The organism is Streptomyces triculaminicus (assembly GCF_017349075.1).
Lineage (GTDB): Bacteria > Actinomycetota > Actinomycetes > Streptomycetales > Streptomycetaceae > Streptomyces > Streptomyces triculaminicus.
On record NZ_JAFMOF010000004.1, the window covers coordinates 1,088,753 to 1,146,423 of the forward strand.

Annotated in this window: 42 protein-coding genes and 4 pseudogenes (2 of these 46 running past the window's edge); 23 read left to right on the forward strand and 23 right to left on the reverse strand. The window is 74.8% G+C overall.

From position 1 onward, the window contains the following. Positions 1 to 378, forward strand: partial view of a formate dehydrogenase accessory sulfurtransferase FdhD gene (gene fdhD, locus J1792_RS27880; protein WP_207248490.1) — the end only. Its footprint begins 456 nt before the window's first position; 378 of the gene's 834 nt are visible here — the last part of the coding sequence; the start codon falls outside the window, past its left edge; its stop codon occupies positions 376 to 378. A 605-nt stretch (positions 379 to 983) separates the two neighbouring features. Here fdhD and J1792_RS27885 read toward each other — a convergent pair. Next, a complete protein-coding gene (locus tag J1792_RS27885; RefSeq protein WP_207248425.1) occupies positions 984 to 2,765 on the reverse strand; it encodes a GTPase-associated protein 1-related protein in 1,782 nt (593 codons plus the stop codon). Positions 2,766 to 3,053: 288 nt separating this feature from the next. Here J1792_RS27885 and J1792_RS27890 point away from each other — a divergent pair. The 3 genes and pseudogenes from J1792_RS27890 (at position 3,054) to J1792_RS27900 (ending at position 7,863) form a co-directional block, all read left to right on the forward strand. Then, positions 3,054 to 4,986, forward strand: a pseudogene (locus J1792_RS27890) (exo-alpha-sialidase). A 123-nt stretch (positions 4,987 to 5,109) separates the two neighbouring features. Beyond that, positions 5,110 to 6,936 carry an AMP-dependent synthetase/ligase gene (locus J1792_RS27895; protein WP_086568098.1) on the forward strand — a complete coding sequence of 609 codons (1,827 nt, stop codon included), beginning with the start codon at positions 5,110 to 5,112 and terminating at the stop codon, positions 6,934 to 6,936. Between the two features lie 84 nt (positions 6,937 to 7,020). Continuing rightward, positions 7,021 to 7,863, forward strand: coding sequence for an aldo/keto reductase (locus J1792_RS27900; RefSeq protein WP_307843111.1), 843 nt, complete (start codon positions 7,021 to 7,023; stop codon positions 7,861 to 7,863). A 73-nt stretch (positions 7,864 to 7,936) separates the two neighbouring features. Here J1792_RS27900 and J1792_RS27905 read toward each other — a convergent pair whose 3' ends face one another. Continuing rightward, positions 7,937 to 8,242, reverse strand: coding sequence for a 4a-hydroxytetrahydrobiopterin dehydratase (locus J1792_RS27905; protein ID WP_086568101.1), 306 nt, complete (start codon positions 8,240 to 8,242; stop codon positions 7,937 to 7,939). 194 nt (positions 8,243 to 8,436) lie between these two features. Here J1792_RS27905 and J1792_RS27910 point away from each other — a divergent pair, with 194 nt between their 5' ends. The 3 genes from J1792_RS27910 (at position 8,437) to J1792_RS27920 (ending at position 11,754) form a co-directional block, all read left to right on the forward strand. Then, on the forward strand, positions 8,437 to 10,233 hold the full coding sequence (locus J1792_RS27910; RefSeq protein ID WP_086568115.1) for a hydroxysqualene dehydroxylase: 1,797 nt from the start codon (positions 8,437 to 8,439) through the stop codon (positions 10,231 to 10,233). A 63-nt stretch (positions 10,234 to 10,296) separates the two neighbouring features. Continuing rightward, complete coding sequence (locus J1792_RS27915; RefSeq protein WP_086568103.1) at positions 10,297 to 10,878, forward strand: TetR/AcrR family transcriptional regulator; 582 nt, start codon at positions 10,297 to 10,299, stop codon at positions 10,876 to 10,878. A gap of 114 nt (positions 10,879 to 10,992) precedes the next feature. Continuing rightward, entirely contained in the window at positions 10,993 to 11,754 is a 762-nt protein-coding gene (locus J1792_RS27920; RefSeq protein WP_207248426.1) for an SDR family NAD(P)-dependent oxidoreductase, read from the forward strand. A 3-nt stretch (positions 11,755 to 11,757) separates the two neighbouring features. Here J1792_RS27920 and J1792_RS27925 read toward each other — a convergent pair whose 3' ends face one another. Further along, positions 11,758 to 13,149: an amino acid permease gene (locus tag J1792_RS27925; protein ID WP_207248427.1), complete on the reverse strand. Its 1,392-nt coding sequence runs from the start codon at positions 13,147 to 13,149 to the stop codon at positions 11,758 to 11,760. A gap of 303 nt (positions 13,150 to 13,452) precedes the next feature. After that, positions 13,453 to 13,662 carry a hypothetical protein gene (locus J1792_RS27930; protein ID WP_086568117.1) on the reverse strand — a complete coding sequence of 70 codons (210 nt, stop codon included), beginning with the start codon at positions 13,660 to 13,662 and terminating at the stop codon, positions 13,453 to 13,455. Positions 13,663 to 13,920: 258 nt separating this feature from the next. On the opposite strand from J1792_RS27930, the gene J1792_RS27935 reads away from it, so the two are divergent. The 3 genes from J1792_RS27935 (at position 13,921) to J1792_RS27945 (ending at position 18,870) form a co-directional block, all read left to right on the forward strand. Next, positions 13,921 to 15,312 (forward strand): alanine dehydrogenase, encoded by a 1,392-nt coding sequence (locus J1792_RS27935; protein WP_179198828.1) that lies wholly within the window; start codon positions 13,921 to 13,923, stop codon positions 15,310 to 15,312. Positions 15,313 to 15,314: 2 nt separating this feature from the next. Then, complete coding sequence (locus J1792_RS27940) at positions 15,315 to 16,736, forward strand: CoA transferase (RefSeq protein ID WP_086568109.1); 1,422 nt, start codon at positions 15,315 to 15,317, stop codon at positions 16,734 to 16,736. A gap of 133 nt (positions 16,737 to 16,869) precedes the next feature. Further along, complete coding sequence (locus J1792_RS27945) at positions 16,870 to 18,870, forward strand: DUF5107 domain-containing protein (RefSeq protein WP_207248428.1); 2,001 nt, start codon at positions 16,870 to 16,872, stop codon at positions 18,868 to 18,870. A gap of 46 nt (positions 18,871 to 18,916) precedes the next feature. Here J1792_RS27945 and J1792_RS27950 read toward each other — a convergent pair whose 3' ends face one another. Both J1792_RS27950 and J1792_RS27955 read right to left on the reverse strand, forming a co-directional pair. Next, a complete protein-coding gene (locus tag J1792_RS27950) occupies positions 18,917 to 19,267 on the reverse strand; it encodes a VOC family protein (RefSeq protein ID WP_207248429.1) in 351 nt (116 codons plus the stop codon). 10 nt (positions 19,268 to 19,277) lie between these two features. Further along, complete coding sequence (locus J1792_RS27955; RefSeq protein WP_207248430.1) at positions 19,278 to 20,105, reverse strand: class I SAM-dependent methyltransferase; 828 nt, start codon at positions 20,103 to 20,105, stop codon at positions 19,278 to 19,280. 186 nt (positions 20,106 to 20,291) lie between these two features. On the opposite strand from J1792_RS27955, the pseudogene J1792_RS27960 reads away from it, so the two are divergent. Both J1792_RS27960 and J1792_RS27965 read left to right on the forward strand, forming a co-directional pair. Beyond that, positions 20,292 to 21,501: pseudogene (locus tag J1792_RS27960) on the forward strand (aminotransferase class I/II-fold pyridoxal phosphate-dependent enzyme). A 79-nt stretch (positions 21,502 to 21,580) separates the two neighbouring features. Beyond that, positions 21,581 to 22,591, forward strand: coding sequence for an MBL fold metallo-hydrolase (locus J1792_RS27965; RefSeq protein ID WP_179199094.1), 1,011 nt, complete (start codon positions 21,581 to 21,583; stop codon positions 22,589 to 22,591). Here J1792_RS27965 and J1792_RS27970 read toward each other — a convergent pair. Both J1792_RS27970 and J1792_RS27975 read right to left on the reverse strand, forming a co-directional pair. Then, positions 22,575 to 23,882: an RCC1 domain-containing protein gene (locus J1792_RS27970; RefSeq protein WP_086574294.1), complete on the reverse strand. Its 1,308-nt coding sequence runs from the start codon at positions 23,880 to 23,882 to the stop codon at positions 22,575 to 22,577. The genes J1792_RS27965 and J1792_RS27970 overlap by 17 nt on opposite strands. A gap of 140 nt (positions 23,883 to 24,022) precedes the next feature. Then, on the reverse strand, positions 24,023 to 24,550 hold the full coding sequence (locus J1792_RS27975) for a GNAT family N-acetyltransferase (RefSeq protein WP_086574297.1): 528 nt from the start codon (positions 24,548 to 24,550) through the stop codon (positions 24,023 to 24,025). 136 nt (positions 24,551 to 24,686) lie between these two features. Between J1792_RS27975 and J1792_RS27980 the strand changes: the two genes are divergently transcribed. From J1792_RS27980 to J1792_RS27990, 3 genes are read left to right on the forward strand one after another with little or no spacing between them, the layout of a single operon-like run. Continuing rightward, complete coding sequence (locus tag J1792_RS27980; protein ID WP_207248431.1) at positions 24,687 to 25,850, forward strand: acyltransferase family protein; 1,164 nt, start codon at positions 24,687 to 24,689, stop codon at positions 25,848 to 25,850. Between the two features lie 10 nt (positions 25,851 to 25,860). After that, a complete protein-coding gene (locus J1792_RS27985) occupies positions 25,861 to 27,165 on the forward strand; it encodes a sensor histidine kinase (protein ID WP_242646632.1) in 1,305 nt (434 codons plus the stop codon). Beyond that, a complete protein-coding gene (locus J1792_RS27990; RefSeq protein ID WP_086574291.1) occupies positions 27,162 to 27,830 on the forward strand; it encodes a response regulator in 669 nt (222 codons plus the stop codon). Before J1792_RS27985 ends, J1792_RS27990 begins: the two co-directional genes overlap by 4 nt. 19 nt (positions 27,831 to 27,849) lie before the next feature. Here the strand turns inward: J1792_RS27990 and J1792_RS27995 are convergent, their stop codons facing one another. After that, the gene (locus tag J1792_RS27995) at positions 27,850 to 28,770 is read right to left on the reverse strand and encodes a helix-turn-helix domain-containing protein (RefSeq protein ID WP_372446188.1); all 921 of its coding nucleotides are present in this window, start codon (positions 28,768 to 28,770) and stop codon (positions 27,850 to 27,852) included. A 96-nt stretch (positions 28,771 to 28,866) separates the two neighbouring features. Between J1792_RS27995 and J1792_RS28000 the strand changes: the two genes are divergently transcribed. After that, complete coding sequence (locus tag J1792_RS28000; protein ID WP_207248432.1) at positions 28,867 to 30,375, forward strand: alpha/beta hydrolase; 1,509 nt, start codon at positions 28,867 to 28,869, stop codon at positions 30,373 to 30,375. On the opposite strand, the gene J1792_RS28005 is transcribed toward J1792_RS28000, so the two are convergent. From J1792_RS28005 to J1792_RS28040, 7 genes and pseudogenes are all read right to left on the reverse strand, one after another. Then, on the reverse strand, positions 30,372 to 31,067 hold the full coding sequence (locus tag J1792_RS28005; RefSeq protein WP_086574287.1) for a 4'-phosphopantetheinyl transferase family protein: 696 nt from the start codon (positions 31,065 to 31,067) through the stop codon (positions 30,372 to 30,374). The two genes, J1792_RS28000 and J1792_RS28005, sit on opposite strands and share 4 nt — an antisense overlap. Next, the gene (locus J1792_RS28010) at positions 31,061 to 35,062 is read right to left on the reverse strand and encodes a non-ribosomal peptide synthetase (protein ID WP_207248433.1); all 4,002 of its coding nucleotides are present in this window, start codon (positions 35,060 to 35,062) and stop codon (positions 31,061 to 31,063) included. The genes J1792_RS28005 and J1792_RS28010 overlap by 7 nt, the downstream gene beginning before the upstream one ends. Further along, complete coding sequence (locus J1792_RS28015; RefSeq protein WP_086575018.1) at positions 35,059 to 35,289, reverse strand: phosphopantetheine-binding protein; 231 nt, start codon at positions 35,287 to 35,289, stop codon at positions 35,059 to 35,061. Before J1792_RS28015 ends, J1792_RS28010 begins: the two co-directional genes overlap by 4 nt. Positions 35,290 to 35,294: 5 nt before the next feature. After that, positions 35,295 to 35,927: an isochorismatase family protein gene (locus J1792_RS28020; RefSeq protein WP_086575019.1), complete on the reverse strand. Its 633-nt coding sequence runs from the start codon at positions 35,925 to 35,927 to the stop codon at positions 35,295 to 35,297. Positions 35,928 to 35,947: 20 nt separating this feature from the next. Then, a pseudogene (locus J1792_RS28025) lies at positions 35,948 to 37,596 on the reverse strand ((2,3-dihydroxybenzoyl)adenylate synthase). Beyond that, positions 37,593 to 38,721 (reverse strand): annotated as a pseudogene (dhbC, locus tag J1792_RS34645) (isochorismate synthase DhbC). Before dhbC ends, J1792_RS28025 begins: the two co-directional pseudogenes overlap by 4 nt. Positions 38,722 to 39,089: 368 nt before the next feature. Then, positions 39,090 to 39,881 (reverse strand): 2,3-dihydro-2,3-dihydroxybenzoate dehydrogenase, encoded by a 792-nt coding sequence (locus J1792_RS28040; RefSeq protein ID WP_086570304.1) that lies wholly within the window; start codon positions 39,879 to 39,881, stop codon positions 39,090 to 39,092. Positions 39,882 to 40,036: 155 nt separating this feature from the next. Between J1792_RS28040 and J1792_RS28045 the strand changes: the two genes are divergently transcribed. After that, the gene (locus tag J1792_RS28045) at positions 40,037 to 40,855 is read left to right on the forward strand and encodes an ABC transporter ATP-binding protein (protein WP_207248436.1); all 819 of its coding nucleotides are present in this window, start codon (positions 40,037 to 40,039) and stop codon (positions 40,853 to 40,855) included. A gap of 30 nt (positions 40,856 to 40,885) precedes the next feature. Here the strand turns inward: J1792_RS28045 and J1792_RS28050 are convergent, their stop codons facing one another. From J1792_RS28050 to J1792_RS28060, 3 genes are read right to left on the reverse strand one after another with little or no spacing between them, the layout of a single operon-like run. After that, entirely contained in the window at positions 40,886 to 42,874 is a 1,989-nt protein-coding gene (locus J1792_RS28050; protein WP_207248493.1) for a S9 family peptidase, read from the reverse strand. A 5-nt stretch (positions 42,875 to 42,879) separates the two neighbouring features. Next, positions 42,880 to 44,235 (reverse strand): M20/M25/M40 family metallo-hydrolase, encoded by a 1,356-nt coding sequence (locus J1792_RS28055; RefSeq protein ID WP_086570300.1) that lies wholly within the window; start codon positions 44,233 to 44,235, stop codon positions 42,880 to 42,882. Further along, positions 44,228 to 45,061: a M55 family metallopeptidase gene (locus J1792_RS28060; protein WP_086570306.1), complete on the reverse strand. Its 834-nt coding sequence runs from the start codon at positions 45,059 to 45,061 to the stop codon at positions 44,228 to 44,230. Before J1792_RS28060 ends, J1792_RS28055 begins: the two co-directional genes overlap by 8 nt. A 222-nt stretch (positions 45,062 to 45,283) precedes the next feature. Between J1792_RS28060 and J1792_RS28065 the strand changes: the two genes are divergently transcribed. Next, positions 45,284 to 47,680 (forward strand): SpoIIE family protein phosphatase, encoded by a 2,397-nt coding sequence (locus J1792_RS28065; protein WP_307843112.1) that lies wholly within the window; start codon positions 45,284 to 45,286, stop codon positions 47,678 to 47,680. Between the two features lie 15 nt (positions 47,681 to 47,695). Here J1792_RS28065 and J1792_RS28070 read toward each other — a convergent pair whose 3' ends face one another. From J1792_RS28070 to J1792_RS28080, 3 genes are all read right to left on the reverse strand, one after another. Continuing rightward, a complete protein-coding gene (locus tag J1792_RS28070; RefSeq protein ID WP_207248438.1) occupies positions 47,696 to 48,265 on the reverse strand; it encodes a hypothetical protein in 570 nt (189 codons plus the stop codon). Between the two features lie 114 nt (positions 48,266 to 48,379). Next, entirely contained in the window at positions 48,380 to 50,767 is a 2,388-nt protein-coding gene (locus J1792_RS28075; RefSeq protein ID WP_086574313.1) for an MFS transporter, read from the reverse strand. 225 nt (positions 50,768 to 50,992) lie between these two features. Next, positions 50,993 to 51,451: an SRPBCC family protein gene (locus tag J1792_RS28080; protein ID WP_086574301.1), complete on the reverse strand. Its 459-nt coding sequence runs from the start codon at positions 51,449 to 51,451 to the stop codon at positions 50,993 to 50,995. A 163-nt stretch (positions 51,452 to 51,614) separates the two neighbouring features. Here J1792_RS28080 and J1792_RS28085 point away from each other — a divergent pair, with 163 nt between their 5' ends. Continuing rightward, on the forward strand, positions 51,615 to 52,139 hold the full coding sequence (locus J1792_RS28085; protein WP_207248439.1) for a GNAT family N-acetyltransferase: 525 nt from the start codon (positions 51,615 to 51,617) through the stop codon (positions 52,137 to 52,139). Here J1792_RS28085 and J1792_RS28090 read toward each other — a convergent pair. Next, the gene (locus tag J1792_RS28090; RefSeq protein WP_086574305.1) at positions 52,109 to 52,747 is read right to left on the reverse strand and encodes a HEAT repeat domain-containing protein; all 639 of its coding nucleotides are present in this window, start codon (positions 52,745 to 52,747) and stop codon (positions 52,109 to 52,111) included. The two genes, J1792_RS28085 and J1792_RS28090, sit on opposite strands and share 31 nt — an antisense overlap. 342 nt (positions 52,748 to 53,089) lie before the next feature. On the opposite strand from J1792_RS28090, the gene J1792_RS28095 reads away from it, so the two are divergent. The 4 genes from J1792_RS28095 to J1792_RS28110 form a co-directional block, all read left to right on the forward strand. Next, positions 53,090 to 54,910, forward strand: coding sequence for a 3-hydroxyacyl-CoA dehydrogenase family protein (locus J1792_RS28095; protein WP_086574307.1), 1,821 nt, complete (start codon positions 53,090 to 53,092; stop codon positions 54,908 to 54,910). Positions 54,911 to 55,010: 100 nt separating this feature from the next. Continuing rightward, positions 55,011 to 55,874: a TetR family transcriptional regulator gene (locus tag J1792_RS28100; RefSeq protein WP_086574308.1), complete on the forward strand. Its 864-nt coding sequence runs from the start codon at positions 55,011 to 55,013 to the stop codon at positions 55,872 to 55,874. Positions 55,875 to 56,264: 390 nt separating this feature from the next. Beyond that, complete coding sequence (gene ccrA, locus J1792_RS28105) at positions 56,265 to 57,602, forward strand: crotonyl-CoA carboxylase/reductase (protein WP_086574310.1); 1,338 nt, start codon at positions 56,265 to 56,267, stop codon at positions 57,600 to 57,602. A gap of 22 nt (positions 57,603 to 57,624) precedes the next feature. Beyond that, positions 57,625 to 57,671, forward strand: the start of a protein-coding gene (locus tag J1792_RS28110) for an ethylmalonyl-CoA mutase (protein WP_086574312.1). It continues 1,966 nt past the right edge of the window; 47 of the gene's 2,013 nt are visible here — the first part of the coding sequence; it begins with the start codon at positions 57,625 to 57,627; the stop codon falls past the right edge of the window.

Genomic DNA, 57,671 nt, shown 5'->3' on the forward strand with positions numbered 1-57,671 from the left:
GGCCGGCTGCGCGAGGCGCAGCGCGTCTTCGACCGCACCGGCGGCCTGCACGGCGCCGCGCTCTTCACCGCCGACGGCGAACTCCTCGACGTCATGGAGGACGTGGGCCGGCACAACGCGGTCGACAAGCTCGTCGGACGGGCGCTGCGGGAGGGGCTGCTGCCGCTGTCCGGCACGATCCTGCTGGTGTCGGGGCGCGCCTCCTTCGAACTCGCCCAGAAGGCGGCCATGGCCGGGATTCCCGTGCTCGCGGCGGTGTCGGCGCCCTCGTCGCTGGCCGTCGACCTGGCCGTCGAGACGGGGATGACGCTGATCGGATTCCTGCGGGGCGCGTCGATGAACGTCTACGCGGGCGAGGAGCGCGTCGTCCTGGACTGAGGGCTGCCGTGAGCCCCCTGACCCACGCGCTCAGCCCGGGCGGCCGAAGCCCCGCCAGCGGCCGCTGAGCCGGCCGAGGACCCCGAACCGGTCCCACTCGTGGAACATCTCCGCCCACTGCCCGCCGATCTGACGGAGGCAGTGCCGGATCTCCTCGAGGTCCTCGGCGGACATCCGGCGCACCTCGGGGCGCAGGACCGTGGACAGCAGGTCGGCGCGGATGCCGTCCCACAGCTCGCTCTCGCCGGCCGCGGTGTGCCAGGCGACGAAGCACACGGCGGCGTACGTGGGCGTGCGGAGCAGCTCGGCCACGGCCTCGCCGTGGGCCTCCTCGGCGTAGGCGCGCAGGAGGTGCTCGTCCCCGGTGTGGACGAGGTCGGGCAGCTCGCCGGGGTCGGGCGGCGGGTCCATGGACAGCAGGTGGCGGGCGACGGCGTCGGTCAGCCGCTCGTCGACGCCGGCCTCGAGCGCGGCGGCCTGCCGGCGCAGGGCGACGACCCGCGCGATACAGCCGGGCCGGGCCTCGCCCGTCGCGAGGTCGCCGGCCTGCTCCAGGAGCGTCAGCGCGGCCCGCTGTCTGGGGGGCGGCTCCAGCCCTCCGGCGATCAGGCACGTGAGCAGGTTCTTCGCCAGCCGGGGCGCCACCGGGTCCTCGCGGGCGCTGTCGAGGGCGGCGCGTACGAACGCCTCGGGGAGGCCGTCCGCGTGGTACCAGCCGTCGGGGAGCGCGTCGAGCAGCGCGTCGGCCTCGGCGGCGGTGAGCGGTGCGTCGCCCCAGATGAGCCGGAAGGCCGTGCGCAGCACGGACGGCGTCTCCTGCTGGTCGGGGCCGGCGGTCTTGACGAGGGTGTGCAGCAGGGGCGGGCGGTCGTAGCCGTCGGGGCGGGGCGGCCGTCCATGGCGGCGGCCATCCGCAGGTGGGGGCGGCCGGTGAGGTCGGCGCCGGGGAGTTCGGCGGCCAGCAGGCGGGTGATGGGCCGGGGGTCGCCGGTGGCGGCGGTGTGGTCGAGCCCGTCGAGGACGGCGGTGCGCAGCTCGTGGTGGGCGTCGATGGCCGCCCGTACGACCTTGCGGTCCGGCGCCGTGTCGTCCAGGAGGACGGCCGTCAGGCGCGCGGTCAGCACGGGCAGGACGGGGGTGTGGTCGACGCGGAGCGCCTTGGCGAGGCGGAGGAGGGTGAGGAAGCGCACGAGGGGTGTGTCGGGCGCCTCGGCCGCGCGGGCGAGCTCGGCGCGCAGGTCGCGCCGGAGGGGGGCGGCGGCCGTCCGGGAGGCCAGGCGGGAGAACTCCTCGGCGAGCGAGGCGAGCACCGTCCACTCCTCGGGCGTACGGTCCGTGCCGCCCGCGGCGAGGGTGGTCAGCAGCCGGGACCGCAGCTCCGGGCCGAGGTCGCCGCGCTGGGCCTGGTCGCGGGTCCACCGGGCGGCGGCCGTGCGGCCGTTCGAGTCGAGGGCGATGCCCTCGCGGGCGGCCAGCGCCGCGAGGCGGTCGGCCTCGTCGGCGGTCTCCGGGCCCACTCCGGTGCGCCGCGCGGCCTCGGCGAACAGCGCGGGGTGGCCGGCCAGCCAGACGCGGGCGGCCACGGCGGCCCACAGGTCGCGCTCGGCGCGGGCGGGGCTGCAGGGGCCGCCGGTGCAGTCGTGGACGCGGTAGCGGTGCTGGGCGGCGGCGGAGACGTAGTCGAAGTCGGCGTCGGGGAAGGCGCCGACGATCTGGTGCCGGGCGAGCATGGGGCGGCGGGTGTAGGTGGTGAAGGTGAGCCGGTCGGCGAGGTCGCGGGGAAGGACGGCGCTGGCGATGGCGACCCAGTGGGCGATGTGGGCGCTGTCGCGCTCGATCACGAGGATCTGCTGGGCGTCGGGGGTGCGGAAGAGGGTCCGTACGTCCGTGAGGAACGACTCGAGGCGTTCCGCGCGGGCGTGGACGAACGCGAACAGCCCCGCCTTGTCGATCCGCCGGGCGGGCACGAGCCCGTCCAGGGGCTGCGGGATACCGCCGTTCGGGGTGCGGTCCGCCCAGGAGGGGGACTCCCAGGCCTCGATGGGCAGCAGGCCGCCGGGCAGCCCGCCGCCCTCGGGCAGCCGCACGGCGTGGGCGTGGAAGTTGCCGTGCCGGCCGACGCGGCCGGGGCCGGTGCGCACGGTGCGGCACAGGAGCCGGCTGCCGTCGGAGAGCCGGTTGTGACTGAACGCCACGGGGAAGACGGCGAGTTCCTCGGCGGAGGGGCAGCCGGGGGCGTCGCTCGGCGGCTCGTAGGCGATCAGCTGCTCGGCTTCCCCCAGCAGGGTGATGGGCAGTTCGGGGCTGGCCGCGGTGAAACGGAATCCCGAGCCGTTGGGGCCCGGGGCGACGGCGGTGGAGGTGTAGTGCAGCTGCTGCAGGATCACCCGGGCACTCCTCTCGCCTCTCGCCGTCTTCCTTACATCGAGTGACATCCCACCAGATCCGATGGGCCGCTGCCGGGGATTTGGCGGGAAGTTCAGTCGTCGCGCCTCGGCGACGGACGCGTCGCGCGGGCCGCCGACGTTGGGATTCCCAGTAAACCGGCGGCCCGGTGGTCGTGCGACCCGTGTGGGCCATCGGGCGCACGGTCCTTGTGGGAGAAGGGCCCTCCCCGTACTTTGACCCACCGGACACGTGGGGCCCAGGCGGCCTTGACGCGAAAGGGGCGGGCCATGACGGCGCATCCTGCTGACGGTGACCGACGCCCCGCACCCGCCGCGCCGCCCGGCCGGCGCAGGCGCCGGGCCGGACGTGTCGTCGGACTGGCCGGCGCCCTGCTCGCCCTTCTCGCCGTCCCGGTGCGAGCCGGAGCGGTCACCGGGCCGGACGGGGGATTCGAGGAGCGCGTCCTGTTCCGGGCCGACGAGGACCCGGACATCGGCTACGCCTGCTACCGCATCCCGGCCCTCGTCACCACCACCCGCGGCACCCTCCTCGCCTTCGCCGAAGGCAGGCGGGACAACTGCGGGGACGCCACCGACATCGACCTCGTCGTCAGGCGCTCCACCGACGGCGGCCGCACCTGGTCCCGGCCGCGCGTCACCGACCCCGGCGACGGCGACACCCACGGCAACCCCGCCCCCGTCGTGGACCGCCGCACGGGCCGGATCGTGCTCCTCACCACCTACAACGACGGCCGCGGCGACGACGGCAACTGCGACGTGCCCTGCGACCGCACCCCGCACACGCAGTACAGCGACGACGACGGCGTCAGCTGGTCGCGCCCGCGCGATGTGACGGCGGCGATCCGGCCGCCCGGCTGGAACTCCTGGTACGCCACCGGCCCCGGCCACGGCATCCAGCTCGCCCACGGACCGCACCGGGGCCGCCTGGTCGTGGGCCTCAACGCCGAGAGCCACGACGGCGGCCGTATGACCGCCAATCACGCCGCGCTGGCCCTCAGCGACGACGGCGGCGCCCACTGGCGGCTCGGCGCGGTGGACACCCACCCCTACCTGCCCGACGGCACCTACCGCCAGAAGCCCTCGGAGCTGACGCTCGCCGAGCGCGACGACGGGTCGGTGTACGTCAACGGGCGCGAGCAGGACGGCACGGACCTCGGCCACCGCGACGAGGCCCTCGCCCTCGACGGCGGGGCGCGCTTCGCCGCGCCGTTCCGGGCCCTGCCCGGCCTGTACGCCCCCATGGTGCAGGCGGCCGTGGCCGCGCCGCGGCCGGGGCGCTGGCTGTTCTCGGCGCCCGCCGACCCCGACCGCCGCCGGACCATGACCATCCGGTCCTCCTACGACCAGGGGCGCACCTGGGAGAGCGCCGAGCGGGGCCGCCGGGTGACCTCGGACTGGTCCGGCTACTCCGACATGGCGGTCGTCTCACCGGGCACCACCGGGCTGCTCTACGAGGCGGGGAAGAGCGACGCCCGCCAGGAGATCCGGTTCGCGCGGTTCACCGAGGACTGGCTGGGGCCGCGCCGCGGGCCGGACCCCACGACGCCCGACCTGGCGCCCGGCGGCCGGGGGGCCGTGCTCGGCGGGGCGCCCCGGTGCGGGGGCGGTTCGGCCCGGGGCTGGGCTTCGACGGCGTGGACGACGCGGTGCGCCTGCCCTACCGGGGCTCGCTGCCGCTGGGGGCGCGGGACCTCACGGCGGTGCTGTGGTTCCGCTGCCGGCCCGCGGCCGGCCGGGTGAGCAGCCGCTGCTGTGGATGGGCGGGGTGGGCGGCGCCCCTCAGGTGGCGCTGGTCGGGGAGCCGGGGGCGGGGCGGGTGACCGGCCGGCTGACCGCGCGGCCAGGGGGCCCGGAGCCGTCCCGGACGGCGACGGTCCGGTCGGTGGGCGCGTACGACGACGGCCGGTGGCATCAGCTGGCGTTGCGTCGTACGGGCGGGCTGCTGACGCTGACCGTCGACGGCGTCTCCACGAGCGTGCCCGACGTGCCGGGCACGGTGAGCCGGAATTCGACGTTCGGGGTGCATCTGGGGCAGAAGCCGGACGGCAGGGCGTTCCTGACGGGCGATCTGGACGAGGTGCGGGTGTACGCGAGGGCGCTGACGGACCGCGAGCTGACCGCGCTGCGGGAGTCGAACGCGCCGCCGTCGGGGCGCGGGGCGGTGCTGCTGCTGCCGCTGGACCGGCTGTCCGCCGGGTGAGGGACCGGGCGGATCCGGCCCGGCCCGGCGCGGCCGCCGGACGAGCGCGGCGGAAGCAGGTTCGGTGCGGGACGGGATCGGGTACGGTCACGGCGCTGTGCGGAGCGTCGCGAGGAGCGAGAGTTGCGCGAGTTCACCGTCCCTTCCCTGGTGCCGACGCCCCCCGTCGGAGGACTGGCGGACGTCGTGTTCGACCATGCGGAAGAGGACCCCGACAGAGTGGCGCTCGGCCGCAGGACCGGCGGCGGGCAGTGGCAGGACGTGACCGCGGCGGCCTTCCGGGACGAGGTGCTGGCCCTGGCGAAGGGGCTGCTCGCGGAGGGCGTACGGTTCGGCGACCGGGTCGCCATCATGTCCCGTACGCGCTACGAGTGGACCCTTTTCGACTTCGCCCTGTGGTGCGTCGGCGCCCAGCCCGTGCCGCTGCACCCGGCCTCCTCCCCCGAGCAGGTCTTCCTGATGCTGCACGAGGCGGACGTCACCGCCTGCGTCGTCGAGCACGAGGACCACGCGATGACCATCGGCTCGGTCATCGACCGGCTGCCCCGCCTGGCCCGCCTGTGGCAGCTGGACGCCGGCGCGCTCGCCGACCTGATGGCGGCCGGGACGCCCGTGGACGACGACATCGTGCACCGCCATCGCCTCGCCCTCACCCCCGAGTCGCCGGCGACCGTCATCTACACCTCGGGCACCACGGGCCGCCCCCGGGGCTGCGTCCTCACCCACGCCAACTTCATGGCCGAGGCCGACAACGTCGTCCGCCGCTACGAGCAGGTCTTCCGCTCCCGCCCCGGCGAGCAGGCGGCCACGCTCCTCTTCCTCCCCCTCGCCCATGTCTTCGGCCGCATGGTGCAGGTCGCCGCGGTGCGCGGCCGGGTCAAGCTGGGCCATCAGTCCCAGCCGTCCGCACCGGCCCTGCGGGCCGACCTCGGCGCCTTCCGGCCGACGTTCGTGCTCGCCGTCCCCCGCGTCTTCGAGGCCGTCTTCGAGGCGGCCCGGCGCGCGGCGGAGCTGGAGGGCAAGGGGAAGCCGTTCGAGAAGGCGGTGGACGTGGCGGTGCGCTACGCCGGGGCGATGGAGGAGCGGGCCTTCGGCACGGGCGCGGGCCCCGGCACCGCCCTGCGGGTCCAGCACCAGGTCTTCGACCGGCTCGTCTACGCCAGGCTCCGGGAGATGCTCGGCGGGCGGGTGCGGTACGCGATGTCGGGCGGCTCGGCGATGGAGCGCCGGCTGGGGCTGTTCTTCGCGGGCGCGGGCGTCACCGTCTTCGAGGGCTACGGGCTGACGGAGACCAGCGGCGCCGCCGTCGCCAACCCTCCCGAGCGCACCCGCTTCGGCACGGTGGGCCTGCCCGTGCCGGGCACGACCGTGCGGGTCGCCGACGACGGCGAGGTCTGGCTGCGCGGCGGCCAGGTCTTCGCCGGCTATCTGGGCGACCGGCGGGGCACCGACGCCGTGCTGCGGGACGGCTGGCTGGCCACCGGCGACCTGGGGCGGCTGGACGAGGACGGCTATCTGACGATCACCGGCCGGAAGGGGGAGACGCTGGTGACCTCGGGCGGCGCGAGCGTCTCGCCGGCGGTCCTGGAGGAGCGGGTTCGGGCGCATCCCCTGGTCGAGAGGTGTCTGGTCGTCGGGGACGCCCGCCCGTACGTGGCCGCGCTCGTCACCCTCGACCCCGGGGCGCTGGCGCACTGGCTGGCGATGCGCGGCAGGCCTCGGACGGCCGCACCCGAACTGGTGAACGATCCGGACTTGGAGGCCGAGATCGGGCGGGCCGTGCTGGAGGCGAACGCCCTCGTGCCGCAGGACGGCTCGATACGCGCCTTCCGCATCCTGGCCGGGCACTTCACCGAGGAGCTGGGACTGCTGACGGCCACCCACAAGCTCCGGCGGAAGGCCATCGAGAAGGCCTACGCACGGGAGGTCGAGGCGCTCTACGGCAAGTAGATGGATGTACTGGGAATGCACAGTGGGGGATCCGGGTTGTTCCCGGGAGCAAGGTCACCTCGAGGAAGTAAGGATCGATCACTCGTGAGCAACCTCCCGTCCATCACGCTCAACAACGGCGTCGTGATGCCGCAGCTCGGTTTCGGCGTGTGGCAGGTACCCGACGACGAGGCGACGGCCACGGTCGCGACCGCTCTCGAAGCGGGCTACCGCAGCATCGACACGGCCGCCATCTACGAGAACGAGGTGGGTACGGGCAAGGCGCTGGCCTCCTCGGGCATCGCGCGGGAAGAGCTGTTCGTCACCACGAAGATGTGGAACAGCGCCACCGAGACCTGGACCCGCGAGGGCGTCCTGCGCGAGTTCGACGCCTCGCTGGACCGTCTGGGCCTGGACTACGTGGACCTCTACCTCATCCACTGGCCCCGGGCCATGCGCGATGACTACGTCACCGTCTACCGCACCCTCGTCGAGATCGCGGCCGAGGGCCGCGCCAAGGCCATCGGCGTCTCCAACTTCAAGCGCCCGCAGCTCGAGCGCGTGATCGCCGACACCTCCGTCGTCCCGGCGGTCAACCAGATCGAGCTCCACCCGAACTTCCCGCAGGCCGAGCTGCGTGCCTTCCACGCCGAGCAGGGCATCGCCACCGAGGCGTGGTCCCCGCTCGGCCAGGGCCGCGGCCTGCTCGAGGACGCCACGCTCGCCCGCGTCGCGGCCAAGCACGGCAAGTCCCCCGCCCAGGTCGTGCTGCGCTGGCACCTGCAGCTGGGCAACGTGGCCATCCCCAAGTCGGCGACCCCCTCCCGCATCCGGGAGAACATCGACCTGGCCGGCTTCGAGCTGGACGCCGACGACCTCACGGCGATCGCGGGCCTGGACACCGGCACCCGCGTGGGCCCGGACCCGGACGACTTCGACTGGAACTGACCCGCCCCGCCGGCGGCCACGCCGGCCCGGTGGTGACGAAGGCCCCGGGGCAGCCGCCCCGGGGCCTTCGCCCTCAGTGCGCGCCGTGCCCGGAGGCGACCGCCTCGACGCGGCGGGCCAGTTCCACGTCCAGGCCGGTGATCTTTCCGCCCACGCTGTGGGTGTTCACGGCGAGGCTGACGGTGTTGTAGCCGAGGGTCAGGTCGGAGTGGTGGTTCAACTCCTCCTGGATCTGCGCGACATGGATCACCATGGCCGCCGCCTGGAAGTGCCCGTCGAAGGAGTAGCGGCGGGTGATCCGCTCGCCGTCGGTGCTCCAGCCGGGCAGTTCCCTCAGGCGGTCCTCCACGTCCTGCTGCGAGAGCGGTTCGACTGCCATCACGCACCCCTTCCTCTTGTCACGGCCGGCCGATGACGCCTGTGCACGCAAGCGTCCCATGGGGCGGGGGCGCTTTCGCGCCATTGTGCGGCCGGTGGCGCGGGCGAGTCCACGGCGGCCTTCCGGGGTACGGGGGACGCTCTTATGCTCCTGCGCCGAACATGACATGTTACCGGCGGTAGGGGGCTGTGGTCATGGCGCACGGCACGGGCAGCAGCACACGCAGAGGGTTCATCGGCGGCGCCACGGCCGTCGCGGCGACGGCCGCGCTCGGCACCACGCCGGCCCAGGCGGCACCCCGGCCCGCCCGGCGCCCGGGCGCCCGCTCCGGCGGGCGCGAGGTCGCCGTCCTCGGCGGCGGCGTCGCCGGACTGACCGCCGCGCACGAACTCGCCGAGCGCGGCTTCAAGGTGACGGTGTACGAGCGCAAGTCCGCCCTCGGCGGCAAGGCGCGCAGCATGGACGTACCGGGCAGCGCCAGGGGCGGCCGCAAGCCGCTGCCCGGCGAGCACGGCTTCCGCTTCATCCCCGGCTTCTACCGGAACCTGCCGGACACGCTCCGCCGCATCCCCTTCCCCGGCAACGCCAACGGCTGCCACGACAACCTCGTGCCGTCCACCGAGGTGATGCTGGCCCGCACGGGCGGCCTCGAGGACATCCGCATCCCGTTCGCCGGCATCGGCAAGCCGCCGCCCGTCCTGACCCCGGACGTCTTCCTGCGCATGCTCACGGCCTTCTTCGAGACCTTCGCGAAGCTGCCCGCCCATGAGATCGCCTACTTCGCCGGCAGGCTGCTGGTCTGGTTCACCAGCGGCGAGCGGCGCCGCACGCGGGAGTGGGAACGCGTGCCGTGGTTCGAGTTCACCAAGGCCGCGCGGATGTCGGCGAACTACCGGCAGCTGCTGGCCGTCGGCATCACCCGCAACATCGTCGCCACCAAGGCCGAGGTGGCCAGTACCAAGACCGTCGCCACCTGCATCGAGGCGTTCCTCTTCAACGCGCTGGGCCGGGGCGCCGACGGCGAGCCCGACCGCGTGCTCAACGCCCCCACCAACGAGGCGTGGATCGATCCGTGGGTGACCCATCTGCGTTCCCTGGGCGTGGAGTTCCATCTCGGCCGGTGCGTACGGGATCTGCGGCTCGAGGGCGGCCGGATCACCGGGGCCGTGCTCGAGGACGCCGGCGGCGCCCGGCGGACGGCCGCCGCCGACCACTTCGTCTCGGCCATGCCGGTCGAGCACGCCCGGACGACCTGGAACGCCGGCGTCCGGGCGGCGGACCCCGGCCTCGCGCGCTGCGACCGGCTGGAGACCGACTGGATGACGGGCATCCAGTTCTATCTCACCGAGCCGACGCCCATCCTCCACGGCCACGTCAACCACATCGACTCCCCCTGGTCGATCACCTCCGTGAGCCAGGCGCAGTACTGGTCCGGCCGCGACTTCCGGCGCGACTACGGCGACGGCACGGTCGCGGACTGCCTGTCGGTGGACGTCTCCGAATGGGACCGGCCCGGCATCCTCTACGGCAGGACGGCCAAGCGGTGCACCCGCGAGGAGGTCGCCCGCGAGGTGTGGGCGCAGATGAAGGCGGGCCTCAACGACACCGGCCGTACGGTCCTGAGGGACGCGGTGCTGCACTCGTGGTTCCTGGACCCGGCGGTGGAACTCGGCGGCTCCCACGCCACCAACGACGAGCAGCTCCTCATCCACCCCACCGGCACCTGGTTCAACCGCCCCCAGGCGCGCACCGCCATCCCCAACCTCTTCCTCGCCGGGGACTACGTGGCCGTGGACATCGACCTGGCCACCATGGAGGGCGCCAACGCCTCCGCCCGCGCGGCGGTCAACGCGCTGCTGGACGCCACCGGCTCCTCGGCCGGGCGCTGCGCGATCACTCCCCTCTACCGCGCCCCGGAGTTCGAACCGCTGCGGCGCCAGGACGACCTCCGCCACCGCCTGGGCCTGCGCAACGCCTTCGACCTGGGATAGCCCGCCCGAGCGCGAGAAGGCCTTTCTTGACCGATCGTTCCAGATAGGACTAGGGTCCTGTTCGTGGCCAGGACCAAGGAATTCGACCCGGACGCCGCGCTGCAGGCAGCCCTCGAGCTGTTCTGGCGGCGCGGCTACGAGGCGACGTCGATGGCGGATCTCGTGGCGCACCTCGGGATCGCGCGGGCGAGCCTGTACGCCACGTTCGGCAGCAAGCACGAGCTCTACCTCAAGGCGCTGGAGCGCTACGGCGAGCAGCAGGGGCCGGTCGTCACCGAGGAGCTCTCGGCGCCGGGGCCGGCGCTGCCCGCCGTGCGGGCGCTGGTGCGGCGCTTCACGGACGAGGCGTCCCGCGACGCGCTGCGGCGCGGGTGCTTCGTCACCAACACGGCCGTGGAGCTCGCCGCGCACGACGCGGACTCCGCACGCCGGGTCGAGGCGGCCTGGGGCACCCTGGAGGGCGCGCTGACCTCGGCGCTGACCAGGGCCAGGGCCCAGGGTGAGCTCGCCGCCGACCGCGACGTGGTCGCACTCGCCCGCATGCTGCTGGTCTTCCTGCAGGGCCTACGGGTGATCGGCAAGACCGGCCCGGACGCGGACCTGATGCGGGACGCGGCCGAGCAGGCACTGACCCTGCTGGACTGACCGTCCGGCGGCCCGGCGGCCCGGGCTTCGTCGTACCCGAATTCAAGACCGATCGTTCTCTTACTCTCCCCGCTCCCCGCTCGCGCGGTGCGGCACACCCGAGGAGTCATCGACATGAGCGCACGTTTCACCGGCAGGACCGTCCTCGTCACCGGCGGCGGCACCGGCATCGGGCAGGCCATCGCCCTCGCCTTCGCCCGTGAAGGCGCCGCCGTGGTGGTCGCCGGCCGCCGGGAGGCGCCGCTGAAGGAGACCGTGGGCCTCATCGAGGCCGAGGGCGGCCGGGCGGCCGCGGTCACCGCCGACGTGACGCGGGCCGGGGAGGTGGCGGCCATGGTCGAGGCGACCGTGGCCCGCTTCGGCGGACTGGACGTGGCCGTCAACAACGTCGGCATGCTCGCCCGGCCGGCGAAGGTCGCCGACATCCCCGAGGAGGACTGGCACGCCACCCTGGCCACCAACCTCACGGGCGTCTGGCTGTCGATGAAGCACGAGATCGCCCACATGCGGGAGAACGGCGGCGGGGCCATCGTGAACATCTCGTCCAACCTCGGCTCGCACAAGCGCCTGGCGAACCTGGGCGCGTACGCGACCAGCAAGGCCGCCGTCTCCGTGCTCACCCGCAGCGCCGCCCTGGACCACATCGGCGAGGGGGTGCGGATCAACGCCGTCAGCCCCGGCCCCGTGGAGACCCCGATGTCCAGCCGCCCCGGGGAGTCGGCGACGGAGAAGTCCGAGCGGATGACCCGCGACGTCCCGCTGGGCCGCGCGGGCACTCCCGCCGAGATCGCCGCAGCCGTCCTCCACCTCGCCTCGGACGAGGCGGGCTACGCCGTCGGCACCGAGCTGGTGCTCGACGGCGGTGTCACGGCCTGACGGTCAGCCCACGAGCTCCGGCTCGTCCGCGCTCTCGCGCCCGGTCGCCTGCCGCTCCTGCTCCTGCTGCTCCTGCTGCTTCGCGGGGCGGCGGGCCACCATCCACACGTAGACGATGATCCCTGCGAAGAGGAAGAGCACGCCCTGGTAGACCGCCGCGTAACCGGCGCCCGCCACCAGCCAGAAGGAGAAGGCGAACCCGCCGAGGGCGAGCACCAGGTCACGGGTCATCCGGCCCGCGTGGATCTTCTCGCGTTGCCCGCTCAGCAGGAAGTACACCTGCGCGGCGGTGGCCAGCAGGTAGGGCACGGTGGCGGAGAAGGTGGTGATCAGGACGAGGATCTCGAAGACCCCGCCGACACCCGCCGTGTAGTTGATGATCGTCAGCGCCGAGGCCAGCACCGCGGCGGCGATGACGCCGGCCGTCGGCACGCCGCGCCGCTTCTTGCCGAAGACGGCGGGGAACAGCCCGTCCTGGGCCGCCGCGTAGGGCATCTGCGCGCTCATCAGGGTCCAGCCGTTGAGCGCTCCGGTAATGGAGATCACGGCGGCAAGGGCGATCAGGGTGCCGCCCCAGTGACCGCCGAACATCGCGTCGACGGCGTCGGAGAACGGCGCGGTGGAGTCCACCAGCTTGTCGTGCGCGACGGTGCCGAAGACGGCGAGCGTGCCCAGCAGGTAGACCACGGCCGCGCCGATCGTGCCGACGACGCTGGCGATCCCGACGTTGCGCTCGGGGTCGCGGACCTCGCCCGCGCTGATCGCGGCCGACTCCACGCCGACGTAGCTGTAGAGCAGGATCGCGGCGGAGGCGGTCAGGCCGCCCGTCCAGTCGCCGCCGCCGACGGTGAAGGGGCCGAGGTTGGCCGGGTCGAAGAAGAAGAGGCCGACGACCGCCACGAACAGCATCGGCAGGAACTTCAGCACCGTGGAGACCAGCTGCACGACGCCCACCCAGCGGGTGCCGGCGAGGTTCGCCAGCGCGGGCAGCCACAGCAGGGCCAGGGCCAGGACCAGGTCCAGCTCCTTGGACCCGGAGCCGGTCAGCACATGGAGGTAGCCGACGCCGGCGACCGCGAGGGCGGCGTTGCTCACCCAGGTCATCGTCCAGTACGACCATGCCGACAGGAACCCGGCGAAGTCACCGAAGGCCTCCCGTGCATAGACATACGGACCACCGGTGCGCGGGAAGCGCCCGGCGAGCCGGCCGAAGACGAGAGCGAGGGCGATCGCGCCGACCGTCAGCACGACGAAGGCGAGCAGGCTCACCGTGCCGTACGGGGCGACCGAGGCGGGCAGCATGAAGATGCCGCCGCCGATGATGTTCCCCATGACCAGGGTGATGGCGGTGGGGAGGCCGAAACGGCGTGAGGGTGTGCCGTCGGTGTCGTGCATGGGGTGGTTGCACCTCTCGTGCTGGGCAGGTCGCCGATTCTCGGGCGACGGCGCACACCTCTGCAAGAGCACAGGTATGTGCGACAGCACATATTGACCGGCGCCCTCCGCGCCGCCAAATTAGATTTTTTTGTCCCGCGCAGCCCGCCCACCGACCGCAAAAGGTTGCGCGATCACGGCTCGGGGCCGCGATTCGTCCACTGGGCCCTCATCAAGCGGAATCAGGGGGACCGGAGGCTGCGCGGCCGGATTTGCGGACGCCGACACGCGGCGGACGGCCGGGGGGACGGCGCGCGGGCGCTGTCAGAGGGTGGGGTCGAGGTCGGAGTCATAGGTGCCCGAGCCCCGGCAGTGGTTGCACTGCGCGGCTCGGTGGACGGTCTCCGCCGGGCCCGTGAAGGGGTCCGTGCCGGGGCTGTAGGCCAGCGCCCGCGTCACATATCCGGCGCCGTGGCACCACTGGCAGGTCCTGCCGTGCGGTTCCGGCTCGGGCGGGTACTTGTCATCACTCACCGGGTCGCTCACCGGCTCCCAGCGTAGACCTCGGCGACGCCCGCGCGGCCTCCACGGCCGATGTCACCCGATCGGGGGATGACGAGCCTGCGCCCGGCCCCTTCCACGGGTTCGGAGCGCTCGGCGGAGAACTCGATCCCCGGGAATTCCCCGTGCGTTCCGCCCGCCGGCCGCGGCGGGCGGGGAGTTTATCGCGACGGGCGGCGCCGCGCACACTCTGCCATCATGAGAGAAGGCCCGCACGAAAGGGGCCCGAATATGACGGCAGCCCTCGGCCCGGCCATGAGGAGCCGGCCCTTTCATCGCATAGGTCTCGCCGCCGAGCACCTTTCCCCGGAGAATCCCGACGGCTCGGAGGTCAGGGTCGCGCTGGCCCCCGCCGCCGTGTCGGCGCTGGTCCGGCACGGGTGCGCGGTCGCCGTCGAGCGGGGCGCGGGGGAGGCGATGGGGCTGTCCGACGCCCTGTACACGGCGGCCGGCGCCACCGTCGAAACGCGCGACGCCCTTTATCGCGACAAGGACCTGGTCATCAAGCTCAAAGGCCCGGCCCATCACGACCTCGCCCGTATGGACCCGGGTTCCACTCTGTTCTGCATGGCGCATCCGCTGTCCATACCGGAAAGGGTGGAGGTGGCGAACGCGTGCGGGGTGAATATCGTCGCGATGGAGCTGATCCGGGAATGCCCGGAGGTTCTCACGGATTCCTATGTCCGCAGCCGCCTGGCCATGCGCGACCTCCTCGCGGCCGTGCGCGGGCACGCCGCCGGGGACCTCTCCGTCGCCCTGATCGGGTTCTCCGACGACGCCTTCGGAGGCCTCCAGTACGCCGCGCGCCGCCGGCCCCGGTCCCTGCGCGTGCTGCGGTCCCGGCCCGCCGCGCCCGCCACGGTCACGGTGGGCTTCGGCGAGCTGGAGGAGGCCGCCGCCCGGATCGCCGCCGCGCGCGTGGCCGCGTACCGCGACCGGCGGCCGCCGCGCCCCTACGGCCGGCGGCGCATCCACTGCCTGCACGAGACCGGCCGCGCCGGCGCCCGCTTCGGGATCGACCTGGCGCTCCGGAACGGGCACGGGCCACAGGCGCCCGACGACCTCAGGGTCTGCCTCCTCGGCTACGGCAACGTCGCCTTCGGCGCCCTCGACGAGTGCGTCCGGCACGGCGTGCGGGAGATCGACGTCCTCACCAAGCGGGCCACGCGCCGCCCCCACCTGCTCCGGTACCTGCGCTCCAGCGACCTCGTGATCAACGGTGCCGAGCAGCCGCCCGCCGTCCGCGGCACCCGCTATCTCGTCACCGACGACGACCTGCGGTCCGTCCTGCGGCCCGGCACGGTCGTCGTCGACCTCGTCGGGGGCTGCGCCACCAACCGGACGGCTGTCGAGCCCATCGTCGAGTCCACCCATCCCTCCCGGCCCTGCGTCGTCCGGCACGGCGTGTACCTGGCCTCCGTCTGGGGCTGGCCGCTGCTGGGGTTCGCCAGGGAGTCGGCGGAGCGCTACAGCCGCCAGATCACCGACGTACTGCTGGCCGACGAGCGGCTGATCGACGGCCTGGCGGGCGCCACCGCGGGCATCCTGCGGGCGCTGGTGGCGGGGCCGGCGCTGGGCCTGCGGCCCTCTTCCCAGCCCATGGCACTCAGTGCCACACTCTGAGGATGATCAAGCGATCGACCAGTGCCACGGAGCACGCCTGGGCGGCGCTCGGTGGAGATCCGGCCCTCGCGGCCGCCGTCGGCCACCACGGCCCTCCGGCCGTCCTCGCGGCCCGGCTCCCGGTGCGGGAGGCGGCCCGGTCGGCCGTGGCCGTCGCCTCGCTCGCCGCGGCCGAGCTGGTCGCCGCGCGCCGTGGCGGCGGCCCGGTCCCGGCCGTACGCGTCGACGACGGCGCCGTGGCGACGGCGTTCGTCAGCGAGCGCCACCTGCGGGTCGAGGGCCGGGCGGCCACCGCCTTCGCGCCGCTGTCCCGCTTCTGGCACACCGCGACCGGCCCGCTGCGCACCCACGCCAACTACCCCCACCACCGCGCCCGTCTGCTCGCCGCGCTCGGCGTGCCGGACGACGGCGACGAGGCCGCCCTCACCTCCCGGGTGGCCGCCGCGCTCGCCGCCCGCGACGCCCTCGGGGCCGAGGAGGACATCTGCGCGGCGGGCGGCATCGCCGCCGCCGTGCGCACCCCCGCCGAGTGGGCCGCCCATCCCCAGGGCGCCGCCGTCGCCCGGCACCCGCTGCTGACGCTGGAGCGCCTGGCGGACGGGCCCCCGCGCAGGCCGGCCGAGGCGCCCGCCGGGCGGCCCGCCGAGGGACTGCGCGTCCTGGACCTCACCCGCGTCACCGCCGGGCCCGTCGCCACCCGCACCCTCGCCCTGCTCGGCGCGGACGTGCTGCGGATCGACTCCCCCACCCTGCCCGAGCTCCCCGAGGCCCATGACGACACGGGCTTCGGCAAGCGGTCGGCCACCCTCGACCTGGCCCGCGCGGCCGACCGGGCCGTCTTCGAGGAGTTGCTGGCGGCCGCCGACGTCGTGGTGACCGGCTACCGCCCCGGCGCCCTCGACCGTCACGGGCTGTCCCCGCACGCCCTGGCCGAGCGCCGGCCGGGCCTGGTCGTCGGGCAGTTGAGCGCCTGGGGCGCGTACGGCCCGTGGGGCGGTCGGCGCGGGTTCGACAGCGTCGTGCAGGCCGCCTGCGGCATCGCCGTCACCGAGGCCGGGCCGGACGGCCTGCCCGGCGCCCTGCCCGCGCAGGCCCTGGACCACTGCACCGGCTATCTGCTCGCGGCGGCCGTGCTGCGCGCCGTGACCGCTTCGCACACGATGGGCGGCGCCCGCCTGGCGCGGCTCGCCCTCGCGCAGACCGCGGCATGGCTGACCCGGGACGTCGTCCCCGACGAGGACGGCGGGGGCGGCGAGGACGGCGGGGTGGACGCGTACGAGCCGGCCGCGTGGCTGGCCGAGCGGGACGGGCCGCGCGGCCGGGTGCGGTACGCGCTGCCGCCTGTGGCCTTCGACGGCGGGCCGCGCGACTGGGACCGGCCGCCGAAGCCGCTGGGCGCGGACGCCCCGGCATGGAAGCGGTAAGGGTCATTCCCCGTCTCCCGCGCGACCGTTCACGGGGCGACCGCGCGGGGAAGCATTCGTCGACCGCGCGGACGCGCCGGTCATCGAGGGGGGCGCCGGGCGTACGGCGGCCCGTACGAGGAGCTGAGTCGCCATGGCCACCACCATCCGCCGCACCGTCCTGACCCTGCCCGCCGCTCCCCTGGGGCCCGAGAACCCGCTGCCGCCGCTGGCCGTGTTCCCCGACGTCCACCGCCCGGGCTCGGGCGGGCTCGAGGACTTCCCCGCCGAGATGGCCCGGCAGATGCGCTACGCGCCGCTGCGCTCCCTGCTGCCCGTGCGCCGCCGCGACGACTACTCCCGCGAGCGCGTCCCCACGGACCTCGACGCGATCGTCATCGAGAACGACCTCCTGCGCGCCACCGTCCTGCCCTCGCTCGGCGGCCGCGTGCACTCCCTCGAGGACAAGGCGTCCGGCCGCTCCCTCCTCTACAGCAACCCCGTTCTCCAGCCCGCCGGTTTCGCGCTCAACGGCGCCTGGTTCTCCGGCGGCATCGAGTGGAACATTGGTGCCACCGGCCACGGCCCGCTGTCCGTCGCCCCGCTGCACGCCGCCCGCGTGCCGGCGCCCGACGGCGGCGAGATGCTGCGGCTGTGGGAGTGGGAGCGGCTGCGCGACCTGCCCTTCCAGGTCGACCTGTGGCTGCCCGACGGCTCCGCCTTCCTCTACGCGGGCGTGCGCGTGCGCAACCCGCACGACCGTCCCGCCCCGGTGTACTGGTGGTCCAACACCGCCGTCCGCGAGGAGCCGGGCCTGCGCGTCCTGGTGCCGGCGGAGTCCGCCTGGCACTTCGGCTACGAGCGCTCCCTGCGCCGGGTCCCCGTGCCCTCGGCGGACGGCGCCGACAGCTCCTACCCGCTCGCCGGCGACCGGCACGCCGACCACTTCTACGACCTCCCCGACGGCGAGCGCCGCTGGATCGCCGCGCTCGGCGAGGACGGCCGCGGGCTCGTCCAGACCTCCACCGACCTCCTGCGCGGACGCAAGCTGTTCGTGTGGGGCACGAGCCCGGCCGGCCGCCGGCAGCAGGAGTGGCTCACCGAGCCGGGCACCGGCGGCTATGCCGAGATCCAGGCGGGGCTGGCGCGCACCCAGCTGGAGCACGTCCCGCTGGAGGCCGGCGGGGAGTTCGCCTGGCTGGAGGCGTACGGGCCGCTGGCCGCCGACCCGGCCCGGACGCACGGCGCCGACTGGCGGGCGGCGCGCGCCGAGGTCGCGGACCGGCTGGGGGCGGCGCTGCCGCGGGCCGAGGTGGACGCGGCGTTCGCCGCCTGGCGGCCGTACGCCGACCACGAGCCCAAGGAGCTGCTGGCCGCCGGGTCGGGCTGGGGCGCGCTCGAGGCGGAGCGCGGCGGCCTCGAGCTGCCGGGGACGCCGTTCCCGGCGGCGACGCTGGGCGAGGAACAGCGGCCGTGGCAGGAGCTGTTGCGCACCGGCGCGCTCACCGAGCGCGGCCCGGTGCCGGGCCCCTCGCTCGTCTCGCCGCGTTGGCGCGAGCTGCTCGAGGCGGCCGAGCCCGGCCCGTACACCGCCTACCACCTGGGCGTCGCCCAGTGGCACGCCGGGGACCGCTCGCAGGCCGCGCGCAGCTGGGAGCGGGCCCTGCGGGAGGGCCTGACGTGGCCCGCGCTGCGCTGCCTGGCCGCGGCGGACCGCGCGGGCGGCCATCCCGAGCGCGCGGCCGACCGCTACGCGGCCGCGGTGGAGGCGGCGCGCGCGGCGCGGGCGTCCCGCGCGGCGCTGGCCGCGCTGGCGCACGAGGCGGTCACGGCGCTGCTGGCCGCCGGGCGGCCGGACGCGGCGGCCGGCGTGCTGGCGGGAGTGGGTGCGGCCGACCGTGCGCGCGGCCGCTTCCGGCTGCTGGGCGCGCGGGTTCTGCTGGCCCGGGGGGACGCGTCGGCCGCGCGGGCGGTGTTCGACGAGGGGTTCGAGGTCGACGACCTGCGGGAGGGCGAGGCGTCGCTCGCCGAGGTGTGGTGGGCGATCGCCGAGCGGCTCGTGGCCGGGGACGGCCCCGTGACCGAGGCGGTACGGGCGCGGGCCCGCCGGCTGCATCCGCTGCCGGAGCGCTACCACTTCGGGGCCCGGTCCTGATCCGGCGCCGTACGGACCGCACGCGCGGCCCGTACGGCGCGTCGGCTCACGCCGCCTTGCGGTCCACGTACTCGAACACCGATCCGTCCGGGTGCCGGGCCACCAGATTCCGGCCGATGGGCGTCGGCACGGGCCCGGCGATGATGTCGGCCCCCACCGCCTGGAGATCGACGAGCGCCTCGTCGACGTCCGTGACCGCGATCGTCGCCGCGATCTTCCGCAGTACCGACACCTCCGATTCCGGTCCGCTCATGAGGAAGAAGCAGCCGACCGCCGCGACGGAGACCCCGCCCCGCCGGAAGCGCAGCGCCTCGGCCCCCGTCAGTCGTTCGTACACCGCGATGGACGCTTCCAGATCACTGACGCACACCCGTAGCGAAGTCCCCAGAATGTTCATGAAAACCAGGCTAGTTGACCCTGCAGAGCAGTTCGCCGTTCAGCACCGAGAACCACGCGTCCTCGTGACGGCCCCACTCCCGCCAGGCCCGCGCGATCGCTTCCAGGCCCGCCCGGTCCGTGTGTCCTCCCGCGACCGCGAGGCCGGCGAAGGGCGAGGAGAGCGTGCGGTCCGCCCACAGGCCGCTCCACCAGGTGCGTTGCTCCTGCCCCGCGTAGCACCAGGCGCCCGCCGTGGCGGTGACGTCGGTCAGGCCCGCCCGCCGGGCCCAGCCCAGCAGCCGGCTCCCGGCGTCCGGCTCGCCGCCGCCGGCCCGGGCGACGCCCACGTACAGGCGCTGCCAGTCCTCCAGGCCCGGGACGCGCGGGTACCAGGTCATGGCCGTGTAGACCACGTCGCGTACGGCCACGACGCCGCCCGGGCGGCACACGCGGCGCATCTCGCGCAGGGCGGCGACCGGGTCGGCGAGGTACTGGAGCACCTGGTGGGCGTGGACGACGTCGAACGAGCCGTCGGGGAAGTCGAGGGCGCCCGCGTCGCCGACGGCGAAGTCGACGTTGTCGACGCCGCGTTCACGGGCGGCGTCGCGGGCCCGGGCGAGGATGCCGCCGGCCGCGTCGAGGCCGGTCACATGCCCCTGGGGCACCAGGGCCGCCAGGTCGGCGGTGATGCTGCCCGGGCCGCAGCCGATGTCCAGGACGCGGTGGTGGGGCCTGAGCTCGGGCAGCAGGTAGGCGGCCGAGTCGGCGGCCCGGCGCCGGCCGTGGGACCGCACCACGGACTCGTGGTGGCCGTGGATGTACACCTGCTCTTTCCGGTCGTTCCGCGCTTCGGGCATGGTGGTCCCTTCGCTCCGTCATGACGTGGCGCTCCTCACCGTACGCGCGCCGTCTCGTATCGCGAGAGTCCCTTCTCGCCATCCGGGACGCCTCCTCACCCGGCCGCCCGTGTCGGCCCGGCCGCGCGGGCCGTGATCTGCCAAGGTGGACGCAAGACCCCGGGTGAGGTACGGAGGGACGTGCGGATGCAGTGGAATCCCGCGGCGCTCTCCGCTCCCCCGGCCGCCGAGCGCGGACTGCCCGTCCTGCCGGAACTCGCCGGGCGGCTGGCGGAGGCGGCCGCGGACTTCGTCCCCGAGCCGGTCGGCGGCGGGCGGCCCCTGCGCGAGGCCGCGTGCGGCTACTGGTCCCGGCGCGGCCTGCCGTGCGAGCCCGAGCTGGTCGTCGCCGCCCCCGGCGCCCAGCCCCTGCTGCTGGCCCTGTTCGCCTCGGCGGGCGGCGAGGTGCTGCTCACCCGCCCCTGCGCCGCCTCCTACAGCCCGCTCGCCCGCCTGGCCGGGCGGCTGGCCTACCACGTGGGCGTGCCGGCCGAGTGCGGCGGCGTGCCCGACCCGTTCGCGCTGCTGGAGACCGTGCGGCGGATCCGCGCGGAGGGCGGGCGGCCGCGCTTCCTGGTGCTGTCCGTCGCCGACGACACCACCGGCACCGTCGCGCCGCCCGAGATCCTGCACGAGGTCTGCGAGGCGGCGGCCGCCGAGGAACTGACGGTCGTCAGCGACGAGACCTGGCGCGACACCCTCCACGACCCGCACGAGACGGTCTTCGTCAGCCCCGCCGAGATGTACCCCGACCAGGTCGTCGTCCTCACCGACCTCGCCGGCCCCCTCACCCCCGCCGCCTGGCCGGCCGCCGTCGCCCGCTTCCCCGCCGGCGGCGCCGGCCCGGCCCTGCTGGCCCGTGCCACCTCGCTCCTGACGGCCGTACGGGCGGAACTGACCCCGCCCGTCGCCGCCGCCGTGCGCTACGCGCTGGCCGAGCCCGGCCCCGTCCGCGCCCGCACCCGCCGCCACCGCCCGGCTCTACGGACTCCTGGGCACCGCCGTCCGCGAACGGCTGGACGCGGCCGGGGTGCTGTGCCGGCCGCCGCGCACCGGCCCCCACCTCTACGCCGACCTCGGCGAGCAGCGCGACGCCCTGGCCGCCCGCGGCATCACCGACTCCGTCGAGCTGGAGGCCCACCTGAGCGCGGCGCTCGGCCATCCCGTCCCCGGCGGCCACCGCTTCGGCGACGCCCCCGACTCGCTGCGGGTGCGGCTGTCCACGCCGCCGCTGCTCGGCGCCGCCGAGGAGGGGCGGAGGCGCGCCCTCGACGCGCCCGACCCCCTCGCGGATCCGGACGTCGCGCAGGCGTTGTCCACTTTTGGATCGGCGTTCAGTGAACTGGCCGCTTCCTGATCTACCGTCGGTCGGGGAGCGCGCGGCCTCGCCCGCGCCGCCCCCTGAAGGTTCCGGTTCCCCACGAATGGAGCCCCAGATGACCGAACAGACCGAGCGCCCCCTCGCGGAACCGCGTCCCCTCGGCGAGGTCCGCACCTGGCCCCGGTCGTTCACCGACCGCCTCACCGCGCCGCTGCCGGGCGTCAGAGCCGTGGCCCGGCTCGCCCGCGAGGGGCGGCTGCGGCCCGGCGCCGAGTCGCTGCGGGAGCTGGCCGGCCTGCCGGTCGAGCCGGGCCCGCTGCCCGTGGTCGACGCCGCCACCACGGCCCTGACGTGGGCGGGCCATGCGAGCTGGGTCGTCGCCACGGGCGGCCTCACGGTCCTGACCGACCCCGTCTGGTCGCGCCGGATCCTGGGCACCCCGCCCCGGGTGACCCCGGTCGGCGTGCCATGGGAGAACCTGCCCCGCGTCGACGCGGTCGTCATCAGCCACAACCACTACGACCACCTCGACGCCCCCACCCTCAAGCGGCTGCCCCGCGACACCCATCTCCTGCTCCCGGCGGGCCTGGCCGCCTGGGCCCGCCGCCGGGGCTTCACCCGTGTCACCGAGCTGGACTGGTGGGAGGCCGTGGAGCTGCCGGGCCCGGCCGGGCCGGTCCGCTTCGACTTCGTGCCGGCCCACCACTGGAGCAAACGCACCCTGACCGATACCTGCCGCTCGCTGTGGGGCGGCTGGGTGATCACCGCGCCGGGCGGAGGCGGGCGGGTGTACTTCGCGGGCGACTCCGGCTACGGCCACTGGTTCGAGCGCATCGGCGAGCGCTACGCCGGCATCGACCTCGCCCTGCTGCCCATCGGCGCGTACGACCCGCGCTGGATGCTGGGCCCGGTGCACACGGACCCGGAGGAGGCCGTACGGGCGTGCGCCGACCTCGGCGCCCGGGCCATGGCCCCCATGCACTGGTCGACGTTCCTGCTGTCCGCCGAGCCGCCGCTGGAGCCGCTGCGCCGGGTGCGGGCGGCCTGGGAGGCGAGCGGGCGGCCCCGGGGGGACCTGTGGGACCTGCCGGTGGGGGCGTCGCGCGTGCTCACTTGTGCCACGTGAACGTGAAGCGGTTCGCCCCGTGCGAGGTGCACGTCAGATGCGAGGGGAAGCGGCTGGCCCGGGTGTCGACGCCGACCACGCCGGTCGCCTCTTCGTAGGTGAAGTACAGCACCCCCTCCCCCACCACGTGCTCCCCTTCCCGGACCACCAGCCGCACCGCGGCCCCCTCCCTGACCCGGAACACGCGGGCCGCCCCGCCGCCTTCGAGCGCCACGTCGGCGAGGCCGTCGATGCCCTCGTGCCCGGGCAGCAGGCGCAGCGAGCACCCTTCCTCCGGGCCTGCCTCGCGGCGGAGGTCGGCGCCGACCGTGCGCCCCCTGGGCCCGTCCGGGGCGATCACGGCCAGGCTGTGGAAGCCGCCCGCTGCGACCAGTGCGAGGGGCCGGCCCGCCACCGCCGCGAGGATTCCCGACACCTGGGCGTCCCCGTCCTTCCCGGCGGCCAGCAGCTCCCCGTCCAGGGTCACGGCCAGGCTGTGCAGGCTGCCGGCCGCCACGGCGCCGATCCGGCGGCCCTGAGCCTCCCTCACCAGTCCCGAGACCTGGTGGTTGCCGTCCCGGCCCGCCGCCAGCAGCTGCCCGTCGTCGGTCACCGCCAGGCTCTGCAGGGCGGCGGCCGAGACGGCGACGACCTTCTTGTCGCGGGCGGCGGCCAGGATCCCCGACACCTGCCCGTCCTCGTCCCGTCCCGCCGCGATCAGCCGACCGTCCTGGGTCACGGCGAGCGTGTGGAAGTCCCCGGCGGCGACGGCGGCGACCCGCCGCCCCCGGGCGGCCGCCAGGATGCCCGACACCTGGCCGTCCCCGTCGTGCCCCGCCGCGAGGAGCTCGCCCTCGGCGGTCGCCGCCACCGAGTGGACCGTGCCGCCGTCGGCCGCCGTGACCCGCCGGTCCCGGGCCGCCGCGAGGATCCCGGAGACCTGGTCGTTGTGGTCCTTGCCGGCGGCGAGGAGCCGGCCGTCGCGGGTGAGGGCCAGGCTGTGGAAGCTGCCGGCGGCGACCAGGGCGACGGGTTTGCCGCTCGCGGCCGCCACGATGCCCGTCACCTGCCCGTCCTCGTCCATCCCGGCGGCCAGCAGCCGTCCGCCGTCGGTCACCGCGAGGCTGTGGTAGTGGCCGGCGGCGATCGCCCGGACGTACTCGTCCCCGGCCGCCTCGAGGATCCCGGAGACCTGCCCGTGCGCGCCGAGCCCGGCGGCGGCGAGCGGCCCGGCGGTGCGGGGCGACGCCGGATCACCGGGCCGGTCGTCCGCCGGGTCGTCCGACTCCCGCTCGGCAAAGTGCACGGACATGGGCCCTCCTGAATCGCGGCGCGCTGCCCTCCACGCTGGTCGCCGCACCGGGCCCCGGCACGTGCGCTGCGGCCGAACGGGTGACGCCCCCGCCCGGGAGCGCCCCGCGGCGCGCTCCGGTCACGCCCGACGCGTCCCGGTCATGCGCATCGCGTCTCGATCACGTGTACGCACAGGGGCAGCCCGTACGCCGGGTGCGTCGTCTCGCGTTCCGGCCGCATGCCCAGGGTGCGCAGGACCGCCTCGGAGGCGGCGTCGCCCACCGCGTGCACGCCGACCACCCGGGCCAGGCCGCGGTCGCGCAGCGCGAAGTCCAGCACGACGCGCGCCGCCTCGGTGGCCAGCCCCCGCCCCCAGTACGGCCGCCCGAGCCGCCAGCCGATCTCCACGGCGGGCAGGATCTCCGGCAGGAAGTCGGGCACGGTCAGGCCCGCCATGCCGGCCAGCCGGCCGGTTTCCCGGACCTCGACGGCGAACGGCCCCAGGCCGCGTTGCTCCCACTCCCGCTCCCACGCGGCGATGCCGTCCTCGGTCGCGGCCCGGTCGCGCGCGGACCCGTCGCCGACCCAGCGCATCACCTCGGGATCGGCGTTGATGGCCGCCATGGGGGCGACGTCGTCCTCGCGCCAACGGCGCAGCGTCAGTCGGGGCGTTCGCAGGGTGGTCACCATGCCCGCATCCTGCCCCCTTCCCCCGGCCGCATCCCCTGCCGCTCGTACCCCTACCGGTCATACCCCGGTATCACGCGCGAGTGAGCTCTGCGGTGCGACGCGGTCCGGGGTGTGCGCGGAGCACGATCCGCCCATGCATGAACTCATCCGGCGGATCGACTCCGCGACGCCGCCCGGCCGCGACCGGGCCGTGGACGCCCTGCGCGCGTTCGCCATCCTGGGCGTGGTGCTCGGCCACTGGCTGGTGACGGCCCTGGTCGCCGACAGCGGCACGCTGCACGGCGACAGCCCGCTCCGGCACCTGCCCGAACTCACCCCCGCCTCCTGGCTCTTCCAGACCCTGGCCGTCTTCTTCCTGGTCGGCGGGCAGGTGGGCGCGGCCGGTTACCGCTCGGCCCGCGCGCGGGGCACGACGTACGGGCGGTGGCTCGGCGGCCGGCTGACGCGGCTGTTCCGGCCGGTGGCCGCGGTGCTGGCGGTGTGGGCCGTGGTGACGGGCGCGCTGGTGGCGGCGGGCGCCACCGCGGGGACCGTGCACACGCTGGTCAAGCTGGTGCTCTCGCCGCTGTGGTTCCTGCTGGTGTTCTCCGCGCTGACGGCGGCGACGCCCCTGGTCGCCCGGCTGCACCCGCTGTGGCCCCTGGCCGTCGTGCTGTCCGTCGACCTCGCGCGGTTCGCGCTGGGCGGGCCCGGGTGGCTGGGGTGGATCAACGTGGCCGCCGGCTGGCTGGTGCCGTACTGCCTGGGCGCGGCCTGGTCGCGCGGTCGCCTGTCGGGCCGCAGGACGGGCTGGGTGCTGCTGGCCGGCGGGGCCTTCGCCACCGCCGGGCTCGTCCTGTGGGCCGGTTACCCGGCGTCCATGGTCGGGGTGCCCGGCGCCCGGATCTCCAACCTCAACCCTCCCACCCTCGCGGCCGTCGCCTTCGGCCTCGCCCAGTGCGGGGCGGCCCTGCTGCTGCTCGGCCCGCTGCGGCGGGTGCTGCGGCGCCCGGCGGTCTGGGCGGCGGTGGCCCTGGTGAACCTGTCGGCCATGACGATCTTCCTCTGGCACCAGACGGCCATGATGGCCGTCACCGGGCTCACTCTGGCGGCGGGCGCGGACCTGCCCGGGCTGCACACGGTTCCGGACGGTTTCGGCTGGGCGCTCGCGCGGCTGGCCTGGCTGCCGGTGTTCGCGGTGACGCTGCTGGGGTGCTGGGCGGTGTTCCGCCGGTTCGAGCAGGGGCGGTCGCGGGGCGGCAGCACGGTGGTGCGCGAGGGGCGCCCCGCCCCGGTGCCGGTGGCACGGCGTGCCTAGGATGGGCCGGATGAGCATGGGGGGCGCGAAGGCGGGCGCGGAAAAGGTGAGTCGACGGCTGTCGAGGGCCCTGGCGGCGGTGCCGCGCGCCCTGCGCGAGGACCTGTTCACGCTGGCCCGCGACCCGCTGCCGCGCCAGGCGTGGCTGGGCCGGCTGCCGCACGCCCACGTGGTGCTGTTCGCGGTGGCCGTGGGCGTCGCCAATCTCAGCGAGTACGAGCGGGCGATCCAGTGGGCCCCGCTGTTCGTGGAACTGCTCATCGCCGTCCAGGCGTCGGCGGTCGTCCTCGTCATGTCCCGCCCCGTGGCCGCCTGGTGGCTGTCGACCGGCGCGCTCTTCCTGATCGCGTACGCCGGGGACAACCGCGTCGGCCACGACATGCTGTGGCCCTGGAGCATCTCGGGCGTCGCCCTGCAGACCATGCTCCTGTTCCTGCTCGCGCTGCGGGTGCGTCCCCGGGTCGCCGCCGAGGCGCTGGCGATCACCGTGCTGGCCGGCGTGGCCAACATGGAACTCGCGGACCACGACCACAACCAGGTCCTGACCCGGGCCGTCGGCTATCTGGTGGGAGCGGTGGTGGTCGGCGCGTCGCTGCGCACCGGCCGGGTGGCCCGGACGCGGCTGGTCGAGCAGGAGGTGCTCACCACGGAGGAACGCGCCCGGCGCACCCTGCTGGAGGAGCGCAACCGCATCGCCCGCGAGCTGCACGACGTGGTCGCCCACCACATGTCGGTGATCTCCATCCAGGCCCAGGTCGCGCCCCACCTGGTGCGGGACCCCTCCGACGAGCTGAGGGAGAACCTCGCCGGCATCCGGCAGAACGCCCTCGAGGCGCTGACGGAGCTGCGCCAGGTGCTGGGCGTGCTGCGCTCCGAGGACGCCACGGCGGACGGGGCGCGGCACGCGCCGCAGCCCGGCCTGGACCGGCTGGACGAGCTGGTGGACAACGTGCGGGGCGCCGGGGTGACGGTGGAGGTCCGGCGGTCGGGAGAGGTGCGTCCGCTCTCCCCCGGCGTGGAGCTGTCCGCGTTCCGCATCGCGCAGGAGGCCCTCAGCAACGCGATGCGGCACGCGCCCGGCGCGAGCGTGCGGGTGGACGTCGGGTACGGCCCGGCGGCGCTCACGCTCCGCGTCGCCAACACCGCCCCCGCCCGCCCGGCCCGGCCCTCGCCGGGCGCGGGCCACGGCCTGCTGGGGATGCGGGAGCGGGCCGCGATGCTGGGCGGCGACCTGGTCACCGGCCCGGCTCCGGGCGGTGGCTACGAGGTGATGGCCGAACTCCCCACTCCTACGGCAGAGGACGCGCACGCATGACCATCCGGGTGATGATCGCCGACGACCAGATGCTGGTCCGCCAGGGCTTCACGGTCCTGCTGAACGCGGAACCGGACATCGAGGTGGTGGGCCAGGCGGTCAACGGCCTGGAGGCCGTCGACCGGGCCGCCGAACTGGCCCCGGACGTCGTGCTGATGGACATCCGCATGCCCGAGCTGGGCGGCATCGAGGCGACGCGCCGCCTGACGCGGGCGGCCGACGGCGCGGTGAAGGTGCTCGTCCTGACCACCTTCGACCTGGACGAGTACGTCTACGAGGCGCTGCGCGCGGGCGCGTCGGGCTTCCTGCTGAAGGACGCCTCGGCGGAGGAACTCGCCCAGGCGGTCAGGGTGGTGGCGGCCGGTGACGCCCTGCTGGCCCCGAACATCACCAAGCGGCTGATCGCCGAGTTCTCCCGCATGACGGGCACCCCGCGCGCCCCGCTCAAGGACCGCGTGGGCGCCCTGACGGAACGCGAGACCGAGGTGCTGTCCCTGATCGCCCAGGGCCTGTCGAACGGCGAGATAGCCGAGGGGCTGGTGCTGGCCGAGCAGACGGTGAAGACCCATGTGGGGCGGATCCTCATGAAGCTGGGGCTGCGCGACCGCACGCAGGCGGCGGTCTTCGCGTACGAGACGGGCCTGGTCAGGCCCGCGGGCTACTGAAGCCCCCGGGCGCCGAGGCTCAGGCGGCCGACCGGGCGCTCCGGTCGTCCAGGGCGGTGTGGAGCCAGTCGTGGCAGGCCCCGGCGGTCGGCCGTGACGGGCCGGTCAGCTCGGCGGTGAGCTGCCAGTACCGGTCGATGCGGGGCTCGGTGGCGAGCATCCGGCCGAGCCCGCGGCGGAAGGCGGGGGTGTCCTTGGCGCCGCTGGCACGGGCGTGGGCGTCGACGAAGCAGTCGAGGGCCTCGCCCTCGTGGGGCGGCCGGTGCGCCGTCAGGTGCGGCGCGGCCAGGGCGAACGCCTCGACGAGACCGTCGTAGAGCACGGCGGGACGGTAGCCGGTGTCTGGCCGGTGGACGACGGGCTGGCAGCCGGTGGTACCGCCGAGGCAGTCGCCGGTGACGAAGGCGTGCAGGCGGGCGAAGGCCAGCACCTGGGCCGGGCTCGGATCGTCGGGAGGCTGCGGAACGGACCGTTCCAGGACGGCGGAGAGCACCCGGGCCGGGAGCCTCGGGGGCAGCCAGCACCGCCAGAAACGCGCCAGCGCGGCCGTGCTGGGCGGGCTGCTCACGGCGCCGACCAGGCGCAGCCGTTCGGCGCGTTCGTGCGGGGCGCAGTCCTGGATCAGCCGGAGGGCGGCCTCCCGCCAGCGCAGGGCGGCCAGGTGCGAGCCGACCTCGCGCAGCCGGTCCGCGACGACGTCCTCCAGCGCGTCCTCCCGGTCCAGGATCCGGTTCACGTCCGTCACCGGCACGTCCAGGGCGCGCAGGGAGCGGATCAGGCGCAGCCGGTCGAGGGCCTCGGGGCCGTAGCGGCGGTGGCCGCCGGCGCTGCGGCGGCCCTCGGGCAGCAGGCCGCCGTCGGAGTAGAAGCGGACGGTCTTGACCGTGACGCCCGCGCGCTCGGCGAGCTCCCCGATGCTCCACATGCCGTCAGGTGACACGACTTGAACCTCCCCCAGCAGGAGTTCCTACCGTACCCACGAGCGCGGACGGCCGGTCGGGCCGCCCCCGCGGACTTGGCGAGCGAGGAGACGTTGATGACGGCATTCATCCTGGTGGCGGGCCTCCACACGGGCGGCTGGGTGTGGCAGGACGTGGCCGGCCGGCTGCGGGAGTCGGGGGCCGAGGCCCATCCGGTGACGCTCACGGGCATGGGTGACGCCCACCGCCCGGCCGGGCCGGGCACGGACCTGGAGACGCACATCGAGGACGTGGTGCGGGTGATCGACGAGGTGGACGCGGACGAGGTGGTGATGGTCGGTCACTGCTACGGCGTCCACCCCGCGCTCGGCGCCGCCGGCCGGCGCCCGGAGCGGATCTCACGGGTCGTCTACGTGGACACGCTCATGCCCCGGGGCGGCGACCCGGCCGTCACGTCGATCCCCGGCCCGACGCCGGCCGGCCGGCTGCTGGGCCGGGACGGCCAGGCCGGGGACGACCGGCCGGTCCCGCCGCCCGCGGTGGAGGAGTGGGAGCGCTGGGGCAGTACCGCCGGCGTCCCCGCCGAGGCGCTCGCGCGGCTGACCGAGCGGGCCGCGCCGCAGCCGGCCGGCACGCTCACCCAGCCGCTCCGGCTGCCGGAGGCGGCCTTCGGGCTGCCGACGACCGGCGTCCTGTGCACGGGCAACGGCTCGAGCATCGAGACGGTCGAGTCCCTGGTGCGGCTCGGCGATCCCCGTCTGCAGGCGCTCGCCCACCCCAGGGTGGGCTTCTTCGAACTCCACACCGGGCACTGGCCGATGCTCTCCGTCCCCGACGAGCTGGCCGGCGTGCTGCTCCGGGCCGCGGCGGGAGAGGGGCACCGGCTGGCGGCGACGGCGTGCGAGCCGCCCGCCCACCAGCGGCCCTTCCTCATCGACGTGCCCGAGCGGCCGCGTGAGCGGACGGGACACGTCGATCTGTACCTGCCCGACGCCGACGGCCCCAGCCCGGCGGTGGTGTTCGTCCATGGCGGCCCGCTCCCGGCCGGCGTGGAGCCGACACCGCGCGACTGGCCGTCCTTCGTCGGCTACGGCCGGTACACGGCGAGCCTGGGAGCGGTCGGTGTGACCCTGGACCACCGGCTGCACGACATCACCGACTACGAGCGCGCCGCCGAGGACGTCGCCGCGGCGGTCGAGCTCGTCCGGGCCGATCCGCGCGTCGACGCGGACCGCGTCGCGCTGTGGTTCTTCTCCGGCGGCGGGCCGCTGTCGGCGGACTGGCTCTCCGCGCCCCCGCCGTGGCTGCGCTGCGTGGCGGCGACGTACCCCATCCTCGCGCCGCTGCCGAACTGGGGCATGGGCGACTCCCGCTTCCGTCCGGCGGCGGCCCTGCCCGCCGCGGGCCGCCTGCCGGTCGTACTGACCCGGGTGGAGCTGGAGCGCCCGGAGATCGCGGCGACGGTCGAGGAGTTCCTGGCCGCCGCCACGGCCTGCGCCGCCGACGTCGAGGTGATCGACGTGCCGCTCGGCCACCACGGCTTCGAGACGCTCGACCACACCGACGCGGCACGCCACGCCCTGGACCATGCGGTGCGCTCCGTGCTGGCGCACCTGGAGGGCTAGCGCGCGGCGGCCACCGCTATGGCGGCCGCGTAGCCCGGGCCCGCGTCGACGTCGGTCAGGGTCCAGCCGGGCGGCGCGGCCGGGGCCGGGCCGGCGCCGACGTAGGTGGCCGAGGGGCTTTCGGCGAGGCCCGTGCCCGTGCCCTTGAGGTAGGCCTCCTTGCGGGTCCAGCACCGGGCGAAGGCGGCCGGTCGGGCGTGTTCGGGCAGGACGTCCAGTTCGGCGGTCTCCGTCGGGTGCAGCATCCGCGACACCTCGGCGACGACGGACGGCGGCTGGACCTGCTCCACGTCCGCGCCCACGGGGGTGTCCGAGAAGGCGAAGAGGGCCAGTTCGCCGGCGTGCGAGAGGTTGAAGTGCATCGGGGAGCCGGCGACCGCCGGGCGGCCGTGGGGCTCGCCGCAGCCCGGGCAGGGCTCGCGGGTCAGCTCCACGGCGCCCGGCGGCTGGGCCAGGTAGGCGCCGAGCAGCCGGCGCAGGCCGGCGTGGGAGGCGACGTAGCGGTCGCGGTGCAGGGGGCGTACGAAGCCGGCCGCCCGGGCCCGTTCCGTCGCGTCCAGATCGTCCTGGGGCCAGGGCGCGCCGCCGTCGGGTATGCGCAGCAGCCAGACGTGCGGGGCGCCGCCGCCCGGGCGCCACGGCCCGGGGGGCGTGTCGCGGCCCAGCAGCCGTACGTCCGCGTGGGTCAGCATCTCTCCCCCAGGTACCGGGCCAGGGTCTCGGCGATCGCGTCGACGGGGCCGGGCCGGGTCATCGCGGCGTGCGGGCAGTCCAGGTCACGGTTGATCACATCGCCGCCGACGTACGGGCGCCACGTGTGCCGCGACGGCCGGTCCGCGCCGCCGGGCGCGGCGGCCGTGAAGAAGAGGACGTCGCCGTCGAAGACGCCCGGCCGGTGCCGCCGGGTCAGCCCCGCGTGGTGGACGGCGATACGGGCCATCGCGGCGACCGTCTCCTCCCGCAGCACGGCGGCCGGCATGCCGCTCTCCTCGCGCAGGGCCTCGACGACCTGCCGCCGGGTCACCGGGGCGGCCCCGGCGGGCTCCTCGCCCGCCATCCGCAGCAGGTCCGCGAACGCGTCGGCCTCGGCCGGTACGGGTCCGCCGCGCAGGGCGTCGCCGGGGTAGGAGTCCAGCAGCGCGAGCAGCTCCACCTTCTCGCCGGCCGCCCGCAGCAGTACGGCGACCGCGTGGGCGAGGTTGCCGCCGAAGGACCAGCCCAGCAGCCGGTAGGGGCCGTGCGGGTGGACCTCGCGGATGCGGGCCAGGCAGTCGGCGGCCATCTCCTCGAGGCCGCCGGCGGGCGGCGTGCCGTCGGCGAGGCCGCGCGCCTGGAGCGCGTACACCGGCTGGTCGGCGCCGAGCCGGGCCGCCAGGCCCGCGTAGCACCAGCCCAGGCCCACGGCGGGCGGCAGGACGAACAGCGGGGTGCGCGAGCCGGTGCGGCGCAGCGGCAGCAGGGGGCCGAGCGCGTCGTCCGCCGGGCCGTCGGCGATGCGGGCGGCGAGGGCGGCCGGGGTGGGGGCCCGGAAGAGCGTGCCCAGGTCGAGGTCGGCGCCGAGCGCGGCCCGTACGCGGGCGACGAGGCGCGCGGCCAGGAGCGAGTCGCCGCCCAGGTCGAAGAATCCGTCGTCCACGCCGGGCGGCCGCTCGAGGCCGAGCACGTCCGCGAACAACCCGGCGAGGGCCTCCTCCCGGGCGTCGCCCGGGCGGCGGTCGCCGAGGACCGGGGCCGGGGCGGGCAGCGCCGCACGGTCGAGCTTGCCGTTGGGGCCCAGCGGGAAGGCGTCCAGCACCACGACGGCGCTGGGCACCATGGCCTCGGGCAGGCGGGAGGCGAGGGCGGCCCGCAGGGCGCGGGGGTCGAGCGGACCGGCCTCGGCGGCGGCATCCGCCGAGGCCGGAGTCACATGGGCGACCAGGCGGCGGTCGCCGGGGCGGTCCTCGCGGACCGTGACGCACGCGGCGGCGACGCGGGCGTCCCGCGTCAGGGCCGCCTCGATCTCGCCGGGTTCGACGCGCTGGCCGCGCAGCTTGATCTGGCGGTCGGCGCGGCCGGCGTGGTCCAGGGCGCCGTCCTCGCGCCTGCGGGCCAGGTCGCCGGTGCGGTACATGCGGGCGCCGGGCGCCCCGAAGGGGTCGCTGACGAAGCGGGCGGCGGTCAGGTCCGGCCGGCCGAGGTAGCCGGTGGCCAGCTGGGCGCCGGCGATGTACAGCTCGCCGGTGACGCCGGGCGGGCAGGGCTGCAGGGCGGCGTCGAGGACGTACAGCCGGGTGTTCCAGACGGGCCGCCCGATGGGTACGGGGCCGCTCTCGCCGGGCTCGCACCGGTGGTGGGAGACGTCGACGGCCGCCTCGGTGGGCCCGTAGAGGTTGTGCAGCACGGTGCCGGGCAGGGTGGCGTGGAAGCGGTCGGCGAGCGCGCGCGGCAGGGTCTCGCCGCTGGCGAAGACGCGTCGCAGCGGCAGCGGCCCGCCGTCCGCCTCGTCCAGGAACGGCGCGAGCGCGGAGGGCACGAAGTGGGCGGTGGTGACGTCGTGTTCGCGGATGGTGCGGGCCAGGGCCGCCGGGTCGCGGTGCTCGCCGGGCCCGGCGAGCACGAGGGTGGCGCCCTCGCGCAGCGGCCAGAACAGCTCCCACACCGACACGTCGAAGCCGGTGGGCGTCTTGTGCAGGACCCGGTCGCCGGCGGTCAGGCCGTACTCGCCCTGCATCCAGCGCAGCCGGTTGTCGATCGCGGAGTGCGGGACGACGACGCCCTTGGGGCGGCCGGTGGAGCCGGAGGTGTGGATGACGTACGCGGGGTGGTGGGGGGTGAGGGCGCGGCCGGGGTCGGTGGGCAGGTGCCGGTCCAGCTCGGCCGCGAGCGCGGGGTCGTCCAGGAGGACGGCGGGGACGCCGGTGTCCGGCAGGGTCGCGGCGCGCGTGGCGGTGTCCGTCACGACGCACGCCGGGGCGGTGTCCTCGAGGACGAGCGCGAGGCGGGCCGGGGGGTGTTCGACGTCCAGCGGCACATAGGCGCCGCCCGCCTTGAGGACGGCCAGCAGCGCCACGACGAGGTCGGCGGAGCGCGGCAGGGCGACGGCCGCGAGGACTCCGGGGCGCACGCCGAGGACGATGAGGTGACGGGCGAGCCGGTTGGCCCGGGTGTTGAGCTCGGCGTAGGTCCAGCTCCGCCCGTCCGCGACGAGCGCGGTGGCGTGCGGGGTGCGGGCGGCGCGGGCCTCGACGGGGCCGATCAGCGTGGTCGGGGGCAGGGCGGCCGCCGTGTCGTTGAACTCCGTGAGCTCCCGCTCGCGCTCCTCGGCGGTGGCGAGGCCCAGCTCGGACAGCGGCCGGTGCGGGTCGCTGCCGGCGATGCGGGTGAGCAGGTCGAGGAAGCGGCGCTGGTGGGCGGCGACCTCGCCGTCCTCGTACGAGGCGGGGTTGGCGTCGTAGTCGATGCGCAGGCCGGAGCCGTCGGCCCGGTCGTAGATGCCGACGGTCAGGTCGTCGACGGGTCCGCCGGAGAGGTTGTGGGCCTCGCAGGGGGCTCCGGCGAAGGTCAGGCCGTAGTCGAAGGGCATGACGTTGACGAGTGGCCCGACGAGGGCCGTGCCCTCGCCGAGGAGGCCGAGGTCGCGGCGCAGGTCGGCGTAGCGGTAGCGCTGGTGGCGGCGGGCGGTGCGGATGCCGAGGTCGGCCTGGCGGGTGAGCTCGGCGAAGGTGGCGTCGGGGGTGACGGTCAGGCGCAGCGGCAGGACGTTCATCACCATGCCGGGGACGCGCAGGGCGACGGAGCCCATGCGGCCCATCATGGGCAGGCCGAGGACGACGTCCTGCCTGCCGGTGGCACGGGAGAGGTAGAGGGCCTGGGCGGCGAAGAGCACGTCGGGCCAGGTGGCGCGCACGGACGCGGCGAGTTCGCGGAGCCGGGCGGCGGCCTCGGGGCCGAGGTGCGCGGTGTGGCGCACGGTGGTGCGCGAGGGCAGCGCGGCGCGGCCGGAGAGCGTGGGGACGGCGGGGCGGTCGGCCATGTGGCGGCGCCAGTGGTCGCGGTCGCGCTCGTAGGTGGCGGAGTCGCGGTAGGCGGCGTCCTCCTCGACGAGCGCGGCGAGCCGGCCGAAGGGGCTGGGGCCCACGTCGTCGCCGGCGGCGAGGGCGGTGTAGACGTCGGCGACGCGGCGGGCGACGAGGGCGTATCCGTAGCCGTCGAGGACGGCGTGGTGGACGCGGTGGTACCACAGCCAGCGCCGGTCGCCGACGCGCAGGAGGGCGTGGGCGAAGAGGGGACCGCTCGCGAGGTCGAAGGGGACGGCGAGGTCGGCGCGCATCCAGGCCAGGGCGGCGGCGACGGCCGCCTCGGCGTCGCCCTGGTCCCGCAGGTCGGCGGTGTGCAGGGGGAAGCCGTGGCCGGGCGCCTCGACGGGGACGGGCAGTTGGCGGGGCCCGTCGGGGGTGTCCACCAGGCGGACGCGCAGGGCGTCGGCCTCGCCGACCGTGCGGTGCAGGGCCTCGGCGAAGCGCACCGGGTCGACGTCGCCGTGGATGTCGAGGTACTCGGCGGTGTTGAGGGCGGGGCTGCCCGGGTCGAGGGACTGGACGTACCACATGCCCGACTGGGCGCCCGTCAGCGGCAGCCCCCGCGGCCCCGGGGACCGGGTGGGGGTGGTGCCGCCGACGGGCCGGCCCAGTACGGAGACCGTCATGTCCGTGCCCCCAGCAGGGGCGCCCACTGCTCGATGGCCGGCTTCTCGGCGAGGTCGACGAAGGTGACCTCGGTGCCGTGGTCGCGGCGCCAGCGCTCGACGAGGGTCATGATGCGCACGGAGTCGAGGCCGTAGTCCACGAGGTTCTCGTCGTCGGGGATGTCGGCGGGGTCCTCGCCGAGCACGTCGGCGACGTCGGCGCGGATCTGTTCCAGGGTGAGGGCCATGGGGGTTACTTCCCTTCGAGGACGCGGTCGGTGGTGGTGACGACCGCGCACTTGGCGGCCGCCCAGCGCAGCGCCGTCGCATGGTCCTCGGGCGAGAAGTCGGCGACGGCGTCGGCGACGAGGAAGGGCTGGATGTCCCGCATCCACGCGTCGCAGGCGCTCATCATGACACCGATGTGGGCGTAGACCCCGACAATGATCAGCTGGTCGCGGCCGAGCGCCGCCATGCGCTCGGCGAGGTCGGTGCGGACGAAGGCGCTGTACTTCCACTTCGTCAGGACCGTGTCCTCCTCGGCCGGGGCGACGGCGTCCGCGATGGCCTTGGCGCGCGGGTCGTCGGGCAGGCCGGGGCCCCAGAAGTCCTGCTGCAGGCCGCGTTCGGCGGCGCTCTGGCCGCCGGGCTGGGCCGAGTAGACGACGGGCACGCCCAGGCGGGCGCAGTCCTTCTTCAGCCTCGCGACGTTGGCCAGCAGCTCGGTGACGGGGGAGGCGTCCGCCTGGAAGGCGTCGAGGAAGTAGTTCTGCAGGTCGTGGACGAGCAGCACGGCCCGGTCCGGGTCGACGGTCCAGCTCACCCTGTTGGCGGGCAGGTCGGCCTCGGTGGGCATGGCGTAGGGGGTGATGGCGGGGAGCGCCATGGCGGTGTGGTGCCTTTCTGCTACGGCTTGGGGGTGGTGGCGCGGAGCTGGGCGGCGATGGCCGCGCGGAGGTCCTTCTTGGAGACCTTGCCGATGCCGGTCTGCGGGAACGCGGCGACGAACTCGACCCGGTCGGGCACCTTGAAGGCGGCCAGGCCGCGCTCGCGCACGAACTTCTTGACGGCGACGGACTTCACGGGGCCCGCGCCCTCGCGCAGCACGACGTAGGCGCAGGTGCGCTCGCCCAGGTAGTCGTCGGGCATGGAGACGACGGCGACGTCATGGACGGCGGGGTGGGCGAGGATGTGGTTCTCGATCTCCTCGGCGGCGACCTTCTCGCCGCCCCGGTTGATCTGGTCCTTGGCCCGGCCCTCGACCACGATGTGGCCGGTCTCGGTGCGCCGTACGACGTCGCCGGTGCGGTAGAAGCCGTCCGCCGTGAAGGACGCGGCGTTGTGCTCGGGCGCCCGCCAGTAGCCGCGGATGGTGTACGGGCCGCGGGTGAGCAGGTGTCCGGTCTCGCCGGTGGGCAGGTCGTTGTCCTCGTCGTCCACGACGCGGATCTCGTCGTCGGGCGAGATCGGGCGGCCCTGGGTGGTGACGATGGTCTCCTCGGGGTCGTCGAGCCGGGTGTAGTTCACCAAGCCCTCCGCCATGCCGAAGACCTGCTGCAGGGTGCAGCCCAGCGCGGGCCGCACCCGGCGCGCCGCCTCCTCGCTGAACTTGGCGCCGCCCACGAGCAGGACGTCCAGGCTCGACAGGTCGTGGTCGCCTGCGGCCGCGGCCTCGGTCCACACCAGGGCGAGCGGCGGCACCAGGCCGGTGATGGTGACGCCCTCGCGCTCGATGAGGGGGAAGGCGACGTCGGGGCTGGGGCGCGGGGCGAGCACCACGCGGGCGCCGGCGTAGAGGGCGCCGAGGGTGCCGGGGAGCTGAGCGGGAAGTTGTGGGCGGCGGGCAGGGCGCAGAGGTAGACGCTGTTCTCGTCGACGCCGCAGATCTCGTTCGAGCCCCACAGCGAGTAGATGTAGTCGTCGTGGGTGCGCGGGATGAGCTTGGGCACGCCGGTGGAGCCGCCGGAGAGCTGGAGGAAGGCCAGCTCGTGCGGGAGGGGCGGGTCCGGGATCGCGACGGGTTCGGTGGCGATGCCGGCCAGGGCGGTGTGCTCGCCCGGCTCGCCGACGACGAAGACGTGCTTCAGGCCGGGCACCTCGGCGCGGACCTTGTCGGCCAGGACGCGGTAGTCGTAGCCCTCGGCGACGTCGGCCACGACGTAGGCGGCGGCCTCGGTGAAGGCGCAGAAGTGGCGGATCTCGGTCTCGCGGTGCGCGGGCAGCGCGAAGACGGGGAGGGCGCCGATGCGGAACAGGGCGAAGATCACCTCGAAGAACTCGGCGATGTTCGGCAGCTGGACGACCACGCGGTCGCCCTTGCCGATGCCCCGGGCGAGGAAGCCGGCGGCCAGCCGGTCGGCCCGGGCGTCGAGCTCGCCGTACGTCCGGCGTCGGCCGCCGGCGGCGGGGTCGACGACGGCCACCCGGTCCGGGTGCCGCTCGGCGCGTTCGCGCAGCATCCCCCCGAAGGTCTCACCGCGCCACCAGCCCGCCGCGCGGTAGCGCTCGGCGAACTCCGCCGGATAACCCGGCGCGTCGACGGTCGGCTCTGTCACTGGTCTACCCCCACTGCCTGCAGGAACGTCTGGAACTTGGCGCCGGTCTCGGCGGTCTCGGCCTCCGGCGTGGACTGCTCGACCACGCCCGCGCCGGCGAACAGGCTCAGCGTGCGCTCCTCGGCCTCGGCGCAGCGGATGGTGACGACCCATTCGCCGTCGCCGCTGGCGTCGCCCCAGCCCACCATCCCGGTGTAGGCGCCGCGGTCGAAGGGCTCGAGCTCGCCGATGACGTCGCGGGCGGTCGTGGTCGGGTGCCGCACACGGCCGGGGTGGGGTGCAGCGCGCAGGCCAGCTCGAGGGCGGAGACGGCCGGGTCGTCGAGCTCGCCGGTGACGGTCGTCGACAGGTGCCACATGGCGGCGGTGCGTACGAGCGTGGGGCGGGCGGGCACGTCGAGGGTGCGGCAGTAGGGGGCGAGGGCCTCGCGGACGGCGTCCACGACGACGGCGTGCTCGTGCAGGTCCTTGGCGGACTCCAGCAGGGCGGCCGCCCGGCGCACGTCCTCGGCGAGGTCGGCGCTGCGGGGCGTGGAGCCGGCGAGCGGGTTGGCGACGAGGCGGCCGCCGCTGCGGGAGACCAGGAGTTCGGGGCTGGCGCCGAGCAGGGTGCGGCCGGGGCCGGAGGGCAGGGCGAAGGTGTAGCCGGAGGGGTCGCGGCGGGCCAGGCGCTGGAGCAGCCCGGGCAGGTCGAGGTCGCGGTCGGAGGTCAGCCGCAGGCTGCGGGCGAGGACGACCTTGCTGAACTCGCCGCGGCACATGCGGCGTACGGCCTCGGCGACGGCCTCGCCGTACACGCCGGGCTCGGGCACGGGCCGGATGTCCCAGCGGGCGGCGGCGGGGCGGCGGCCGGGAGGGCTATGAGCGGGTCCTGGGCGAGCGGCGGCGCCCAGCGCAGGCTCTCGGGCACGGCGAGCGCGGCGGGGGCGGTGTGGTCGAAGGGCACGGCGCCGACGACGACCGGGGCCGGGTTGCCCGCGAGCAGCTCGGCGTCGAGGGTGCGGGTGACGCGCTCGGCCAGGGGCGCGTCGCCGTGCGGTACCTCGGCGCGTACGCCGTGGGCCAGCAGCGTGCGGGTGGGCGAGGCGAAGAAGCGGGCGCGGCCCGGCTCGTACGCGTCGAGCAGGGCCGTCGCCGCGCCGACGGCGTCCCGGGCGTCGGACGGTCCGACGTCCTGTGCCGAGCGCGCGCCGGGCTCGCTCGGCCGGTCGGCGACGTGGTGAGCGGTAGTCACCTGCTGCTCCGTTCCCCCGGCGGTTCGCACCGGGTGTGGGGTGAAGTTCTTCTCGGCGGCCCGCCCCGGTCGGGGGCGCGGCCGCGCGTGCCGCCTCGCGGCGGCCAGAGGGCCGGGTGGGCTGTGGTCTGCGGGCACCCCGGAAGGGGGCGGGGCGGCGCCGTCCAGGGGCGTGGGGCCGCGGGGCCGGGCCCGGCGAAGCCGCCCGGGGGCGGGTCCTGACGGTCCGCCGGGCGGTAGGCGCCGTGGCCGATGTGCCGTCAGGCGCGCAGGGTGGCGCCCCCGTCGACGTACAGGTCGTGCATCGTGATGTGCCGGGCCCGGTCGGAGACCAGGAAGAGGACGGCGTCGGCGACGTCGGAAGGGTCGGCGATGCGGCCGAGCGGGATGCCGACGCGGTACGTGGCGGGGTCGCCGTCGAGGACGCGGTCGGGGACCTCGTCGCCGGCCCACAGGGCGCGCTGCATCGCGGTGTCGGTGGAGCCGGGCGAGACGACGTTGCAGCGGACTCCGCTGCGCGCGAGCTCGAGCCCGAGGCACTTGGTGAACATGGTGGCGGCGGCCTTGGAGGCCGCGTACGCCGCCATGCTGGTGCGCGGCACCCCGGCGGCGTTGGAGCCGACGGTGACGATGGCCCCGGAGCGGCGCTCGCTCATACGGCGGGCGGCGGCGCGGGAGGTGTTGAAGACGCCGGTGGAGTTCACGGCGAAGGTGCGCTGCCAGTCCTCGTCGCTGATCTCCACGACGGGCGAAGTGCGCAGTACTCCGGCGACGTTGACGAGGATGTCGAGCGGTCCGAGGGTCTTCTCGACCTCCTCGACGACGGCCTCGACGGCGCGGCTGTCGGAGACGTCGGCGGTGTGGTGGGTCACCGCGCCGCCGAATTCCGCTTCGAGCTTCTCGATGCCGTCCGGCGTCGCGTCGAGGGCCGCGACGCGCGCTCCTCGTGCGACAAGGGCGCGGGTCACGGCCTCGCCTATGCCTTGTCCGGCCCCGGTGACCAGCGCGACACGTCCGGCGAGTTCGGACTGCTCCACGGCGGTTTCCCCCATTCCACTTGAATTAAGGTAAGCCTTACCTTACACAACAGACCGCCAGGAAGGGAATTGACGTGCGAGCAAACGTTTGACCGAAGCGTCAATTACCAAAGAGAAGCGGGGAAAACGTCACGGGAAACGGATGTGCAGCATTAGGTTAGGCTAACCTCATGCGACTCGTCGTCGAACAGCTCACCGCCGGCTACCCCGGCCACCCGGTCGTGCACGGCGTGGACCTCACCGTCCCCGAGGGACAGGTCGTCGCCGTCGTCGGCCCCAACGGCTGCGGCAAGTCCACCCTGTTGCGCTCCATCGCCCGGCTGCACCGGCCCGACTCCGGCACGGTCCGCATCGGCGACGCCGACATCTGGGAGCTGGCCCCCCGCAGGGCGGCGCACCGCATCGCCCTCCTCCCCCAGTCCCCGCAGGCGCCCGAGGCCGTGACCGTCGCCGGGCTCGTCCGCTACGGACGCCACCCGCACCAGGGCCTGTTCCGCCAGTGGTCGCGCGACGACGAGCGCGCGGTACGGGCGGCCCTCGAGGCCACCGGCACCGCCGCCCTGGCCTCGCGCCGCCTCGACCAGCTCTCCGGCGGCCAGCGCCAGCGCTGCTGGCTGGCCATGGTCCTCGCCCAGGAGACGCCGATCGTGCTGCTGGACGAGCCGACGAGCGCCCTGGATCTCGGGCACGCCGTCGACGTCCTCGAACTCGTCCGCGAGGTCGCGGCCGCGGGCCGCACGGTGATGATGGTGCTGCACGACCTGGCCAGCGCCGCCCGCTACGCCGACGTCGTCGTCGCCCTGCGCGACGGCCGTATCGTCGCCCACGGCCCGTCCCGCGAGGTCGTCGACGCCGCCCTGGTCCGCGAGCTCTACGGCATCGAGGCGGACGTCCTCGCCGCCCCCGGCGACGGCTCCCCCGTCGTCGTCCCCGCCGCCCGCACGGCGGCGGCCGGCGCCCCCGCGCCCCGGGCGGGCGCGGCCGCCTGACGCCAGGTCAGGCGACCGGGCCCGCGCCGGTCACTTGGCCAGCTCGAGGGCGGGCACGCCCGGCACGTCGATGCCGAAGGTCTGCGCGTACAGCGACAGCTCCGCCTCCAGCGAGCGGACGACGGAGTCGGCGCGCCGGAAGCCGTGGCCCTCGCCTTCGAAGGTGAGATAGGCGTGCGGCACCCCGCGCCCGGCCACCGCCTCCACCAGGCCCTCGCTCTGACGGGGCGGGCAGACCGGGTCCTCGAGCCCCTGCAGCAACAGGAAAGGCACCGCGATCCGGTCCGCGCGGGTGAGCGGCGAGCGGTCGCGATAGCGGTCGGGGACCTCGGCGAACGGGCCGACGAGATACTCCAGGTAGTGCGACTCGAGGTCGTGGGTGCCCCCGTCGAGCCAGCCCATCAGGTCCAGCACGGGATAGGCGATGGTGCCGCACGCGTACAGGTCCGTCGCCACGAGGGAGGCGGCCGTGGTCCAGCCGCCCGCGCTGCCGCCCCGGATCGCCAGCCGGGCCCGGTCGGCCGTCCCCTCGTCCGCCAGCGCCTCGGCCACCGCCGCGCAGTCCTCGACGTCGACGATCCCCCAGCGCCCCCGCAGCCGGTCGCGGTACGCGCGCCCGTAGCCCGTCGAACCGCCGTAGTTGACCTGGGCCACGCCTATGCCCCGGGAGGTGAAGTAGGCGATCTCCAGGTCCAGCACCTGCGGCGACCGGCCGGTGGGGCCGCCGTGCGCCCACACCACGAAGGGCGGCAGCTCGTCGGCGGGCGCCAGGTGGTCCGGGCTGTGCGGCGGGTAGACATGGGCGTGGATCTCCCGCCCGTCCGGGCCGGTGAACGTGCGGATCAGCGGCTCGGGGTAGTACGCGGGGTCCACCGGGTCCACGTGCCGGGCGCCGACCACCCGCGCCCGGCCGGTGCCGGTGTCCAGCTCCACCACCTCGTACGCGGTGCGCGGGCTGGCCGCGACGCCCACCACCCGGCTGCCGCTCGCCGAGACGGTGGCGTTCCACTCCGTCCACGGCCCGGCCGCGTCGACCAGCTCCCCCGTCTCGGGGTCGAGTATGCCCAGCACCATGGCGCCCCGGCCGTGGACGACGGCGACCAGGCCGTTGTCCAGCGGGGCGAACCACCGGGTGCCCGGCCGCCACAGCGCGCCCCCGAACTCCTCCTCGCGCCGGCACAGATCGACGCAGGCTCCGGTGGCAACGTCGACGCGGTGCAGGTTCCACCATCCGGTGCGGTCGGTCACGGCCAGCAGCGAGCCGTCCGCCGCCCACTCCACCTGGGCGACCGCCTCGTCGGGGCCGCCCAGCACCGTGCGTATCCCGGCGAAGGGGCCGTCCTCGCCGACCTCGGCCACCTTCAGCTCCGTGCCCTCCCAGGACATGCGCGGGTGGTCCCAGGCGATCCACGCCGCCCGCCGGCCGTCCGGCGAGAGCCGGGGGCCGGTGAGGAAGCGGTGCCGGTCGTCCGTCAGCTCCCGTACGGCGTCCCGGTCATCGGCGGCGGAGCCGTCCAGCGGCACGGCGGCGAGCACCCGCCGCAGGTCGGTCGGGCCCTCGCCGGTGAACTCCTCCAGCACGCACCACACCTCCCCGCGCCCGGGCGGCAGCACCGGGTCGGCCCAGCGCAGCCCGCCGCCCACCGCCGAGACCGGGGTCAGCGGGCGCGGCGGCGCGCCCGCCGGGTCGTCCGGCTCCCAGGCGTACAGCCGCTGGTCCGCGAAGTGGGCGAAGACCACCAGCGGGCCCCCGCTCTCCCTGGGCACCGCCGCCCAGGGCATCCCGCCGTACTCGAACAGGCGCGAGCGCACGTTCCACGGCGCGGCCAGGGCGGACTCCTCCACGCCGTCGGCGCGGCGGCGCACCAGGGTCATCCGGCCGTCCTCGAGGGGACGGGGCGCGACCCACCACACCTCGTCGCCCACCGCGCCCACGAACTCGGGCCTGCTGTCGTGCGATGCGGCGAGCTCCGCGTGGATCGGGGACCGCCAGGCTCCGTAGGGCGTCGTGGACACCATGGTGTTCATGCCTCCTCGAGACAGTGGTGATGCAGGTCGTCGTTCATGAAGAAGTGGTCGAGCACCCGGACGCCGAAGTGCAGCGCGTCGACGGGCACCTGCTCGTCGACCCCGTGGAAGAAGGCCTGGTAGTCGAAGCCCGGGGGGAGCCTGAGCGGCGAGAAGCCGTAGCCGGCGATGCCCAGGCGGGAGAACTGCTTGGCGTCCGTGCCGCCGGACATGCAGAACGGCACCACCCTCCCCTCCGGGTCGAATCGCTCGAGGGCGGCGCGCATCCGGTCGAACACCGGCCGGTCGACCGGCGCCTGCAGGGCGGGCTCCGCGTGGTAGAACTCCCATTCCACCCCGGGACCGGTCAGCCGGTCCATGGTGGCGCGGAACTCCTCCTCGCCGCCCGGCACCGTCCGGCCGTCGACGAAGGCCTCGGCGTGCCCCGGAACCACATTGATCTTGTAGCCGGCGTCCAGCATCGTCGGGTTGGCGCTGTTGCGCACGGTCGCCGCCACCAGCGCCGCCGCCGTGCCCAGCTTGGCCAGCAACTCGTCCAGGTCGAGGCCGGGGTCGTCGAGGTCCGTCTCGACCTCCTGCACGGCGGCGATCCGGCCGAGGGCGGCCCGTACGGTCGGGGTGAGCCGGACCGGCCACTGGTGGTCGCCGATCCGGGCGACGGCCGCGGCGAGCCGGGTGACGGCGTTGCGCGGGTTGACCTTCGAGCCGTGCCCGGCGGTGCCCCGCGCGGTCAGCCTGACCCAGGCGGAGCCGCGCTCCCCCGCTCCCACCGGGTACAGCCGCAGCCCGCCGTCGGCGTGGAAGGTGTAGGCCCCGGACTCGCCGATGCCCACCGTGCAGCCCTCGAAGAGCGCGGCGTGCTCGTCGGCGAGGTAGCCCGCGCCGGCGAGGGCCTGGTCCTCCTCGTCGGCGGTGAAGGCGAGCACGACGTCGTGCGGCGGCCGCGTCCCGGCCCGGGCCCATGCCCGTACGGTCGCCAGGACCATCGCGTCCATGTTCTTCATGTCGATGGCGCCCCGGCCCCACACCACGCCGTCGCGGACCTCGCCGGAGAAGGGGTGCACGCTCCAGTCGGCCGCCTCGGCGGGCACCACGTCCAGGTGCCCGTGCACCAGCACGGCGTCCGCCGACGGGTCCGTACCGGCGATCCGGGCGACGACGTTGGTCCGCCCGCGCTCCTTCTCCAGCAGGACCGGCTCGAGTCCGGCCTCCGCGAGCCGCTCGGCGACGTACTCGGCGGCGGGCCGCTCCCGGCAGTCCCCGCCGCCGCGGTTGGTGGTGTCGATCCGGATGAGGTCGGAGGTGAACGACACCGCCTCCTCGAGCGCCCGCTCGTCGATCCTGTCACCCATACTGGTCCTCCACCGCCGCCGACACGACGGTCGTGACCGCCTTGAAACAGCGGATCGCTTCGTACATGGTCGACGTGGTGTAGGCGACCCGGCGCTCGCCGATCCGCTCGACTCCGGGCACCACCGTCGCGGCCCCGGCCAGATGCTCGGCGTCGAACTCCAGCTCCATGTCGAACGGCCCGTTCCGCACCGGCTCGTGCCGCACCGCCAGCGCCACGGCGTCCCTCGCCGCGGCCCGGATGTCCGCCGCCGTCCGCGCGGGCGTACGGCACACGGCCGCGTAGCGCGACACGTAGTCCTTCACCGCCACCGAACGCGCGTGGGGCGCATACCCCTTGGCGTCCTCGCACGTCCGGTCGTCGCCGGTCACCAGCACCACCGGCACACCGTATTCGGCGACCACCAGGGAATTGAGCAATCCCTCGCTGGCGCGCGTGCCGCTCACCCGGACGCCCGTGAGGGAGTTGGCCAGATACGTGTGCGCCAGCACTCCCTCCGCGCCCGCCGCGGCGTGGTAACCCACGAACGCGATGCCGTCCACGTCACCGTGCTGCACGCCCTCGACCATGCTCAGCGACTTGTGCTTGCCGGTGAGCATCTCGGCCCGCTCGTCCAGCTTCTCCAGTAGGAGGTTGCGCATGCTCCAGTGCGCCTCGTTGACGAGCACGGCGTCGGCGCCCCCGTCGAAGAACCCGGCGATGGCGGCGTTGACGTCCGAGGTGAACAGGTGGCGGCAGCGCTCCCACTGCGGCGCGCCGGGCAGTACGTCGCCGGGCCAGGTGACGCCGGTGGCGCCCTCCATGTCAGCGGAGATCAGGATCTTCACCATCCACCCGTTCTATCGCAGGCGGGAGGCCGTCCGCACCGGTCCCGACGTCAGTTGCCGGTATCGGTCACGGGAACGGTCGAAAGGCGGTTCGTCCGGGCTACAACACGGCGCGGCGCCAGTACCGTTTGGTCCGACGCCCTGTCAAGTGCGGACAACCGGCCGGGTGCGGGCCGGAAGCGAGCCGTCCTCGCAGGCCCGCGCTGTGACATGCTCGTGCTCGTGACGAGCGAGTCTGTCGAGTCCGAGAAGGCCGCCGCCGTGCCCGAGGTCGTCGCACTGGCCAAGGTGGTCGCCAAGCTGCGGACGGAGAACGAGCGCCTGGAACGCCTCGTGTCCACCACCGGGGTCCTGGAGCGCGCCAAGGGCGTCGTGATGGCCCGATCGGGCTGTTCCGCGGCCGCCGCCCATGACACCCTGACGCGGCGGGCGAACCTGGCGGGCCGCACGCTGATGGAGGAGTGCTGGACGGTACTCGGCCGGATCCGGTCGCGTTCGCCCGCCCCGCGCCCCGCCCCGCGCACCTCGCCCCCGCCGCCGCGGGCGGGTACGGACGAGCCGCCGGCCTCCCTGGAGCACGCGGCGGTCCTCAGCGCGCTGGGCGAGGCCCTCACCCGGGTCGCCAACCGTCAGGAGCTGGCCCACTGCCTGCGGGAGCACCTGGCCGAGGCGGCCTCCGCGGACGCGGTGATGATCTACAGCGGACCGTCCGACGGCGGACTGGACCTCGTCGGCCACGCCGGACTGCCGGCGTCGGTGGCCGCGCAGTGGCGACGGGTGCCGCCGCTGGCCGGCGTCGCGGCCATAGCGGCCATCCGCGACCGCGAGGCCGTCTGGCTCGAGGACCTCGAGCGGGACAGGGAACGGTATCTGCTGCTCGGCGAGCCGCCCGAGCACTGGCCCTCGCGGGCCTGGGTTCCCGTGGACACCGGCGGCGTGGTCAGGACCGTGATCGGCGTCCTGCGCACCGTGGACGCCCCCTTCACCCCCGCGACCCGGAGCCTGCTGCGCGCGGTGGCCCGGCTGTGCGCGGGACGCCTGAGGGCGTTCGACACGCCCCGCCGGCGCGCGGCCGGCCGGGCGACGGAGCTCGTCCAGGCCACCTTCGACGTCCTCACGGGGCCGGCGATCCTGCTGACGCCGCTGTACGCGCCGTCGGGCGAGGTCGAGGACTTCCGCGTCGACGCCGCCGCGCCCGAGTCGGTGGACGTCGCCGGCCGGCGCGGCCGGCAGCTGGTGGGACTGCGGATCCTCGAGTGCTACCCCACCGTCGCCGGGTCACCGCTGTGGCAGGGCTACCTCGACACGCTCGCCACGGGACGGCCCTACGCCGACGGGCCGTTCGACTACGAGGAGGTCGTCGCCGGAATCCCGCGCACGACCTGCTACTCGGTGCGCGTCGCCCGGCTGGGCGACGGGCTGCTCGTCTCGTGGGTCCGGCACGACGCGGCGGACCGGCGACGCCGGCGGCTCGAGGACGTGCAGCGGCTGGGCAACCTGGGCTGGGCCGAGTGGAACCTGGTCACCGACACCATCACCTGGTCGCCCCAGGTCTACACCATCTTCGACCGCGACCCCGCCCTCGGCCCGCTGACCCTCGAGGACCTCCCCGACCGCCTGCTGCCCGAGGACGTACCCGCCCTCGCCCGGGCGACGCGGCAGCTGCTCGACGAGGGGCGGCCCGTCGACCGGCCGTTCCGCATCACGACGGCGTCCGGCGTGCGGCACCTGCGCGTCGTGGCGGAGGCCGTCCTCGACGCCGACGGCTCCCCGGTGGAGGTCCACGGCTTCTTCCAGGACCTCACCGCGCAGCGGAGCGCGGAGCTGGCGCTGGTCGAGAGCGAACGGGCGGTCCTGTCGCAACGGGGCGTCCTGGAGACGGAGCGCACGGTCGCCGACCGCCTGCAGCACGCCCTGCTGCCGCTGCCCGAGCAGTCGCTCAAGCTCACCGACCTGCGCGTCGACGTCGCGTACCTGCCGTCCGACGACGGGGTGAACGTGGGCGGCGACTGGTACAGCGCGCTCGAAATGCCCGACGGCACGGTGCTGTTCGCCGTCGGCGACGTGGCCGGGCACGGCATCGACGCCGTGGCCTCGATGGCCCAGCTGCGCTTCACCGCGAAGGGCATGGTCATCACCGGATCGTCCCTGACCGGCGCACTGGACCGGCTCAACGCGCTGCTCCTGCACACCGCCCAGGCGCACAGCACCACGGCCACGATGGTCCTCGCCCGCTACGACCCGAAGGACCGGAGCCTGACCTGGGCCCAGGCGGGGCACCCGCCGCCCCTGCTGCTGCGCGGGGGCCGGGCCGAGTACCTCCGCCACCCCAAGGGCATGCTGCTCGGCGCGGACCCGAAGCCCTCGTACAGCGAGGCGGTGTGCCGGCTGGAGCCGGGCGACCACCTTCTCCTCTACACCGACGGCCTGATCGAAAGGCCCCGTGAGCACATCGACGAGGGCTTCACCCGGCTGGCGGACGCGGCGCTGCGGGAGCTCGGGCGCGGCAGCAGCTCCCTCGCCGCGCTGCTGAACCCGTTGCGCCGCTCGGAGCGGCGGGACGACGTGTGCTTCCTCGACATCCACCTGCCCTCCGACACCGCCCGGACGGACCCGTGAGGCGCGGCCGGGCGGTCAGGCCCGGCTGAGGCGCAGGACGGGGCAGCCCCGCTCGAGGACCTGGGCGACGATGCGCCCGCTCGTGGCCTTGGCCATGCCGGGCAGCACGTCGGGCAGCCGCCCGGCGAGCTCCCGGGCGCCGGGGAGGCCGCGGTGCGGGGCGAAGGCCGGCACGGCCCGCTCCCGGGCGCCGTCCGGCAGCCGGGCCGCGTCCGTGGCCAGCACGAGCATCCGCTCCGGTCCGGGGCCGGACAGCGGGTAGGCCCACCACAGCACCTCCACCCGGCCGCCGGTGCCGCCGCGGTCGGCCCGCGCGCGGCCGGACCGGGCGAAGCCGGGCGCGGGCGGGGCGTCGTGCGCGGCCCGGCCCGTCAGGCCGCCCACCGCCCCGCCCACCGGCATGAGGTCGGCGGCGGCCCTGCCCACCGCCTCCTCCCCGCGCCGGCCGAAGAGTTCGCCCGCGCCCCCGCTCCAGTGCGTCACCACTCCCCCGGCGTCCACCACGACCACCGCGAGGGAGACCCGGCCGGGCGGCGGCGCGCCCCGCTGCCCGGGTGCCGCGGGATCGGACGTGCCACGGTCCATGGATGTCGCCCCTTCGCCCGCCGACGCGAGTTCTACCGACCGGTACCACCGTAGGGCCCGGCACGGCACGGGCACCCGGCAATCGCCGAACTGCCGCGGCGCGCCGGGCCCGGACTACTGGTCGGCGTGGCCCAGTTGGAGGTCCCGCTCGGTGCGCCCGCCGCCCGCCACCTGCAGCACGGTCGCCACCGGCGGGTAGCCGGCCGCCACGACCGTGTACTCGCCCGCCGACAGGTCGACGAAGCGGAAGGTCCCGTCCGCGCCGGTGATGGTGGAGTCCACCACGTTCCCGGCGGCGTCCAGCAGGGTGACCCGCGCGTCCTCGACGGGCCGCCCGCCGCCGGCCCGTACGGTCCCCCGCAGCACGGCGCCCCCCGCGAGCTCGATGTCCTGCCGGGTCTCGCGGGCCGACTGGACGGTCACCGGCAGCGCGGCGGGCCGGAAGGCGGGGGCGCTGGAGGCGAGGGTGTACTCGCCGGCGATGAGCTCGCCGATGACGTAGCCGCCGTCGTGGCCGGTGCGGGTGGAGGCGACGACCTCGCCGTGCACGTTGGTCAGGGTGACCAGCGCCTCGCGCACGGGCGTGCCGTCGGCGGTGCGCACGGTTCCGGCCAGCCGGCCGGCGCCGCCGAGGATGACGTCGAGCTCGACGGGCCGCTCGCCGACGGTGACGGTGACGGCCTGCGGCTGGTGGCCGCCGGCGGCCGCGATCAGGACGTACGAGCCGGTGCCGGGCGTGCTCAGCGCGTACCGGCCGTCCTCGCCGCTGGCGCCCCGGCCGATCTGGCGGCCCTGGATGTCGATGAGGGTCAGGGCGGCGCGCGGGACGGTGGTGCCGTCGTGGTGCTGGACGGCGCCGGTCACGGGGATGCCGGCGACGAAGAGCGGGGCGGCCGCGGGCGCGGGTTCGGCCGGTGGCGGAGCGGTGCGCGCGGACGGGATGGCGGGGGCCTCGGGGGCGTTGTGGGTCACCAGTGGTTTCTCTTTCAGCAGGAAGGCGAGCACAAAGCCCACGATGAGCACCGGTACGAGGTAGAGGAAGATCCGCGGCATGGCCTCGGCGTAGGCCCGGACGTAGCCGTCGCGCAGCGCCGGGGGCAGGGCGTGCACCAGCCGCGGGGTGAGGGCGTCCGGGGCCGGCAGCCCGGCGCGGGGCGGGAGTTCGGCGGCGAGGGCGGCGGAGAGGCGGTGCGCGAAGAGGGTGCCGAAGACCGCCGCGCCGAGGGAACCGCCGATCTGCCGGAAGTAGTTGTGGGCGCTGGTCGCGGTGCCGAGGTCGGCCGGGCGTACGGAGTTCTGCACGGCGAGGACCAGGACGGGCAGCGCGAGGCCGATGCCCACGCCGAGGATGGCCATCCAGAGGCTGTAGACGAGGCGGCCGGTCTGGGCGTCGAGGTGGGAGAGGAGGTACATGCCCTCGGCGGAGAGGGCGCCGCCGAGGATGGGCAGGAGCTTGTAGTGGCCCGTCCGGCTGATGAGCTGGCCCGCGACGAGCGAGGCGACGACGATGCCGCCCATCATGGGCAGCATCAGCAGCCCGGACGCGGTGGCGTCCACGCCGTCGACCATCTGCAGGAAGGTGGGCAGGTAGCTGGCGGCGCCGAAGAGGGCGACCCCGGCGACGGCGCCGACGAGGGCGGTGACGGTGAAGACGGAGTCGCGGAAGAGATGGGGCGGGATGATCGGTTCCGCGGCGAAGTGCTCGACGACGACGAACAGCAGCGCCGTGCCGATCGCGCCGGCGCCGAGCCCGAGGACCGTCCGGGACGTCCACCCGTACTCCGTGCCGCCCCAGGTGGTCAGCAGCACCACGCAGGTGGAGGAGGCCGTCAGCAGCAGCGCGCCCAGGACGTCGAAGCGGGCGCGGCGCGGCGGCCGGGGCAGCTTGAGGCCGACGGCGACGACGGCGAGCGTGAGGAGGCCGAGGGGCACGTTGACGTAGAAGCACCAGCGCCAGGTGGCGTGGTCGGCGCAGTAGCCGCCGAGCAACGGCCCGGCCACGGAGGCGAGTCCGTAGGCGGCGCTGATGACGCCCATGTAGCGGCCGCGTTCACGGGCCGGGACGATGTCGGCGATGATGGCCTGGACGCCGATGAGCAGTCCGCCGGCGCCGATGCCCTGCACGGCGCGGAAGAGGACGAGCTGGTCCATGGTGCGGGACCAGCCGGCGAGGCCGGAGCCGGCGACGAAGACGACGACGGCGAAGAGGAAGACCGTCTTGCGGCCCCAGAGGTCGCCGAGCTTGCCGTGGATCGGCAGGACGACGGTGGAGGTCAGCAGGTAGGCGGTGACGGCCCACGACATCCGTTCCAGGCCGTGCAGTTCGCCCACGATCCTGGGCAGGGCGGTGGCCACGACGGTCTGGTCGAGCGCCGCGAGCAGCAGGGTGAGCATGAGGCCGGCGAAGACCAGCCGCACTCTGGCGGGGCCGGGCGCCGGGAGCCGGTCGGCCGGGGCGGGCGGTGAAGGGGGCAGGGCGAGCGTCCTGTCGCTCTTCTCCATGGTCTCGACGGTGGACCCGCCCACGTACAACTCCCCTCGTCGCGCCTGCGTTGCCGCCCATTTCTCGCATTACGCGACAACGGCCAGCAAGCGCGACGATTGGTGAGGGAGAGCCGAACGCGGCACTTTCTGCCGGTCGGAGGCGGTTTAGGCGCAGCGGTGCGGCGCCGGGAGAACCACTCGAAACGGTGAGCCCGGACCGGGGGTCCGGGCGGCCCCGACGGGTCAGGCGGTGCTCGGCTTCCCCTCGACCTCGGCGGCGAGGCGGGTCAGCACGGCGTCGTAGATGCGCCCGAGGCCCTTGGGGGCGAAGGTCCGCTCGAAGAAGCCGCCGATGCCGGTCGCGCCGGTCCAGGTGGTGGTGACGACGACCTTGGAGCTGCCCTCGCCCGCGGGGGTGACGGTCCAGGTGGTGACCATGGTGGAGTTGCGGTCCTTCTCGACCAGCTGCCCGGTGGAGGGCTCGGAGACCTCGAGCAGGCAGTCGCGGACGCGCTTGCTCGTGGCCTGCAGCTTCCAGTGCACCACGGTGCCCTCGCCGTCCCCGCCCTCGCGCACCTCGTACTCGCTGAAGTGCTCGGGCAGCAGCTTGGCCCGGGTGCCGCTGTAGTCCGCGAGCGCGTCGAAGACGTCCTCCGCGCCCGCCGCGATGATCCGCTCCGTGGTGGCCTCGACCTGGCCCATGGCTTGTTCCTCCGGGACGATGAAGAAATTCGGTGCTTGCCGTACCTGCGTGTGCCGGCCAAGCCAACCACCATCGCCACACCCGCCCAAATCCGGGGTCGCACCTTTTACGTACATACATACGTTCTTCCTCCGGTCGGACCGCGCGCACTAGCGTTCACCCATGACGCGTATCCGGAAGATGACGGAGGCCGACCTCGAGGCGGTGGCCGAGCTCCGGGTGAGCGGCTGGCGGACCGCCTACCCGGGGCTGGTGCCGCGGCGCCATCTGGATGCCATGGACGCCGCGGCCGACGCCGCCCGCCACCGCGAACGCCTGGCGAGCGGCGATGATCCGGCCGCCGACGAGGTCGCCGAGGCGTCCGGCGAGGTCGTGGGGTGGGTCTGCTACGGGCCCTGCCGGGACGGCGACCAGCCCGCCGCCTCGGGCGAGTTGTACGCGCTCTACGTACGCCCGGATCTGATCGGCACCGGGGTCGGCCGCGCCCTGTGGCGGGCGGCGCTCGAGGGCGCGCGGCAGCGCGGATACGCGCGCATGGTGGTGTGGGTGCTGAAGGGCAACGCGCGCGCCCGCCGTTTCTACGAGCGCGCGGGGTGCGCCGCCGACGGCGCTCAGCGGACGGACGACATCGACGGCACGCCCGTGCCGGAGGTGCGCTACGTGCTCGATCCGCTTCCCGCGCCCTGACGTCCGCCGCCCGGGCCGCCGAGCCTGGCCAGGGCCGCGACGGCGGCGGGGCGCAGCCGTTCGTGTTCGCGGGCGGCGACCAGCGCGGCCTCGGCCCGGCGGTCGCCGAGGACGCCCAGGCCCTCGACGCAGGCGCGGGCGACCGGCCAGCAGTGGTCGCGGGCGGCGAGCAGCCGTTCCAGGGTCGAGAGCAGGGCGGGCACGGACTCGGGCGCCCGGAGCTCGGTGAGCAGGCGGACGGGGTACAGGGCGTAGGCCGTGCGCAGCGGGTTGGTGGCCAGCGCGGCGGCGGCGCGGCCCGTGCGCGGGTCGCGCAGGCGGGCCAGGGCGTGGGCGGCGGTGGCGCACCGCACGGGCTCGCGGTAGTTGAGGAGGAGGACGAGCGTCTCGAAGGCCCGCCGGTCGCCCTTGCCGCCGAGGACGAAGGCGGCGATCTCGCGGGCCCACAGCGGCTGTTCGGGGGCCGTCAGGACGCCGGCCAGCGCGTCGCGGGCGGCGCGGGTGTCGGTGCGTACGAGCGCGAGCAGCCTCTCGTACGCCGAGAACTCGGCCGAGGAGACCAGTTCGGCCCGTACCCGCTTCAGCAGCGCGCGGAATTCCTCTTCCATTTCCCGCTCTCCTCCCCGAGTGGCCTGCGCCACATGGTAAGTCGCCCGGCCGCCCCCTGGCGCTCTTGGTTACCGGTGGGTTAATCTCCCCGGCAGGAGCGGCACCCCCGCTCCGACGGCCGGTGACGCGGCCGTGAAGCGCCGGCCTCCTCGCCGGTTCGTCGGTTCGGCACCGAGTACGGCACGGCCCCGGGACAGGGCCCCGCCGGTCGCTCGACTCCCTCTCCGTGGACGCCCCTTACCCGTCCGTGGAAACTCCCAGTCGCCGCCCCTCGCCGGGGCCGCCAACCGCCGACTCCCCCGCGCGCTCCTCGCCCGGGGGACATTCCCTGGAGTTACGCGATGGACCGCATCTCCGCCTCCGAGCCGTCCCCTCCCCGCTCCGCCTCGTCCATCGGGACCGTCGCCGTGATCGGCCTCGGCACCATGGGCACCGGCATCGCCGAAGTGCTCGCCCTCTCCGGCCGTACCGTCGTCGGCATCGACGTCAGCGACGCCGCCGCGCTGCGGGCCGGGGCGGCGCTGGAGGCCGCCACCGCCCGCGCGGTCGAGCGCGGCCGGATCACCGAGGCCGACCGGCGGGCCGCGCTGGGCCGCTTCCGCACGGCCCGCGAACTGAGCGCGGCCGCCGACGCCGACCTGGTGATCGAGGTCGTGCCCGAGGACTACGACCTCAAGCACGAGGTGTTCACCGCCCTCGACGCCGTCGTCCGCCCCACCGCCATCCTCGCGACGGGCACCAACGCGCTGTCGGTGACCCGGCTCGCCGCCGACTCCGCCCGCCCCGAACGCGTCCTGGGCCTGCACTTCTTCAACCCCGCGCCCGCGATGAAGCTCGTCGAGATCGCCTCCTCCGTGCTCACGGCGCCGGACGTGGTCGGCGCCGTCACCGAACTCGCCCACGAGCTGGGCAAGGAGCCGGTGGCGGTGGGCGACCGGCCGGGGTTCGTGGCCGACGGGCTGCTGTTCGGCTATCTGAACCAGGCGGCCGCCATGTACGAGGCGCGCTACGCCACCCGCGAGGACATCGACGCGGCGATGCGACTGGGCTGCGGGCTGCCGATGGGCCCGCTGGCGCTGCTGGACCTGATCGGCATCGACACCGCGCGCACGGTGCTGGAGGCGATGTACGCCGCCTCGCACGACCGGCTGCACGCGCCCGCGCCGGTGCTCGGGCAGCTCACGGCCGCCGGGCTGACCGGCCGTAAGGCGGGCCGCGGCTTCTACACCTACGAGGGCCCGGGCTCCGCCACCGTGGTGCCGGACGCGGACACCCCGCGCCCCGACGGCGACCGGTCGGCGGTCCGCGAGGTGCGGTCGGTCGGGGTCGCGGGCTCGGGGACGATGGCGAGCGGCATCGCCGAGGTGTTCGCCAAGGCCGGGTATCCGGTGGTGCTCGCCGCACGCACGCTTCCGAAGGCGGAGGCGGCCAGGGCGCGCGTGGAGAAGTCGCTGGCGCGCTCGGTGGAGAAGGGCCGGCTGACGGCCGCCGAACGGGACACCGCGCTCGCCCTCGTCACCCCCGCCGGCTCGCTCGACGCGCTGGCGGAAGTGGACCTGGCCGTCGAGGCGGTGGCGGAGGACCTGGAGGTCAAGCGGCAGCTGTTCGCCACGCTGGACAAGATCTGCAAGCCCGGCGCGGTGCTGGCCACCACCACCTCCTCGCTGCCCGTGGTCGCCTGCGCCCGCGCCACCTCGCGGCCGCAGGACGTCATCGGCATGCACTTCTTCAACCCGGCGCCCGCGATGAAGCTCGTCGAGGTCGTCCGTACGGTCCTGACGGCCGACGACGCGCACGCCACCGTCCGCGCGGTGTGCGCACGGGTCCGCAAGCACGCGGTGGACTGCGGCGACCGGGCGGGGTTCATCGTCAACGCGCTGCTGTTCCCCTACCTCAACAACGCCGTGAAGATGGTGGAGGAGCACTACGCGTCGCTGGACGAGATCGACGCGGCGATGAAGCTGGGCGGCGGCTATCCCATGGGCCCCTTCGAGCTGCTGGACGTCGTGGGCCTGGACGTCTCGCTGGCCATCGAGAAGGTGCTGCACCGCGAGTTCCGCGAGCCGGGCCTCGCCCCCGCGCCGCTGCTGGAGCACCTGGTGGCGGCGGGGTGCCTGGGCCGTAAGACCGGGCGCGGCTTCCGCGAGTACGCGAAGGCCTGACCGGGCCGTGCCCGCAGATCAGGCGGGCTGGGGCGGACTGCTCGAACCGGCCGGCAGTCCGCCCCGGCACGCCCATACCACCGCGTGTTACGTTCCCCACATGTCCCAGCCCGCCAAGTCCGCCCGCGCGCCGCGCGGGGCCGCCACCACCGAGTCCCAGGGAGCCGAGGGCCCGAAGGTATCGAACGCCCGGAAGGGGACCGGCCCCGAGAGCGCCGGATCCCGCCGCGCCGCGGCCCAACGACTCACCATGCGCCGCAAACTCGCCGCGGCCGCCATGGAGTTGTTCGCGACCAAGGGCTACGAGGCGACCACCGTCGACGAGATCGCGGCCGCGGCCGGCGTCGCCCGCCGGACGTTCTTCCGCCACTTCCGCTCCAAGGAAGAGGCCATCTTCCCCGACCACGACGACACGCTCGTGCGCGCGGCGGGTGTGCTGGACGCCGCACCGCCGCACGAGAACCCCCTGGACACCGTCTGCCGGGGCATCAAGGAGGTCATGCGGATGTACGCGGCCTCCCCGGCCGTCTCCGTCGAGCGCTACCGCCTGACCCGCGAGGTGCCCGCGCTGCGCGAGCGCGAGATCGCCTCGGTGGCCCGCTACGAGCGGCTGTTCACCCGTTACCTGCTCGGCCACTTCGACGAGCGGGCCCACCACGTGGGCGACGACGACCCGCTGCTCGCCGAGGTCGCCGCCTCCGCGGTGGTCACCGCGCACAACCACGTCCTGCGGCGCTGGCTGCGCAGCGGGGGCGAGGGCGACGTGGAGGCGCAGCTCGACCACGCCTTCGCGATCGTGCGGGAGACGTTCGGCGCGGGCATCGGTTCGGGGCGTACGGGCGCGGAGGGGACACCGCCGGCCTCGGCGCGGACCGAGGGCGAGGTGCTGGTGACGGTGGCCCGTACGGACGCGCCGCTGGACGAGGTCATGCGCGTGATCGAGAAGGCCCTCAAGAAGAAGTAGGCGCCAACAAGTAGCACAACAAGAAGCAGGGCAAAAGCTCTCATATACGGACAACGGCCGCCCCATTGGGGCGGCCGTTGTTGCTCATACGTGCCCTCGAGATGACATCTGAGAGAAATTGTTGGCACCCAGTGTCTTGTCGAGTGGCACGCGGTGCCATACCTTGTGGGTGTCCGGGCGGCCGGCACGCAGACCCAAACCGTCGTGTGCCGGCTGTCCCCACAAGCGATTTGTGCGCCCGGATGCCTGCGTCACCAGGCCCCTCGAGCGCTCACCCGCGCCGCCGAGCACCACCCGAGCACCACCCGCCGAACCGACGGCACCACCGCTTCGCCATCCCCCGACGTTCCCTCAAGCCCGTTCCCCGACGTGCTTCGCCGGAGGCAATCCGTGAACCAGATACTCGACGCCATTCTCGCGTCGGACGCCAGCCCCCAGGACTTCGCCGCCCTGCCGGTCCCCGAGTCGTACCGCGCGGTCACCGTGCACAAGGACGAGGCGGAGATGTTCGCCGGGCTCACCACCCGGGAGAAGGATCCCCGCAAGTCGCTGCACGTGGAGGAGGTGCCGGTGCCCGAACTGGGCCCAGGCGAGGCACTCGTGGCCGTCATGGCCAGCTCCGTGAACTACAACTCGGTCTGGACCTCGATCTTCGAGCCGGTCTCGACCTTCGCCTTCCTCGAGCGCTACGGCAAGCTGTCGCCGCTCGGCAAGCGGCACGACCTGCCGTACCACGTCATCGGCTCCGACCTGGCGGGCGTGGTGCTGCGCACCGGCCCCGGCGTCAACGCCTGGCGGCCCGGCGACGAGGTCGTCGCCCACTGCCTGTCGGTGGAGCTGGAGTCCGCCGACGGGCACAACGACACCATGCTGGACCCGGAGCAGCGGATCTGGGGCTTCGAGACCAACTTCGGCGGCCTGGCGGAGATCGCGCTGGTGAAGTCCAACCAGCTGATGCCCAAGCCCAGGCACCTGAGCTGGGAGGAGGCCGCGGCCCCCGGGCTGGTCAACTCCACCGCCTACCGCCAGTTGGTCTCCCGCAACGGCGCCGGGATGAAGCAGGGCGACAACGTCCTGATCTGGGGCGCGAGCGGCGGACTGGGTTCGTACGCCACGCAGTTCGCGCTCGCCGGCGGGGCGAACCCGATCTGTGTGGTCTCCAGCGAGCAGAAGGCGGAGATCTGCCGCCGGATGGGCGCCGAGGCGATCATCGACCGCAGCGCCGAGGGCTACCGGTTCTGGAAGGACGAGCATCACCAGGACCAGCGCGAGTGGAAGCGGTTCGGCAAGCGCATCCGCGAGCTGACCGGCGGCGAGGACGTGGACATCGTCTTCGAGCACCCGGGCCGCGAGACCTTCGGCGCCTCGGTGTACGTCACCCGCAAGGGCGGCACGATCGTCACCTGCGCCTCGACCTCCGGCTACAACCACGAGTACGACAACCGCTACCTGTGGATGTCCCTCAAGCGCATCGTGGGCTCGCACTTCGCCAACTACCGCGAGGCGTGGGAGGCCAACCGCCTGGTCGCCAAGGGGAAGATCCACCCCACCCTGTCGAAGACCTACGCGCTCGCCGACACCGGCCAGGCCGCGTACGACGTCCACCGCAACCTCCACCAGGGCAAGGTCGGCGTGCTCTGCCTGGCGCCGGAGGAGGGCATGGGGGTGCGCGACCACGAACTGCGCGAGCAGCACCTGGAAGCGATCAACCGATTCCGTAACGTCTGAGATCTGAGAGACGGCCCGATACATGACTGAGCGTCAGAAGGATCGTCCGTGGCTGATGCGGACGTACGC

Excerpts from the sequence above, each read along its gene's own strand:
- J1792_RS28070 (WP_207248438.1), bottom strand. The coding sequence starts at position 48,265 with ATGGACCGTGGCACGTCCGATCCCGCGGCACCCGGGCAGCGGGGCGCG.
- J1792_RS28100 (WP_086574308.1), top strand. The coding sequence starts at position 55,011 with ATGTCCCAGCCCGCCAAGTCCGCCCGCGCGCCGCGCGGGGCCGCCACC.
- J1792_RS27980 (WP_207248431.1), top strand. The coding sequence starts at position 24,687 with ATGCATGAACTCATCCGGCGGATCGACTCCGCGACGCCGCCCGGCCGC.
- J1792_RS27935 (WP_179198828.1), top strand. The coding sequence starts at position 13,921 with ATGACGGCAGCCCTCGGCCCGGCCATGAGGAGCCGGCCCTTTCATCGC.
- J1792_RS27905 (WP_086568101.1), bottom strand. The coding sequence starts at position 8,242 with ATGGCAGTCGAACCGCTCTCGCAGCAGGACGTGGAGGACCGCCTGAGG.
- J1792_RS28015 (WP_086575018.1), bottom strand. The coding sequence starts at position 35,289 with ATGGCCCTCACCCTGGAACAGATCCGCGCCGACGTCGCCGACGTGCTC.
- J1792_RS28090 (WP_086574305.1), bottom strand. The coding sequence starts at position 52,747 with ATGGAAGAGGAATTCCGCGCGCTGCTGAAGCGGGTACGGGCCGAACTG.
- J1792_RS28005 (WP_086574287.1), bottom strand. The coding sequence starts at position 31,067 with ATGCTGACCCACGCGGACGTACGGCTGCTGGGCCGCGACACGCCCCCC.
- J1792_RS28050 (WP_207248493.1), bottom strand. The coding sequence starts at position 42,874 with ATGGTGTCCACGACGCCCTACGGAGCCTGGCGGTCCCCGATCCACGCG.
- J1792_RS28020 (WP_086575019.1), bottom strand. The coding sequence starts at position 35,927 with ATGGCGCTCCCCGCCATCACCCCCTACGCCATGCCCACCGAGGCCGAC.
- J1792_RS27945 (WP_207248428.1), top strand. The coding sequence starts at position 16,870 with ATGGCCACCACCATCCGCCGCACCGTCCTGACCCTGCCCGCCGCTCCC.
- J1792_RS27940 (WP_086568109.1), top strand. The coding sequence starts at position 15,315 with ATGATCAAGCGATCGACCAGTGCCACGGAGCACGCCTGGGCGGCGCTC.
- J1792_RS27985 (WP_242646632.1), top strand. The coding sequence starts at position 25,861 with ATGAGCATGGGGGGCGCGAAGGCGGGCGCGGAAAAGGTGAGTCGACGG.
- J1792_RS28075 (WP_086574313.1), bottom strand. The coding sequence starts at position 50,767 with ATGGAGAAGAGCGACAGGACGCTCGCCCTGCCCCCTTCACCGCCCGCC.
- J1792_RS27920 (WP_207248426.1), top strand. The coding sequence starts at position 10,993 with ATGAGCGCACGTTTCACCGGCAGGACCGTCCTCGTCACCGGCGGCGGC.
- J1792_RS28080 (WP_086574301.1), bottom strand. The coding sequence starts at position 51,451 with ATGGGCCAGGTCGAGGCCACCACGGAGCGGATCATCGCGGCGGGCGCG.
- J1792_RS27955 (WP_207248430.1), bottom strand. The coding sequence starts at position 20,105 with ATGCCCGAAGCGCGGAACGACCGGAAAGAGCAGGTGTACATCCACGGC.
- J1792_RS27965 (WP_179199094.1), top strand. The coding sequence starts at position 21,581 with ATGACCGAACAGACCGAGCGCCCCCTCGCGGAACCGCGTCCCCTCGGC.
- J1792_RS27925 (WP_207248427.1), bottom strand. The coding sequence starts at position 13,149 with ATGCACGACACCGACGGCACACCCTCACGCCGTTTCGGCCTCCCCACC.
- J1792_RS28040 (WP_086570304.1), bottom strand. The coding sequence starts at position 39,881 with ATGGGGGAAACCGCCGTGGAGCAGTCCGAACTCGCCGGACGTGTCGCG.
- J1792_RS27990 (WP_086574291.1), top strand. The coding sequence starts at position 27,162 with ATGACCATCCGGGTGATGATCGCCGACGACCAGATGCTGGTCCGCCAG.
- J1792_RS27950 (WP_207248429.1), bottom strand. The coding sequence starts at position 19,267 with ATGAACATTCTGGGGACTTCGCTACGGGTGTGCGTCAGTGATCTGGAA.
- J1792_RS28055 (WP_086570300.1), bottom strand. The coding sequence starts at position 44,235 with ATGGGTGACAGGATCGACGAGCGGGCGCTCGAGGAGGCGGTGTCGTTC.
- J1792_RS28095 (WP_086574307.1), top strand. The coding sequence starts at position 53,090 with ATGGACCGCATCTCCGCCTCCGAGCCGTCCCCTCCCCGCTCCGCCTCG.
- J1792_RS28085 (WP_207248439.1), top strand. The coding sequence starts at position 51,615 with ATGACGCGTATCCGGAAGATGACGGAGGCCGACCTCGAGGCGGTGGCC.
- J1792_RS28045 (WP_207248436.1), top strand. The coding sequence starts at position 40,037 with ATGCGACTCGTCGTCGAACAGCTCACCGCCGGCTACCCCGGCCACCCG.
- J1792_RS27910 (WP_086568115.1), top strand. The coding sequence starts at position 8,437 with ATGGCGCACGGCACGGGCAGCAGCACACGCAGAGGGTTCATCGGCGGC.
- J1792_RS27970 (WP_086574294.1), bottom strand. The coding sequence starts at position 23,882 with ATGTCCGTGCACTTTGCCGAGCGGGAGTCGGACGACCCGGCGGACGAC.
- J1792_RS28010 (WP_207248433.1), bottom strand. The coding sequence starts at position 35,062 with ATGACGGTCTCCGTACTGGGCCGGCCCGTCGGCGGCACCACCCCCACC.
- J1792_RS28000 (WP_207248432.1), top strand. The coding sequence starts at position 28,867 with ATGACGGCATTCATCCTGGTGGCGGGCCTCCACACGGGCGGCTGGGTG.